The following is a 53474-nucleotide window of genomic DNA, read 5'->3' as shown; positions in this document are numbered from 1 at the left end:
GGACCCACAATTGCATTTAAAGGATCGTGTGCAAGACCATGGCCTTTGCTCGGTTCGTAAAAATAGCGGTTATCAGCGGTCATACTTGATCCTTTTGTTATTGCCACATTGTTATTGCCACAACCGTGACGTGAGCGATTCACACAGCCATCACTAGCACACTTTTATGGTCGCTATCTTACCTAAGTTCCTTGGATGTCGCCAAAACTCTGCGGCATAAGTTAAGCGAGAGCGAGGATAAAATCAGGCTACAAATTTTAGATCCAATATACTCTTCTGTTAAAGTGATGCTGATCAGTGGGCTAAATGGCTAACTCTGCTAGGTGGCAAATAAAGGAGTCGTGAATGGACGCGATAAAAAGAATATGGAAAAGGTTGTTATTGGCCACTGTGCTGTTGGCGACGGGTTGTGCCAGTGTAGCGCAAATCGATTTCAATAGTCTGTTTGGCACTAGCTCACCGCAAAAGCGCGTCGAGAATGCACAGCTTAACAACCAATTTGTTCAACAGGCCGAATTTGTGCACAAAGAAGTTGAACCGATCCTCAATAGCCGCTGCGTGGTGTGCCATGCCTGCTACGATGCTCCCTGCCAGCTCAAAATGACCTCAAGCGAAGGCATAGAACGCGGGGCAACTAAGGAAAAAGTCTATCAAGGCACACGTTTAGTCGCCGCCACGCCCAATCGCTTATTTGTCGATGCCTTTACCCCAGAAGCTTGGCGTCAACGCGGCTTTTACCCCATGTTAAACGAACGCAATCAAACCCCTGAAGCCAATACCCAAGCCTCGGTATTGGCCAGAATGCTCACGCTTAAGCAAATGCATCCCCTGCCCGAAGACAAGATTTTAGATAAGCGTTTTGATTTCAGCCTAGACAGGGTTCAGCAATGCGCCAGCCTAGAGGAAATGGACAAATACGAGCAAAGCCAACCGTTTGCGGGTATGCCCTATGGCTTGCCAGCGCTGAATGCGAATGAACATCAAGTGTTGATGCACTGGCTCGAACAAGGTGCGCCTTTGCCGTTCGCACCATCGCTAGCCCCTGAATTTATAACGGAAATCACCCATTGGGAGCAATTCTTAAACGGCGACAGTTTAAAAAGCCAATTAAGCGCACGCTACATCTACGAGCATTTGTTTGCCTTTCACTTATATTTTGAATCTTTAAATCAGCCGAATGCCCAGCCTCTGTTTTTCGAGTTAGTCCGTTCGAGGACGCCGCCGGGGCAAGCGCTGGATATTATCGCCTCCCGTCGTCCCTTCGACGATCCTAAGGTGGAACGTGTCTATTACCGTTTTCGACCTTATCGGGCGACCATAGTCGATAAAACTCATATTCCCTATGCCTTAAATACCGGCTTGCTGCACGACTGGCAGCAATGGTTTATCGATGCGGATTACTCAGTGACTCAGCTGCCGAGCTACCAGCCGAGCATTGCGGCCAATCCCTTCGAAGCCTTTATTCAAATTCCTGCCGGTGCGCGCTATCGCTTTATGCTGAACCGCGCCCAAGACACCATTATGGGCTTTATCAAAGGCCCAGTGTGCCGTGGTCAGGTGGCGCTCAATGTGATTAACGACAGATTCTGGGTGTACTTTGTTACCCCAGATTATATGGACGACACGGATTTTAGGACCTTCTACCATTCCCAGATTGAAAACCTACGAATGCCAGCGGAGGAAGAAAGCACTGCACTCGCCGTAACTTGGGTGAAATATGCCGCCAAGCAAGGCAAGTACATGCGGGCGCGTAATCAGTTCTTGAATGAGAAGTTTAAAAACGGCCAACACCTCACCATAGAGGGGCTCTGGGATGGTGACGACAACAATGATAATGCTAGCCTGACAGTGTTTCGCCACTTCGATAATGCCACTGTGGTCAAAGGTTTAGTTGGCGAGCCGCCCAAAACCGCTTGGATTATCGATTACGCCTTATTGGAGCGTATCCACTATTTACTGGTCGCAGGTTTCGATGTGTATGGTAACTACGGCCACCAGCTTTTAACTCGCTTATACATGGATTTTTTACGCATGGAAGGGGAATCAAATTTCCTAACTTTGTTACCGCAGGAGGAAAGGCGCAAACAGTTTAGTGATTGGTATCAAGGGGCTGGTACTCAGCTCACGGCGTTTATCGCGGGGGATATCAACACCTTTAATCAGCCCACGGGCGTGCTCTACTATAGCGATGACCTCAAGGGCGAGCTGTATCAAAAACTCGGGCAGAAAGTCGCTAAGGTTCAGCCAAATAGATATCAAATAGAAAACAGCAACTTGCAAGCCAACAGCAAGGCGCTGTTGCAGGCATTAGGTCGATTAAAAGGCACCCAAGCGACCCTGTTACCTGAGCTGACGATGATCATGGTCGAGCCCGAAAAAGCAGGTAAAGCTGAGGTCTTTACCTTAGTTCGCAATAGTGCCCATCGTAATATTTCGAGCCTGTTTAATGAGGCCAGTAACCGCGAACCCGCAAAGGATGATGTCACCTTAGTGCATGGTTTATTGGGCAGTTACCCAGAAGCCTTCTGGCTGGTGAAAGAACAGGACTTACCTAAAATCGTCGCGGCGGTAGAGCAAATGCAAACCGAAAAAGACTATGAGGCACTGCTCGATGTTGCGGCTGTACGCCGTAGCGATCCTACCTTTTGGGCCTTTAGTGACAAACTCAATCAGATATTTTTCGACAATCACCCGATAGAAAGCGGTTGGCTGGATTACAACCGCCTGCAAAATCGTTAATAAAAAGGGGAACGCTAGCGTTCCCCTTGCTTTCAAATCCACCCAGTAAACTTACCAGATCTTAACGCGATCTTCTGGGGCTAAATACAGCTTGTCGCCAGGCTTAACATCGAATGCGCTGTACCAAGCATCTAAGTTACGCACTGTCAGCGCGCGGTACATGCCAGGGGCATGGCCATCGGTAGCGACGCGAGCCCGCAGCGCTTCATCACGCATCTTAGTGGCCCAGGTTTGCGCAAAGCCGATAAAGAAGCGTTGATCGCCCGTAAAGCCTTCAATCACTGGGGCTTCTTTACCGTTAAGCGAGGCATGGTACGCATCAAGAGCCGCGGCTAAACCCGCCACATCGGCAATGTTTTCACCTAAGGTCAGCTTGCCATTGACGTGTAAATCAGGGAAAGGTGCATAGGTATCAAACTGCCCTGCTAACGCATCACCTTGCTTAGCAAATTGAGCAAAGTCAGCGGGCGTCCACCAGTTACGCATAGCGCCAGTCGAGTCAAATGCCGCACCATTGTTATCAAAGCTATGGCTGATTTCATGGCCAATCACAGCGCCAATCGCACCATAGTTGTAAGCGGCATCGGCCTTAGCATCGAAGAATGGTGGCTGTAAAATACCCGCAGGGAAGTTAAGCGCATTTTGCACGGGCAAGTTCACCGCATTCACTACTTGCGGTGTCATCCACCACTCACCTTTATCCATTGGTTTGCCAATCTTGGCGAGCTGATGGCTATACTCTACTTTTTCACCATTGATGGCATTCGCGTAGGCATTGGTCGCAGTCACAGCATAGCTGTCGTAGTTGCGCCATTTGTCGGGATAACCCACGCCCACTGCCATAGTCGCCACTTTCGCTAGGGCTTCTTTCTTAGTGGAAGGGTCCATCCAATCGAGTTTCCCCACTCGCTGACCAAAAGCAGCCACTATGTTATCCACCATAGTGCTGACTTCAGCCTTGGCCGAAGCAGGGAAATATTGCTCGGCATAGGCATGGCCTACGGCATCACCTAGGTATTGATCGAGTGCAGCTAAAGCACGTTTATCGCGGCCGCGCTGTTCTGGCGTGCCAGAAAGCTTAGTGCCATTAAAGGCAAACGAAGCATTGTCTATGGTCGATGGCAATACATCGGCGTGGCTGTTGATCTGGTGGAACACGAGCCAATCTTTCCAGGCTTCTAAAGGCTCAGAAGCCACCAGCGCAGAAAGTCCCGTAATCGCCGTCGCATGGTAGGCCGCAAATTTAGGCTGATTGCCCAATTGCGCCGCCGCGAGGAAGGCAGTCCAGTCGATACCCGGTGCTTTGGCATCAAAGTCAGCACGGCTCCACACGCCCGAAGACTTAGCGAAATCTTCGCTATCTTCACGGCTAGCGTGGGCGGCAGCTATCTTGCTCTCAAGGGCAAAAATACGATCGGCACGGGCAGCGGCATCGCTCACGCCCGCATCTTTGAGCAAGGTTTCAATATAAGCACGGTAAGCAGTGCGAATCTCGTCCATTTTAGGATCGGCAGACAGGTAATATTCGCGCTCAGGTAAGCCTAAACCGCCCTGCAAGAAGTAAGGCAAAACTTCGCCCGGCGTGGCTAAACCTTGGGTTACGAAGATCCCAAACAGGTTTTCGGTATGGAAATCGGTCGCGTTGAGAGGGTCAACATCAGCGCGCAGGTTTTCACCTAATGCTGCGGATAAATCTTGCTTGCTCGCAATGGCCTCATAACGGGCGATATCCGCCTCGGCAGGTTTCATTCCTGCGGCATCAATCGCGGCAGTATCTGTGTAAGCCTTGTAAAAATCGGCGATACGCGCTTCGTCGCTACCCGCAGCATGCTGCGCTTTCACCAGTTCGGCAATCAAACTGGTTTTATGCTTTTCGGTCGCTTCAAAAGCAACGAGGAAAGCGCCAGTGCTGGAGCGATCGGCAGGGATCATCGTCGTTTTCATCCATTCGCCATTGGCGTAGGTATAAAAATCATCCCCAGGTTTTACCGTTGGCGACATAGCCGCGACATTAATACCTACCGGCATTTGAGCGGCAACGTCTTGGCTTTTAGGTGCGCTTTCGCTGGTTTTAACGGTGTTTTCTGTGGTGTTATCACTGCAAGCAGTGAGCCCCGTCAGTACTGAAGTAGACAGTAACAGCGCGGGAATAAGACGGTCCGACATGAATGACTCCTCTTTCTTTTATTATTGTATTTATCTTGTGATGATTAAGTTTGGCAGTGTAACTGGCTCTGAATGAAGAAGTAAAACAAAGCCACTTTTTATGATAAAAAGTTAATGCAAACATTCTGAGCCAGTCTACCGAGGCAGCCTGAACTTTGTATTCTGCGGCGCATTTCTTTAAAATTGCCGCTAACTACTTATTGTTTATTGATCCCAAGGCAATTCAAATGAAACTCACCAGCTTAACTCAACCTATTTATGACCACTTATATCGTGATATCAGTGAGTTTCGTAGCACCTTCGACTTGCCTGTTAGTGATGTTGATTCCTTAGATGACAAGGCCGACACCTTACATACTTCACTGATTATTGAAGAGTTAACTGAGCTAGCAGAAGCCGATAGCCGTATCGAGCAAGCCGATGCCATTGTCGACTCTGTGTATGTGTTAATGGGGCGTTTAGTGCATTTAGGCGCACAAGCCATGACCGACAGACTCGAAATCAGCTACCTGATTGACTTGTTGCTATGCGTCGCTAAAAACCGTGAAATCGACTTTATTGGCTGCTGGGACGAAGTCCATTCAAGCAATATGAGTAAAGTGTGCCGCAACGAGCAAGAATTGGCTGAGACAGTTGCCTTTTATGCTAAGCAAGGTGTTGAAATTGTTGGTAGTCAACAAGGCGACTTCATCATAGCCAAATGTGCTAAAGATGTGGAAATGGCGGGTAAAGTGGTTCGCCAAGGCAAGGTACTAAAATCGGTATACTACCGCCCAGCGGATCTCACTAAGCTGGTTAAAGCCTAAGTTTTGTAACTTTGTTTAGAGCCTGTCATTTACAGGCTCTTATTTCGCCAGAGCGATTATCCAGCAGTAATGACTTTTCAGCGTGTGTTTTAACGAGGCAATCCGTATGAATCCTGCGAAAGTAGTGCGTGCCGAGGTGAAGCAATTAACTGATTTGCCGAATATTGGCAAAGCCTGTGCGGCGGATTTACGTTTGCTTGGTATAGATAAACCTGAGCAACTGCTGGGGCAAAATCCCTACGACTTGTATCGAACTCTGTGTGACAAAACGGGCCAGCGACACGACCCATGCATGATCGATGTGTTTATCTCCATTACCCGTTTTATGGCGGGCGAAGATGCTCAACCTTGGTGGTTTTACACCGATGAGCGCAAAAATACCTTAGGGCAGACTAAACCTTAGCTTTTAGCTTCCCGCCTGTTTATCACTTTGTATTATTTCAGGTTCTTCCCTTAACCATTCCCGCCAAATCGCCACCAGCAAGGCCATCAATACTGGGCCGACAAACAAACCGACAAAACCCATGGTTTTCACGCCGCCGATCAAACCGAAAAAAGTCGGTAAGAAAGGCAATTTAATCGGCCCGCCGACAAGATTGGGGCGGAGGGTTTTATCGACAATAAACAGCTCTATGCTGCCCCAAAGGAACAAGCCGACACCCGCCGTCATATCGCCAGTGCCGACAAGATAGAGTGAAATCAAGGTAAACATGGTTGGCGCGCCGCCGGGAACCAAGGCCATAAAGGCGGTTAACACCCCAAAAGCCACGGCCGATGGCACACCCGCAATCCAATAGGCAATCCCCAGCACTATGCCCTCGCCGATCGCGATAAGCGTCATGCCGATCACCGTCGAACTGACCGTAGCTGGCACCACACGGGAGAAGCTATGCCAGCGGGCGGGCAATACTCGCTCGCCGACAATATCTAACTGTTTGGCCACTTGCTCGCCATCTTTATAGAGGAAAAACAACGTGATCAACATAAAAAGTAAGGTCAGTAGCAGGCCTAGTGTGTTCCAGCCTAATTGCAGCACCCAACGGGAAATGCCACTCAGGTTCTGACCACTGATGGCACTGATGATTTTGCCTAGCTCGTGGGGTTCACCGATAAATTGCTGCCATTGCAGGGTTAACCACTCACCCATCCAAGGTAAATCTTTGATCCACAAGGGCACGGGCGAACCATGTTGGTTAGTAAACACCAACCAATCAACCCAAGTTCTTATCTCTTGTAACGCATAGGAAAATACAAACACCAGCGGGATAATCAGCCCAAGCACAATACAACACAGGGCAATGGTTGCCGCCAACGCCGAACGACCACCGCATTTTGCCAATAGTTTTTGATAAAGAGGCCAACTCGAAAAACACACAATCAAGGCGGCTAAGGCAGGCACTAAAAAGTCGATAAAAAAGAATACACCAGCGCATAAGAGCAAAATCAACAAACTACGACCAATCGCGGCATTACTGAAAATCGGCGTCATAGTGCTAACACTCCCCACAATACAATCCAACGATAAGATGGAAAACACTCGGCATTGTGCCAACCGTTAACGTTTGAGTTCAACCCGTTCTGTGAGTCAGTTTATTGCGCAGCGCTTCCCATGGGCAATCACTTTAATACCGAATATTGCGTTGTGTATCGATTCAATCTTTTAAGAAAAAGGCCTTTGGCTATCTATCAAAGGCCTAACAGTTGAAATGAGCTTATTGAGCCGAGAGCTGCTTAACGAGTTGCTCTGACTGACTAAAGTCGGTAATGCGCTGAACGACTTTCCCGTCCTTAACCCACAGTAACGTCGGGATATTGCGGATTTTAAAATGATTAAATAACACGCCTAACTCATCGATACTAAAATCGATTTTAGTCTGATAAAGCTGCTTAAAATCTTCGAGCGCTTTATCGTCTGTCCACAGGTGATTGACCACACCATGCCACGCTTTATTCGGCACTTTTTGCGCGAGATTATTTAAGCCTTTTTGGACGGCAATACACTCTTTCGACATTTCTGGACGGCTCTCAGCCAAGTACCAATCACACCAGGTTGCAGTGAAAAAGAGTAAATGCTCACCTTGTTCCCAAGGCTTCAGTAACTTAGCCGTTTGCTCGGCACTGGGCGCCTCTGTTGCCTGCGCCGTCAACTCTTGGCCATTCGCCAACATATCAATAAATTTATCTAAATTAGCGTCTGACTCGTGGCTAGTGTAAACCACATCACCACCACGATTGATCAATACACTATATGGCGTGCCGACCAAGCCTAAAGCCACACCCAACTCACCTTCATTATCCAACCACACTGGCATAGTGAGCCCGAAGCGCGCGATAACGTCAGCGATCTTAGGCTGCTCTTCATTAATATTGATGTTCACTGCGACGATATTAATCTTGTCCTGATACTTCTTTTGCAGGGCTTCAAAATGCGGCATTTGTTCCATACAAGGCTGACACCAAGTTGCCCAAAACTTTAGGTATATCGGCTTGTTACCCGCAACGCTGCCTAAGGTCACTTGCTGCTGTTCGGGATAGGTTTTAAGTGCAATATCTTGATAGGCTTTGTCGCCCGCAAACGTAGCAAAACTCACGACGGCAAGGCACATAACAATGATTTGACGTAACAACATAGTGTTTTCCTTAAATTGATAGATCACTCGCATCCACGACTATGGGGCCAGTGATTTGCAGCCATTTACACAGAAAATACATAATTAAAGGGAGTGACAGTCTACCCAGCAGCCAACCTTTAACCAGTGAGTATAAACTAACAAGCCGCTAATTTAGCCATGTAAAATGTAAGCCTTGGTGAGCATATCAATGAGTATTAATGGTCTATTAATACAACATCTTAAACTATCAAGCCTAACGCCAATTGCTTGGTGAGCTCTGCGGCGGGAATCGCCTGACAGCCGGTTGCATTTTGGCCGCACCAAAGTGGGCTAAAATCGCCAAATCCTTGTTGCTCGGCGGCGCTTCGCAATCCTGCGACGGCACTGGAGGCGAGCGGAAAATCCGGTACTGCGTTATTGATAGGTCCAAGTTCAACCATAAAACGATTCACTATGCCGCGTGCGGGGCGACCAGAAAATAAGTTAGTCAGAGCCGTATGCAGCGCCGCCTCACTTTGCAGTGCGGCACGATGGATCTCACTGGTGGTGCATTCAGGGCAAAGTAAATAAGCCGTCCCAACTTGCACCGCCGAAGCGCCCATCGCCATGGCGGCATGCACGGTTTTGGCATCGACTATGCCACCCGCTGCGATAACGGGCACATCAACGGCAGTAATGATTTGCGGCAATAAACTAAAAGTGCCGAGTTGCTCAGTCAAATCATCGGATAAGAAATGTCCTCTATGGCCGCCAGCTTCTAAGCCCTGCGCAATAATGGCATCTACGCCACGCGCTTCTAACCAGAGCGCCTCTTCCACTGTGGTCGCCGTCGAGATGATCTTAGATCCCCAAGATTTTATCTCCAGCAACAAGTCTTCATTGGGTAAACCAAAGTGAAAACTCACAACCTCAGGTTTGAATTTAGCTAACACTTCAGCCTGAGCACTTGTATAGGGCGCGCGTTGTGCTCCCGCAGCGTGGGTATCAGAATGGATACCCAGCTCAGCAAAATAAGGCGCGAGTTGCTTGAGCCATGCAGCTTGTTTCGCCGCTTGCGGTTCGGGCTCGTGATGACAAAAGAAATTTACATTGATGGGCTTAGTCGTCTGGGCGCGGATCTGTATCAACGCGGCATCTAAGGCTTCAAGGGATAACATGGCGCAGGGCAAAGATCCCAACGCACCCGCTTGCGACACGGCTATCGTTAAGGCACTGCCCTGAACACCCGCCATAGGCGCTTGAATAATTGGCAATTCGATTCCAAATAATCGGGTTAACTGGCACGGCATACATCATCTCCTTTGACTGGTTATCACTTAACGCTCAATCCTGATATGGTCCTGCGGCTAAACGCTGGGAGATCCACCACAAATTGCCCACGGGATCCCGCACTCCACCTTGGCGATCGCCATAGGGTTTATCCGCTACTTCCATGATTAACTCGCCCGCAGCAGCAAGCGCCTGAGCTACCGATTTATCGGCATCTGCCACATACAAATAGTAGGATGCTGGCATTGGCGGAAACGCTTCACTCGCCTCGCTTAACATAAATAGGCAGTCGCCGATTTGCATCTGCGCATTGGCTATTTTGCCATCCAATCGATGAGAAATATGTAGCGCTTTAGCATCAAAGGCTTTTTGCATAAAGGCCACTAAACTATCGGCATTGTTGATAATCATATACGGGCTAACCCGTGAAAATCCTGGCGGAATAAACATAACGACTCCTTGTTACCCAAGCATGATGTTGACAATAGAAAGCCACTATAAGTCATGCACTATAGACCAAGCACGAGGGCGAAAACTAGCCCGCAGCCATTAAGCCTTCAACGTGAAATGTAAACTTAAGCATTCAGTGAACGAGCCAAAGCGTAAAGCCTGCGGATGCTTTGCCCCACGGCGTTTAAGTCATTTTATATCTTTGCGACCAAACCATAACAGTACTGCTTTACGCTTGTTATTAAACAATAAATTAGCTTTATTTAACTATGATTAAGCAACTACGGATCCTTGTTCTATGCTTAGTTCACTGTTCACTTACCATGATGAGCCTATGCACTTGACTGCATTCTTCGCCCGTTCCCTCAGGATTTGCCTCCTCTTAACCCTCAGTAGTTTCGTCTTTGCAGTGCAGGCAGCTTGGTATCCCGCCGATGTCATTGCCGACGGTCAAAAGACCCTCTACACGCCACTCACTAAGGCCAATAAAGCATGGCGGATCTGTGCCTTACTTCCCCACGGTAAAGATCAATATTGGTGGGGCGTCGCCTTTGGATTATCACAAGAAGCCGAGCGCCAAGGCGTAACGCTTGGCATTTATGATGCTGGTGGATATGACAAGATTGAGCAGCAAAAACAGCAACTCCATGATTGTTATGCACTCAAGGCTCAAGCTTATATTATTGCCGCCAATACCGCTGACGGACTGATTGCGGATATTGAACAACTCAGCGCTGCGGGCATTCCGGTTATCGATTTAGTCAATGGTATCGCGACCGACAAACTCACGAGTCGCTCCTTAGTCAGCTTTGAAGATATGTCCGTTGCGGCGACAGAATATATTGCGGCGCTGCAGCGAGAAGCTATCAATCAGGAGTCACCTAAGCTTAAGGTGGCGTGGTTTCCTGGGCCTAAGGGCGCATCTTGGGTAATGGCGGCGGAACAAGGGTTTAGACAAGCGGCAGCTAAACAAGAGTTCGACACAATTGAAGGCGGTTACGGTACGACGGAGTTATTTGTTCAAGCGGATTTGGTGCGAAAAGTACTTGCAAAACAAAGCGTAGATTATGTAATTGCCAATGCGGTGGCGGCCACGTTCGCGGCGCGCTTTTTAGATGGACGCCGGAATCAAACCGGCAAAGTCATCGCATTTTACTCTAATGCGCAAACTATAGAATTAGTGCAGAAAAAGCAGCTACTCGCGACAGTCAGTGACTCACCGGTATTGCAGGCTCGAATTGCCATCGATCTCGCGGTGCGCGCACTCGAAGGTGCGCCTTATCCCCGCAGAGTGAGCCCTGTTATCAAGGTCATCTCCCAAGACAACATCCACCAAATCGATTTAGAACAAATATTAGCGCCGGAAAATCAATGGATGATCCATCAGGATCTGCCCAGCGTAAACGGTACTCGTTAAATCAAATAGTCCGCACCCAGCCCAACAAATAAGGCTAAGCCTGCCCAGTTATTATTGAGGAAGGCTTTAAAACAAGGGGCTCGTTCGCGATCAAAGATCAGCATTTGTTGGTAAGTACTAAAACCGACAAAAGTCAGTATACCTAAACCATAGAGCAAACCACGATCGGCGCTCCAACCTGCGGCGATAAAACAAGCCAAGGCGGCAAGCTGAAATAAGCCTATGATTTGGCGATCATATTTACCAAACAAAATCGCAGTAGATTTAATACCCACTTTTAGATCATCATCCCTATCTACCATGGCATACATAGTGTCGTAGGCGACAGTCCAACACCAATTGGCGGCAAATAACCACCAAGCCTCCATCGGCACTTCACCCGTTTGTGCGGCGTAAGCCATAGGGATAGACCAACTCCACACTATGCCTAAAAACATCTGTGGCATGTTGGTGATGCGTTTAGTGAAGGGATAAATAATCGTGAGGATAATACCGACAACGGATAATTTAACGACTAATCCATTGAGTAATAAAACTAAACCAAAAGCGGATAAACCTAAAATGACGAACAGTATCAGCGCTTCTTTGGTGCTGATTTCGCCACTGGCTAGCGGGCGGGATCGAGTGCGTTCAACAAAAGAATCGAGATCGCGATCGGCATAGTCGTTAATAATGCAGCCACAGGCACGCATGATCACTACGCCAATAATGAAGATAACCAATACCTTAAGATCCGGCATACCACCCGCAGCTAACATTAGCGCCATCAAACATGGCCACAGCAATAATAGCGTACCTATGGGGCGGTCGATTCGAGTAAGACGGGAATACACATCCCACTTTTGCTTTAAATTCATTAACTAGGTACTCCCAATACCCTCAAGTTTCCACTCGTTTTCAGGCTTAGCATCATATACCCATGCTTCTCCCGATGCGAATTCATCCCCTAAAAGCGTGTCACAAAAAGCTGACATTTATCGTGATGATGGCAGTCATCACAGCGCTTCTAAACGAGCGTAAGCCACGACTAACCACTTGCTGCCAAAGTCAGTAAAGCTGACTTGCACGCGCCCTTGGGCACCGCTGCCCTCAAAGTTGGTCACCTTGCCTTCACCAAATTTAGGGTGATTGACTCGTTGGCCGACGTTAAAACCGGTATCGTTTGTCGCAGCCGACTTTTGAGTGCTAAAACGATTATTCGCCATTGGCGTTGAAACCTGCGCCTTGAGGCGGATTTCATCCACATATTGCGGCGGGAGCTCTTTGATAAAACGCGATGGTCGGGCGTAATCTTCTCGGCCATAAATACGGCGCGATTCCGCATAGGTAATGTAGAGTTTTTCCATGGCGCGGGTCATGCCCACATAGCAGAGGCGGCGTTCTTCATCGAGTCTATCGCCCTCTTCAAGCGCCATTTTACTCGGGAAGATCCCTTCTTCGACACCCGCCATAAACACCATAGTGAACTCTAGCCCTTTGGCAGAATGCAGTGTCATTAGCTGCACCGCATCGGTAAAGGCATCGGCTTGGCCTTCGCCTGCTTCGAGCGCCGCGTGGGAGAGAAAACCGTTAAGTTCGCCCATGTCCTCCAGCTCTTCTGGCATTTCGAAGGTACGCGCCGCTGTGACTAATTCTTCTAAGTTTTCGATTCTAGCGTGGGCTTTTTCACCCTTTTCGGCCTCATACATGGCCTTAAGACCCGAAGCTTGGATCACAGTATCGGCCATGCGATACAGCACCATATCTTGGGTGTCTTCACGCATGGTCATGATTAAGTCCATGAAACCACGCACAGAATTTGCTGCGCGGCCCGCGAGCACTTTCTCGTCGAGCAAACGCACACTCGCCTGCCACAGGGTTAATTCATGCTGACGCGCCGTGGAGCGCAAAATATCCAAAGTGCGATCGCCAATGCCACGGGGCGGCGTGTTCACCACACGCTCGAATGCCGCATCGTCGTCTTTGTTATTGATCAACCGCAGGTAACCCATGGCATCTTTAATTTCTTGGCGTTCGAAGAAGCGTAAACCGCCGTAGATTCGATAAGCTAAGCCTTTGTGTAATAAGGCTTCTTCCAATACTCGCGACTGAGCGTTAGAACGATATAGAATCGCACAATCACTGAGGTTGCCGCCCTTTTCATGCCAATCATTAATTCGGCCGACAATAAAGCGCGCCTCGTCCATTTCATTAAAGGCGCAATAGAGCGAAATTGGATCGCCATCGGCTTCATCCGTCCACAACTCTTTGCCCATACGTTCTGGGTTATTGGCGATTAAGGCGTTGGAAGCTTTAAGAATATTACCCTTAGAGCGATAGTTTTGTTCGAGGCGAATCGTGGTCGCCGTCGGGAAATCTTTTAAGAATCGATGTAAGTTTTCAACCTGAGCGCCGCGCCAGCCGTAAATCGATTGGTCGTCATCACCGACTATCATCACATTGGCAGTTTGACCGGCGAGCACACGGATCCACGCATATTGGATCGCGTTGGTATCTTGGAACTCGTCCACCAAAATATGCTTGAATCTGTCTTGATAATGGGCCAACAAGTGCGGCTTATTGAGCCATAACTCATGGGCACGTAATAGGATTTCGGCAAAATCGACTAAACCTGCGCGGTCACAGGATTCTTGATAAACCTGATAGATTTTTAACAGATTTTGCTCAAGCGGAAAACCGCCCGCATCGATATGTTTAGGGCGTAATCCTTGGTCTTTTTTACCATTGATATAACCCTGAGCTTGGCGTGGAGGATATTGTTTCTCATCCAAATTTAAGCTTTTAAGAATACGTTTGATCAAACGCACTTGATCGTCAGAATCAAGGATTTGGAAGCTTTGCGGTAAACCCGCATCTTGGAAGTGAGTGCGTAACAAACGATGCGCCAAGCCGTGGAAAGTGCCAATCCACATGCGACCCATATTGGTGCCAGCGACTTTTTCAACTCGCTCGCGCATCTCAGCCGCAGCTTTATTGGTAAATGTCACCGCAAGAATCGAGTAAGGACTCTGCTGTTCAACCTGCATCAGCCAAGCAATGCGGTGGGTCAACACCCGAGTTTTACCACTGCCCGCGCCCGCCAACACTAACATGCTAGATTGCGGTGCCGCGACAGCCTCGCGCTGCTTATCATTCAGGCCGTCTAGTAAAGAAGATACGTCCATTCTCGCCTCCAAAAAATCGAGGGGGCATTATAACAGAAGAAAACCCGCCTGCGCGTTTGATCCTCAAGACAAGAGCCACACCTTGATTTGCACTTAAGTTGTAATGACTAAATTGATTAAGCACTGTCATTCCAGTGACTCGCCATTAACTCATCCCTGAGGGCTCGACGACGGCATCCATGCCGCCAACGGTCACCTCCATGATAGTGCTTAATCCTATTAACCTTTGCGTAACTCTGCCAGCTAGTAAAGACGCTAGATACACAGGTGTGTTTTGTATACTCTTATCGTTCTGAACGTGGGGCGAATGAAAACGCTAATGGATAACTCCGGCAGCATGTAAAAAAGGGTTTAATTTGAGGCAAGCTAGTAATTATTTGAATTTACTAACAATATAGTTATCTTCCGGCCAAAAAGTGTTTAAATCTTAAGCTTAAGCGGTGGTAAGAGGCTTAATTGCCGAGTGTCGCACTTCGAAGTTAAATTCGGGAGTAAGCGCTTTAGTAACCTTTTGGTGATTAGCTTGATTCATTAATTCAAATTTTCTGATAACTAATCTATCAGTTAAAAATTTGTTATCACCATCTCAAAATATTAGATCCACCTTTGCCTATCTGAATCAATCTGATACTGTGAAACGATTAAAATAAAGTCAATATGTTGGATTGAGCTCGACAACTTAAAGATGAACTTAATTCGCTGAAACTAAGGATTAGAGCTGGTGGCATCACTCAGAGAGTTCTAAATTTTTGGTTTTCTCGAAGAGTATGATCACTTGTTTGTTTATCTTGTCCATCAAACGAAACATGCACTCTTATAAAAGCTTTACTCAAGCTAGGTGAATAATAATGCGGCATATCGCGGTGCTCACACAAATAAAAGCTGATAAAGCTAATCCTGTTCAAAAAGAGTCTGGTCGGGACTAGGATTAAGGATATAACGCAATGGAGAGCGGTAACCCCAAGGACGAGATGTTAATCCGACAAGTCAAAAGTGCTATCGCTGGCCATGATTTTAAGCGTGCTAGGAAGGTATTAGAGTATTACTTGTATGAAGAAACTGGAACTCCTCGAATCTGGGAGTTTTACGGAAACATTTTAAAAAAGCTTGGAAAACTGGATAAAGCGAGAGACGCATTTCTACGTCGTGATGAATTACGGCGTGATGACTTCGTTTTCGAACCAACTGTTGATGAATACATTCATGCAGCTGACCTCGATTACCTTGATAATCAGCAGCTTAACTATACACATGATCAATATGTTTACGGTATGGAGGAGCAAGTAGCTCCGATTTTTTCAAGTGAACATTCTAGCCTCGTTAATGAACAGCCACATACATCGTCAATTTACGTTAATAACGGATCAATTCCTCAGGAAGCAAACACTTCGGATGCAGTATCACTACACTTCGGTGAGCAGCCTGTTGAAGATGATATTAAGGATGAAATTTCTACAGTAACGTTCGAAGTAAATGACGAAGTCACTTTTAATGATTGCGCCGAAATCGACGCTGGTAGTGCGGTGGATGATGTAATCACTATCGACATGTGCAGCGACGCAGATCGATATTCGGATATTTATGATGTTGCTACAGATCCTGCCGCAGAGTTGTTATTAGATGAGGTTATTGGGGTAAATGACAACTATTTTATTGACCCAGATGATTTAATTGAAAGCGAAGCTGAATCAGCTGACTTTTACGCTGAAGACCATATCACGATAGAGCAACGCGCTGTTCAGCTAGCCGCGGCGTTTATTGCTCGTCATAACTGGCCCCATTCAACACTGGATTTACTCACTGATATCTTCTCGGTGAAATCTTATGGTGCGGTTGTGAAATTTCTTAACTTCTATGCTGATGCAGGGATGCAACCGGAGGTATTAAGATCTGCGAAGTTTTTGCGAGATACTTGGCAGCAGCTTTCCAAATATTGGATTAATTTTTATCGTAATGGGGAAAGTGACGCCAATTACAGCAATTTCAGTTGGGCACAAAGTTTGCGCTTTGTGACAATTGTTTCACAATGTCAAAACGGCTTATCTGATGATGATGTGTTTTTAGAGAATCTGGATAGTATTTATGACCGTTGGTTCAATAGTCAATCACTGAGGCGTTCTTACCGCGCATTTGCAAAATATCTTAATGCCACGCTCGATCAGTTAGAAAAAGATGATGTTTTATATGAGTATGAGGCTGGTTTTGGCTCAATGTGTACTGCGCGTGAGTTAGATTTTTCTGACATTGGTGATATTGATTTTAATGACCAAGAATTGATCCGAGAATTGGAATTATACGGCTATTCAATTGAACGTAGTGAATTCAGAAATATGCGTTTTTGCCAAGATGTTATTTATGATGATGAATATTATCAGCTAAATCGAAATTAGACTGATGATATAGCTGACAGGGAACACAGAATATGAACAGTTGCGCTCCATCTCCAGGGTGTTGGGTTAGTCAAAAATTACCTAATGGCACTATTCGAACTGGCATTGTAGAAAAGCAGACCGTTGATGGTGAGCTTATTACATTGAAGGTACTATGGTTGCCTGAACATAAAAGAACGTTTGTTCGACCTGCGGAAGTTAATTCGGGTTTTAGACTGGGTACAGACGTGATGTTGGCAATTGATGACCTCTATTCGTTTGGTGAAGGGGTTATTATTCAAAGTCGAAGTGCTAATGGTACTACACAGCATTTGGTTGAGTTTCCAGAAAGCAACGAGAGGCGCTGGCTTCCCTATTTTGCCTTGAGACAAATCAAAGGGGTAAAACATGCATATGTCGTTGGTTCTCAATCAGAAGGAAATGTAGCAGAACGTTTTCGGTTGAAAACTTTGGCCCATGCGTTGCGCAATTGGAATGAAAACACTGGTGCACTTTCTAGTTTAGATATTGATCCGTTGCCGCATCAAATTCATTTAGTGCATCGCATCTTGAATTCAGGAAGTTTGGACTGGCTAATTGCTGATGATGTTGGCTTAGGGAAGACAATTGAAACAGGTATGTTGCTGTATGCATTACAACAGCGAGGACAAGCCAAAAGAATTTTGCTTATTACTCCTGCTGGTCTTACTCGTCAGTGGCAGGAGGAGATGCACGATAAGTTTGGATTGGGAGATTTTCAAATATATGGTCATAGTTTCCATATTCATGAGCCTCGTGAATGGAAAATGCACGACCATGTAATTGCATCCATTGATAAGTTGAAACAAGAGTCACACTTGGAATTGCTCCTACAAGCGGACGCTTGGGATCTGGTGGTGTTTGATGAGGCGCATCGGCTTTCTCGTCGGCAATATGGTCTTCACTATGACACTTCTGAACGTTTTAATTTGGCGCATAGTTTGAGAAGATCAAAAAAGGCTCGCTCGATACTACTGCTAACAGCAACACCTCACCAAGGCATGCAGGATAAGTTCATTTCTTTACTTGAGTTGTTAAGACCAGATAGAAAGAACGAATTTGCTTTGCTTTCATTAAAACCTGTATTGCTTCAGGACATGGTAATACGGAACTACAAGGCCGATGTTACTGACGCTGAAGGAAACTTCGTATTCCACGGCAAATCAACCATTGCTTTAGAAGTGCCAGTCAATCAGCAATCTATTGATTTTGATCAGGCGCTGCAAGATTACTTACGCAAAGGCTATCAAGCGGGAAAAAATAAGGGCTATTCGGGGAATGCGATTGGCTTTGTAATGACGGTTTATCGAAAGCTTGCAGCGTCAAGTGTTGCAGCTATCCGAAGGGCACTATATCGCCGACTTAGCCGATTAGAAAACGATGTTTTAGATGAAATTATTCAGTCTAATTTTGTCGAAGATGAACGTTTTCAAGGTGAATTAGAAGAGTTTACAGTTAGTTCTGACCAAGATAGTCGTGAAGAGTTCTTTGATGGTGAGATTGAGCTTCTAAAATTACTGATCACTAGAGTTGAAAAGTTAATAAATCATGATGACAAACTATCGCGCTTTATGGATACGTTGTTAAAGCAGCTTCTCAAAGATAATCCGAATGAAAAAATTCTAATTTTCTCAGAATACAGAGCAACCCAAGAATACATCAAAGAAGCTATCACAGGTCAGTTTGGTGACGATAAAGTTGTGCTATTGCACGGTGGTATGTCTCATGATGAAAGACGAGACGTTATCTGGCAGTTTGATAATGAAGTGCAATTCTTAATCTCAACTGAGGCGGGTGGCGAAGGTATTAACCTGCAGCAACATTGTCACACCATGGTCAACTATGATTTGCCATGGAACCCAATGCGACTTGTTCAACGAATAGGCCGTTTGTATCGATATGGTCAGCAGAAGAAAGTCGTTGTGCTTAACGTAAACTCACCGGGAACTGTTGATGAACAAATTATCGCTTTAATGTATCAGCGTATTGAACAGGTTGTTAGTGACATGGCTGCAGTGCAAGGTGATGAATTTAATGATGCGTTAAAAGACGACATTCTCGGTGAAGTCTCTAATCTTTTGGACCTAGAGGAAATTCTTGAGCAAGCTTCTGCTGGTGGAATTGAACGCACTGAGGAAAGGATTAAAGAAGCACTTGAACGTGCGAAAAATGCGACAAATTTACAGCGTGATCTATTTAAATACGTTTCGCGCTATAACCCTGAAGATTTAGCAAACGAATTAATAATAACAACAGCTCATCAACTGTCGTTTATTGAAGGAATGTGCAAGCAGTTAAATATCGAAATAGTTAAGCGGATACATGATGACAAGGTACTCCAATTGAGGTTACCAGATAGCGTCATGAATGAGTTAGGAACTCGATCCAGTGCCCTCGATATTACTGTATACCGCGATATGGCAAGAAGTCGCAAGAGCACGGTAATGATGGATATGAACGCGTCTTTAATGCAGCTATTTGTTCGAACAGCATGTAGTTTTAGCTTCGGAGGTAAGACAGCATCCGTTTGTGCTCGCAATTTAAGTGGTGAATCGTTTATTACCGCAAATTTGAGATGGCAAGATGTTTATGGAAGACGCATGAAACAAGATTTTGCAGCCTTCTTTATTCAGGGTGGGCGAGTTCATCAGAATCCTAAAATCCTAGGTGACTGGTTTTTAGAAGAAGCTGAGACTAGCAACGTTATCCCCACCAGAGACGTAAATGAACAGTGGTTTCAATTGGTCGAGCGAGCAGCACATAAAGTACTTAACGCCTCATCTGAAATTAATATGATACCGGATCATGTGGATTGGGTTAGTGGAGCATGGTTGGATAATAAATAGATAAAAATGAACAACCTCAAATGAAAATCGATAAATGTCGAGCTTATGAGAGTTTATTGAGGGGTGAAACAGAACATCAACAACTCTTTAATGCTTTAAGTGACCAATCAGACAACTCAAAATCGACGGAATACGCATCCCCTCGGAGTTGCCGCAGGGCGAATAGACAAATTGCGTGAGTCTCGCCATGGATGGCGAGCTAGCTTTCGCAGGTGCAGGGACGCATCCTTCGGAAGCGATAGCAAATTTGACAATGAGCACAAGGGGCTTTCAACTCCGTTGGGGGCGTCATGGAGCATCCAAGGAGGATAGGACGAGCAGTCCTCCTTGGTCGGGTGTGGGGTGAAGCCCCACGACTTTGACTTTGATTAAATAATTCAAACAAGAGTTGGGACTGTAACAGGAGTGGCTGTGCTTAACACGACTACCTGAAATAGATAGTAATGTATCAAAACTCAACCCCCTTTCTCGATGAGAATAACTTTAGGTAGCGGCGGATCGCGGTTAGAATACTCACCCTGTTTTTCTTGGTTACTTTTTCGGAAACAATCATGCCCCATTCAGCACTCAATTCTTTTGATGACTTTTACTCACACTTAGCTGACTGCTTGGCAGAAAAGAGTCTGATCAAACTGTTGTTAACTAAGTACCGAGGGGCAGATAAAAGCTTGCAGCGCATTACGATTCGGCCAATCAGTTTGCAGAATGAGCCTGTGCTGTCGTTTGTGTACCAACACCAGACGAATCACATCACTAAAAACCTGAGTTATGACGAAGGCTTAGCCAGCATAAAACTGTTACTCGGTAGCGATTTTAAAAGTGCCCACTTAGCTACGGCGCAGGCAGAAGTTCAGCTTGAGATCAGCAAAAAAGGTAAAGTCCAAATCAGCACACATAATGTTAAACAGGCCGTCGCGGCGCCGTTAGAACATGACCGTGAGAAAAAGCGTTTTGTGGATATTGAACGTCCCTTCCTGACCAAGCTAGGGGTGACGGACAGCCAACATAATCTTATCCCTGCGATGTCGCGCAAATGGAAACAAATCAATAAGTTTATTGAGGTTTTCAGCCAAGCACTCGAAGCGTCACCCCACAAGAATGACCAACCGATCAATGTGGTCGATTTTGGGTCTGGTAAAGGTTATCTCACCTTTGCAATCCATGATTACCTGCGCCATAGCCTACACAATGATGCGCAGGTGACTGGGGTAGAATTACGCCAAGCCTTGGCCGATTTATGTAATGAAACGGCGGCGACGCTGGATCATCAAGGCTTGTCGTTTGTCTGCGGCGATGTGAGAACCCATGCGCCTAAACAAACCGATGTGATGATTGCGCTGCATGCCTGCGATATTGCCACTGACTATGCGATTCATTATGGTATTCGCGCCAATGCCGACATCATCATGTGTTCGCCTTGCTGCCATAAACAAATTCGCCCGCAGATGCACAGCCCAGAATTGTTCAAACCCATGCTGCAATATGGGGTGCACATGGGCCAACAGGCTGAAATGGTGACGGATTCACTACGCGCGCTATTTTTGGAAGCCAACGGTTATGCGACTAAGGTGTTTGAATTTATCAGCCTAGAACATACCAATAAAAATAAGATGATTTTAGCCGTTAAAAAGCCACAACATAATCAGAAAGACAGCACCGCAATCCTCGCGCAAATTGCTGACATTAAATCCTATTACGGGATCAAGGAACATTGCTTAGAAACCTTGCTCGCGCAAACCCAAGCCGATTAACGGCCAGCGGTTTACTGACAAAGCATTAAAACTTTGCACTCATCACAACGCCGTTGAAATTGAGGCAATCTTGGATTCTTTGCTGCTGCACCGCGCTGAGGGTATCGATATCGTGGAAGGCAAACTCTGAATGTTCGTGGCTTAAGTGGATTGGCAATGGCTCGGCTTCTGCCCCATCTTTGGCCACATCAGGCCCCTCAGGCAACTCAGGCAACACCAGTTCACAACGAAAGATAAAGGCTTGGGATTGATAGGCGCTGTGATAATACACGCCGCTCAAATAGTTAACCTGCACACTTAAGCCTAATTCCTCTTGGCATTCGCGCACCAAGGCCTCGTGAATCGTTTCACCAGGCTCGAGTGCGCCGCCGGGCAAGCCCCAAGCAAAATTACCGTAATTAGCCTTAAGCAACAGCACTTGCCCCTGCGCATTAGTAATGACCGCGTGGCTGCTCAGTCTAAAGGTGTCGTTAAAGGCCACTCAGTTATCCTTGCATTTATGTTCGGTACGTATTTGAGATATCAAACAAAATCACTTCGCCGCAAAGGTATTACAACTGGCGAGATTACCCGAATCAAACCCTGTCTTAAACCATTTCACCCGCTGCGCCGAACTACCGTGGGTAAAAGCATCGGGCTGTACGGCGCGACCCGCCATCTGTTGCAAGCGATCGTCACCCACAGCACTGGCGGCGGCAATGCCTTCCGCTAAATCGCCCGCTTCAAGTAAATTAAGTTGTTGATTGGCATAATGCCCCCAAATCCCCGCGTAACAATCTGCCTGTAATTCAAGCGCGACACTCAATTGATTCGCCTGCACTTTGCTGCCAGATTGCTGGGCTTGGCGCACCTTAGTGCTAGTGCCCAGCAGGTTTTGCACATGGTGACCTACCTCGTGGGCAATCACATAGGCAAAGGCAAAATCGCCGGGCGCGCCTAAGGTTTTAAGCTCATCGAGAAAGCTAAGATCGATATATACTTTGCTATCGGCGGGGCAATAGAAAGGCCCAGACTGCACCTGTCCCATACCGCAGCCAGTGGAGGTCATATTGCGATAAAGCACTAACTTAGGCTCTCGATATTGCCCTTTTAGTAACTGGCCCCATACGGTTTCTGTGGTGCCTAAAATGGCCGCCACAAACTGGGCATTTTCATCCTGTACCGCGGTCGTTGAGCTAGATTGGGATTGGCTAAGATTAGCTTGAGTGCTGGGGTCGAGTGACAGGCCACCAGTAAAATACTGAAAAGCGAAATAAATGCCGCCGATGAGCAACACCACACGGCCAAGTTTAGTTCTCAGCAAAAAGGGCAAGAACCTGAGTAACAAAGCACTCGGCACGCCCGCAGATGCCATTTGCTGGCCGCGTCTATCTTCGATATTGGAGCTTCTGTCAGTGTCACGCCAGCGCATCGCATTCCTTCACTCTGTAGTTAAAAACACTCGTTAACCCGCTATTAAAATCGCTTAGATGCACAACTCTTATTTCGTATTTGCACTCTAGCGCCTAGTGGTTAAGAGTCTAGTGATTAAGAGTCTAGTGGTTATTTCGCTTGTGTATCGCTTGTGGGCGCGTCTTTCAGTGAGCGTAAAAACAATCCCAAACCACCAAAGGCCAAAACGAGGATCACGATAAGTTCAAAGGCCGACATGGATTTAAAGTGGAATTGAATCGAGCTAATAACCCCTACAATCAGAGCAGTTAGCGAACCTAAACTCAACAGCCAAGCTAACTTACTCTTAGCATCAAAAAACACCATCACAATGCCGATAATAAACGGCAGCATCACCATGCCTGTGGTGATCGACATGCCTTGCCCAAAGGCATTCACTCGATATAAACCATAGCCCAGTCCAAAGCTAGAGCTCACTTGTATTGCATTGAACAATAAATAAAATCCGCCACACATCATGGCAAGACCCATAAAAAATTGTCCCGTCCCGCCCTGTGTTCCGCCCGCACCTTTCATAGATATCCTTTCTAAATTAACGATTTTTGAGTTGCTTGTTCTATGGCTGTTTTCAGCCGTTGTTTTTCTTCCGCTGCTTTTGCCTTTTGGTACTCATAGAGATTTTTATCCACCTCGGCGACACAGCGCTGTTTATCTCGCATAGGCTCATAGGGATCGACATCAGTTCTGGCAGAACACGCTAATTCGGCGCAGCCAGACGTCAATAAAGTAGAGCACAAGACCAGCATAATCAACGGAGTTTTCATCATCAAGCACGCCTCGGCGGATCACAAAAATAACACATCTTCACCATTAACAAGGGGCACATTGCCAATCCCACGTGTAGGCTCTGTTATCTGAAGCTCATTCGCGCCCTATGTTGACATAAATTACGCTAAGGCCAACACTCAATGGTGAATTTTTATACCCATATACGACGCACTACAGTGGCTTAAATAAGGCTCTGCAATCTATGTGCAGGCGCTAAAGTTAACATAAGGAATGCCCTTGAATACTCTATTGATTGGGAAAGGTGATCAACAGGTTCACTTAAATCTTAAGTATGCTAATCGTCATGGATTAATTGCCGGCGCCACTGGGACAGGCAAAACCGTATCACTAATGAGCCTAGCCGAAGGTTTTTCGCGCCAAGGCGTGCCGGTTTTCATCACGGATGTTAAAGGTGATATCTCAGGCCTAGCGATCGCGGGCACCCCAAGTGAAAAGCTATTACAAAGGGCGGCGCAAATTGGCATAGAGGATTATCACAACGAAGCCAACCCTGTGGTGCTATGGGATTTAGCGGGCGTTCAAGGCCATCCACTGCGTACCACCATCAGCGAAATGGGCCCAACCTTACTCAGCCGAATTTTAGAATTAAATGACACCCAAAGCGGCATCTTAGACATAGTGTTTCAACTGGCAGACGACCAAGGGTTATTGTTGCTCGACTTAGATGATCTGCGGGCCATGCTGGCTTTGGTTGCCGAGGAGCGCAAAGACGTCTCCGCCAAATATGGTTTGATCAGCGCCCAATCCCTCGCGGCGATTCAGCGATCGGTGTTAGGACTAGAGCGCGATGGCGGCAAAGACTTTTTTGGCGAACCCGCGTTGCAGCTTGAAGATTTAATGCGCACTAATTTGCAAGGGCGCGGCATCATCAATTTGTTAGCGGCGAACAAACTGATATTAACACCCCGTTTATATTCAAGTTTTTTACTCTGGCTACTCTCAGAATTATTTGAGAATTTGCCCGAAGTCGGCGATCCCGAAAAACCTAAACTCGTGTTTTTTATCGACGAAGCCCATTTACTCTTTGAAGGTTGCCCGCCGAGTTTATTAAAACGCGTCGAACAGATCATGCGCCTTATTCGCTCAAAAGGCGTAGGCGTTTATTTTTGTTCGCAATTTCCTGATGATGTGCCGGGCGAAATTCTCGGGCAATTAGGCAATCGCATTCAACATGCCCTGCGAGCTTATACGCCAAGGGATCAAAAGGCCGTTAAAACCGCCGCCGAAACCTTTGTGCCTAACCCCAAACTGGTTGTCAGTGAGGTTATTTCCCAGCTCGGCGTGGGCGAAGCTTTAGTGTCTATGCTGGCCGACAAGGGTGTGCCGACTATGGTAGAGCGCGCACTCATCGCACCGCCGCGTTGTCGCATGGGACCCGCCACGAGTGAGGAATTGCACCAAGTTCGCGCCCAAAGCCCAATTGGTGGCAAATACGATCATTCCATCAACCGCGAATCGGCCTACGAACTGCTTAACCAAAGACGTACCGGCGTTGCCACCAGCAACCCCACATCCACAGCAAGTGATACAACAAATGATGGCCAAACGGGTCAGAAAGCCGAAGAACAAGGTTGGTTCAGTGAACTTATTTTTGGTAATAAACGCCGCCAAGGTTTAGCGGAGACCTTGTCAAAGCAAGCGGCACGCACTGTCGGTAGCCAATTAGGCAAACAAATTTTGCGCGGCATATTAGGCGGGATGTTAGGTAAATCGAGTCGACGCTAGGCATATAGTGCTAAGTGAAGTTTTAGTTCGAGCCCACTCATTCGATCGCACAAAATGACAAACTCTCATGAAATTAGGAGTACAGTGTTATAGATCGCATATTTCTTATACAGGTTAACGCTAGCATTAGCGTTAATTATTCTAAGTGATAGATGGATCATGGTACGGAATTCGGTGATAAGATTATTTTGCTGTAATCGCTCATTGAGGCAAATAAATTCACAGATAATTATCAATGATTTTAAATATTTGTAATTTTAAAATGTTGTAATTCGAGATCAAAATTTCGCTTCAATCAGGACATCATGGAACAGGTTCAATTGAGTACGGCTTACATGATTAGCCTGATGAATAACCAAAGAGTACATGGAGTTTTATATGAGTAAAGAGCAAAAAAACCGTAAAGAATCGAAGAAACAACCGCTGTTGTCTGCTAAAGAAAAGAAAGCAGCAAAACACGCGAAAAATGCCACTAAAGGTTTCTTAGATAACACTAAATAGTGTCTTGTTATTCAAAGGTTCATCCTCAAATAACACAAATAGGGTTAACTCAGGTTAGCCCTTTTTATTGTGCATTTTTCCTTAAACCGACCTCGTTAAGCCCCACGATACCGCCGCTGCAAAACCAGCTCAAATCTTCGTTTTATGATGCAAAAGTAGCAGCTATCGACTATAGCCTAATTGACCTTTTTCAGGTTTTATGTAGTTATATTCAGCAGGCTAAAGTATTCCAAGCTCGAAAGACCCTACATAACATTATAAAAAATAAGGATATTTCACAATGAAAATCAAAAAACGTTTTGTCGCCGTCGGCGCCGCCGTGACACTCACACTCAGTGCCGCCGCTATGGCCGCCGCACCCGCTTTTATTAACATACTCACGGGTGGCACCAGTGGCGTGTATTACCCTATTGGTGTAGCCCTATCGCAACTCTATGGCACTGGAATCGAAGGTTCTAAAACCTCAGTTCAAGCGACGAAAGCCTCGGTAGAAAACCTCAATCTACTGCAAGCGGGTCGTGGCGAATTAGCGCTCGCGCTAGGTGACTCAGTCGCAGCCGCTTACCAAGGTGATATTGATGCGGGCTTTAAAACGCCACTGGATAAAATCCGTGTGCTCGCCTCTGCTTACCCTAACTACATTCAAATTGTTGCCAATAAAGAGTCTGGCATTAAAACCTTGGCCGATTTAAAAGGGAAACGTATCTCTGTCGGCGCACCTAAATCGGGTACCGAACTCAATGCCAGATCGATTTTCAAGGCGGCCGGTTTAAGCTACGAAGACATGGGTAAAGTCGAGTTTTTGCCCTATGCCGAATCCGTTGAACTCATCAAAAATCGTCAGTTAGACGCGACCTTGCAATCGTCAGGTCTCGGTATGGCAGCCATCCGCGATTTAGCGGCGACTATGGCAATCAACTTTGTTGAAATTCCAGAGGATGTGATCGCTAAGATTAACAACCCTGCCTATCAACACGGCGTGATCCCAGCATCGACCTATGAAGGCCAAACCACTGACGTTTCAACCGTTGCCATTCAAAACCTGCTGGTAACGCAAAGCGGCGTGTCGGACGATTTAGCCTATCAAATGACTAAGATCATGTTCGAGCACTTAGATCGTCTAGGTAACGCGCACTCAGCCGCTAAATCTATTAGCTTAGAGAAAGCGACGAAAAATCTGCCGATACCGCTACACCCAGGTGCAGAGCGTTATTACAAAGAAGTTGGCGCACTCTAAGTTTTGCTGATATCTGTGCACCCTATTCCAAACTAAGCGATCGAGATGCCGTTGAATAACGGCATCTTTTATATTCAAACAGCCTCAAACGGTAGAATTCAGTCATTGATGCGCCTTGAATTGATGCGGATCTGAAACTCGTATATTGAGGTAGCTTGGGTATATATCGCCCTCTGTAGTCTAATGCTGTGAGGCATAATATGAGTGATCCCCAACAAGGTCTCAGCGCTAATACTGGCGATTGGCCCAAGGCGCTGTTCTATACCGCCTTAATTTTTTCTATTTTTCAAATCATCACTGCCGCTTTTCATCCCGTGTCGACTCAAGTGCTGCGCGCCACCCATATTGGCTTTTTGCTGCTCGTGGTGTTTTTGAGTTATCCCGCCAGAGGTAAATCACAACCTTGGCAACCGCTCGCTTGGCTACTCGGTTTAGCGGGCATGGCAACGGCGGCTTATCAGTGGTATTTCGAAGCCGACTTAATTCAACGTTCTGGCGAGCTGACCGATGCGGACATGGTGATAGGTATCACTTTGATCGTATTGGTATTTGAAGCGGCGCGCCGAGTCATGGGCTGGGCACTACCTATTATCTGCGGCATCTTTTTAGCCTATGGCTTATTGGGTCAATACCTACCCGGCGATTTGATGCACCGCGGCTATGGCTTCGATCAAATCATCAACCAATTAGCCTTCGGCACCGAAGGCTTGTACGGCACACCAACCTATGTGTCGGCGACGTATATTTTCCTGTTTATTCTTTTCGGTTCCTTTCTAGAACAAGCCGGGATGATCCGTTTATTTACCGACTTTGCCATGGGATTATTCGGCCACAAGCTTGGCGGCCCTGCTAAAGTCGCTGTAGTATCATCGGCGCTGATGGGAACGATTACCGGCTCAGGTGTGGCCAACGTCGTCACCACAGGCCAATTTACCATTCCATTGATGAAGCGATTTGGCTATCGCTCCGCCTTCGCCGGTGGCGTAGAAGCGACATCGAGTATGGGCAGCCAGATCATGCCGCCGATCATGGGCGCCGTGGCCTTTATCATGGCCGAAACCATTAACGTGCCCTTTATCGAGATCGCCAAAGCGGCATTGATCCCCGCACTGCTTTATTTCTGCTCAGTATTCTGGATGGTGCACTTAGAAGCCAAACGCGCCAATCTTTGTGGCCTGCCCAAAGATCAATGTCCCGATCCTTGGGCGGCGATTAAAGAACGTTGGTATCTCCTTATCCCCTTGTTTATTTTGGTCTACTTGCTGTTTTCGGGCAGAACGCCGCTGTTCTCTGGCATGGTTGGTTTAGCCCTCACCTCGATAGTGATCTTAGGCTCGGCCATCGTCCTGCGGTTGTCATCAATGGCGATGCGGATTGCCTTTTGGATTGCCCTTGGGGTGTTGTGTGCTGGCTTCTTCCAACTCGGGATCGGAGTCGTGTTTGGGGTTATCGCCCTGCTAGTCGCTATTTGTTGGTTTATTAAGGGCGGCAAAGAAACCCTCACAGTTTGCTTGCACGCATTGGTTGAAGGCGCGCGTCATGCTGTGCCTGTGGGTATTGCCTGCGCCTTAGTGGGCGTGATTATCGGCATAGTGTCACTCACAGGGATTGCCTCAACCTTCGCAAGCTACATTCTCGCCGTTGGCCAAGACAACCTGTTCTTGTCACTCGTGTTGACTATGATCACTTGCCTAGTGCTCGGCATGGGGATCCCGACGATTCCTAACTACATTATTACCAGCTCAATAGCCGCGCCCGCATTGCTTGACTTAGGCGTGCCCTTGATTGTGTCGCACATGTTTGTGTTCTATTTCGGCATCATGGCCGATCTAACGCCGCCTGTTGCCTTGGCCTGCTTTGCCGCAGCGCCGATTGCGAAGGAATCCGGACTTAAGATCAGTCTCTGGGCGATTCGGATCGCCATTGCAGGTTTTGTGATCCCCTTTATGGCGGTTTACGATCCAGCCTTGATGCTCCAAGGTGATAGCTTATTAGCGACGGGCTTTGTGGTGCTGAAGGCAACGGTTGGTATTGGTATTTGGGGCGTGATCTTTACCGGATATCTACTACAAAAACTCTATTGGTGGGAACGCGTTATCGGCTTCCTTGCGGGGGCAAGTTTGATCCTTGCGACGCCATTGAGCGATGAAATCGGCTTTGGACTCGCGCTGTTGTTTATCGTGCAGCACAGTTGGCGCGCGCGCAAACTCAAACGTCTGGCAGAGCAAGGATAGCCCCTTGGGATTAGCCGTCGTTAACATGTCTAAGGTAAGGCTATGCTAGGCCTATGTTTAGGCCTAGCAGGTACCCTGTGGGCGCAAGTGCCCACAGAGCACTTCACCTTGGCATGGAACCACACCATAGAGAAAATCCGCTGGGAGGAAGACTATCACGTCACGCCTCAAGGCTTAGTGCTGGTCGAAGCGAGAGTAAAAGGCACGGGGGCAGGCATGGACATCCCAGATGATGCCTATCTTAAAAATGGCAGCTGGCATTATCGGCCTAAGCTCCCTATTCTGCCTAAATTACGTTTAGGTCGCACACCCGAAGCGGGAGATTTTGATGTTTGTTTTGCGCAGGCCTCTGGCAAGGTGCAATGCCAAGCCATGAGTCATTGGATTGGTCAGCCGAACAAGCAAGATGCCGCCGTTGAGGTGTGGGGTTGTGAACAGGCAAATGTCGCGCCTATTGATGTTCGCTAAACGAGTAAATGACGGGCGGGTTAAGGGTTAGCAATCATCAGCTTGCTGGTAAAAGCGATAACCATTTTTCCCTTGGTGTTTCACGCGGTACATAGCAGCATCCGCGCGATCGCAGCTTTTGGCAAAACTATCACCATAGCTAAATATATCGATACCGATACTCAGGCCTATCTCCACATCACAACCTTCAAGCAAAAAGCCCTGTCGATAAACATCGAGCAAGGATTGTGCGAGCATACCTAAAGATTCAATATCCGAGGACGGCAGTATGATCACAAACTCATCGCCACCTAGTCGAGCGATCTTCGCTAACTCACCCGAATGAGACACTAATGTATGCGCCACATGCACCAATAAATTGTCGCCAAACTTATGGCCGTGACGGTCATTTAAGGCTTTAAAACCATCCAGATCGATAAAGAATAATGCGCCGCGCATCTCGGATTGCAAACACTCATCGAACGCTTTGGCTATGGCTTGGCGATTCATTAAGTTAGTGAGGGGGTCGCTGTGCGCTAACAGTGCTAAATCCAGTTCGTAGCGTTTTTCTTGGGTGATATCGATATGACTGCCCATCATCCGCAGCGGCGTGCCATCGGCAAAACGCTCAACAATGCGCCCACGGTCAGACACCCAATTGACGCTGCCATCTTTATGCAGCATTCTGTGTACTGCCTGATAGTAATCGGACTTGCCACTGACATGATCATCAAAGGCTTTTATCACCCATGCTTTATCTTCTGGGTGTAACTTACTTTTCCAGATATCAACGTGGGCGGCTAATTCTTCAGGACTAAAACCGAGCATTTCGCCCCAGCGCATATTGAAAATGGTTAAATTCCCACTTGGAATATGCTGTTCCCACAGGCACAAACCATTGCCATCGAGGGCGGCAAACAGTTTTTCTTCGGCACGACGATTCAACGCCGTTAACTGAGCGTTTTCGCGTTTGAGCTGAGCAATTTCAGCCTGAAGTTGCTTGATGTGTTCTGCTGCCGTATCCGATGCCACGAAAAATCTCTTTCATTAAAGCGGGAAATCTTGTCCAGTGTAAAACACTCAATGCCGAAGCAAGATCGCGAGGAGTGCAAGATGAGCCAGAATCATGCTGGCTCAATCGAGCTTACACAGACTATCGCTATCATGCCACGCTTAGTCGCGCGTCAACACTTCAAGCAATTCGATTTCAAAGGTGAGATCTGAATTTGGTTTAATATGCGCACCGACTTGGCGCTCGCCATAGGCTAAATGAGCTGGCACTAATAACTTACGTTTACCACCGACTTTCATCCCCATAATGCCTTGGTCCCAGCCTTTAATCACACGGCCAGTGCCAATCACACATTGAAATGCCTGACCGCGATCATAGGATGAATCGAATTGGGTGCCATCCTGCAAAAAACCACGGTATTGGGTGGTGATCAGCGCGCCTTTTACCGCTTCTTTTCCTTCGCCCACTTGCAGATCGATTACTTCTAATTCCGTCATTTCTTCACTCTCTTTTCTTTTCGTACTTAATAAATGGCGCGATATTCAACTTTGTGCAGGATTTTATCACCGACGACCACGCTTGTCGGCGCTATTGCCACATTTCTGCGGCTCGGTTCACTGCTTTATTCTTGAGAATAAGGTCACCATGGGCGATAACATCATCACTCCCCCTTTAAATAACCGTCCGTTAACCCAATATATTAGCCGTATAGACATTTTATTTTGGAGCTTTGCCATGATTATTGCCTGCCCCCATTGCGATACGTTAAACCGCGTTCCCGATGAGCGTGTCAACCAGCAACCCACTTGCGGTAAATGTAAGCTCAGTGTCTTTACGGCTGCGCCGATTGAACTCACTAGCGCAAACTTTGCCAACCATGCCAATAAATCTGAGCTTCCCCTAGTCGTTGATTTTTGGGCCAGCTGGTGTGGCCCCTGTAAAAGTTTTGCCCCGGTATTTTCCGCGGCGGCTAAGACGTGGGAGCCGCAATTTCGCTTCGGTAAAATCAATACTGAAGAACAGCAGGCCCTCGCAGCGCAATTTAATATTCGCTCGATTCCCACTCTTATGATTTTCAAGCAAGGGAAAATACTCGCGCAGCAAGCGGGCGCTTTACCTCAGTCAGCCTTAAATCAATGGTTAAAAAGCCATAGTTAACCGCAGATAACTATTTCGCTCCCATAAAAATACCCAGACTCGCTGGGTATTTTGTTTTACGTGGATCTCAATCTACTGACATCAGATATCCCAAAAAACATGGGCGATAATGCCTAGCACTATCATGCTGATAAAGTTGATGATCATACCTACTCGCACCATTTCCGATTGCTTGATATGGCCAGAACCATAAACGATCGCATTGGGCGGCGTCGCCACTGGCAGCATAAAGGCGCAGGATGCGGCAATACCAATCAGCACAGATAACATCACAGGCGATACGCCTAATGCCTCGGCAATTGCAGCAAATACAGGCACTAACAGTGCGGCGCTGGCGGTGTTACTGGCAAACTCGGTCAGCATCACCACAAAGGCAATCACTGCAAAGACGAACAACGACATGTGCGTACTGCCGAAAATATCTGTCATCCAGTGGGCTAAAAACACGCTGGTGCCTGTGGTTTTCAGTACCGCGCTTAGCGTTAAACCGCCGCCAAACAGTATTAGTACACCCCAATCTGTGGTCGATTCAATCTTCTTCCAGCCAACTAAGCCTAAGCCCGCGAGCAAAACAACCGCGCCTAACGCTACTATGGTATCGAACTGAGTAATGCCACCTAATGCTTTAGCTAATGGCACACTGAAAATCCAGCAACATACTGTCGCGAGGAAGATAAGCAGGGTGAATTTACCTTGGAACGTCAGCTTCTGCGCTTCAACTTGCACATCGAACTTGGCAGAAAGATCCGGCTTAAAATACCAATACAAGGCAATCAACATTAATGGCAACATGAGGATAACGGTCGGAATACCAAACTTGAGCCAATCACTAAAACTCAAGCCAACTTGCGCCGCAGCAATCGCATTCGGTGGGCTGCCCACTAAAGTACCGATACCGCCGATGTTGGCCGAATAGGCAATCCCGAGCAGTAAAAACACATAAGTACTGTGGTATTTTTCGCGGTCTAGTTGCTGCAAAATCCCGAGTGCCAATGGCAGCATCATCGCCGTGGTGGCGGTATTGCTGATCCACATAGAGAGCAGTGCTGTCACCCCGAACAGCATAAAGCAAGCGATACTGAGTTTGCCCTTAGAGGCTAACAACAACTTTTGGGCGATTAAGGTATCAATCTTTTGATGGTGTAAGGCCGCAGCCAGTACGAAGCCACCGAAGAATAAATAGATGATAGGATTTGCAAAGCTACTCATTGCTTCTTTGGTTTCAAACACCCCAAAGAATACCGCGAGTATAGGCACGAGAATCGCAGTGATACTGATGTGAATTGCTTCGGTCAACCAAAGAATGCCAGCGAAAACCAGAATCGCCAGACCCGTATTCACCCCTTGTTCGAAAGGTAAGCCGTAATAGAGTGCAAATAACAGCACAATATCCGCCGCTAGGATCAGCATTTTCTTTTTATCGAGCCCCTCGCTGACCGGAGCTTTGTTAGGTGGAACAGTGCTTGAATCTGTTGATGACATGGTTACAACCTTAATACCATTTTATTTTGACGCAAATTTAGGGCATAGATCACACTTGGCAAAGCGGTTTATTTTGTAATTTTATCACCCAGCAACAACATTTATTGCTGAGACAGCGCGCAGAAATAGCCGATTCGCGACAATAATCACCAAATTCTGATCGACACCTTTGTTTTTAATTTTCAAACGAGCAAAGATCGAACAAAACCTTACCCATGCTGTAATTTTATTAATGTTTAAAACTGCGATATAGATCACGCCACGCTTTCTACCAAGGTGATAAACAGCCAATTCATCATACCTTCTTATTATTTGTAGGATTCGGTATGAGCCTCCAAATTTGGCACTAAGTTGAATGTGTTTGGCGCTAAATCGAATATAGCTCTCGTTGAACGGGCACTAAAACAGCGATGCAGTGAAACCACGCGTTCAACACAAACCCATTGCAACAAAGCAACATAGAAAACCCAATATCTACATGAATAATAAACACAAATATTATTCACCACCACAGTCAATCTAACTCACTTTACCCTGTCAGCGATCCAGCCTAAAGTCGCGACCGCAACCCTGCCTAGCGTATAATATTTGTCTGTTTTCGGAACCGCCCGTGGAAAAAATTGCCTTAACTCAGTCGGCTCAAAAGCCCAGTCTTTTCGTCCCCGTAGCAGGGTTAAGTTTGTTTGCTTTGGCATCTGGCTACTTGATGAGCTTAATCCCACTGTCACTCACTTTTTTCGAACTCAGCACTTCACTTGCCCCATTACTTGCCAGTATTTTTTATTTAGGTTTGCTGCTCGGAGCGCCTTGTATTGCTCCCATTGTTTCCCGTATCGGTCACAGTAAAGCTTTTATCCTTTTTTTGAATATCCTGCTTTGCAGCGTTGTCGCTATGATATTAATCCCCAAAAGTGGCGTCTGGTTAGCTTCTCGACTCGTCGCGGGATTTGCGGTTGCAGGGATTTTTGTGGTGGTTGAATCATGGCTATTAATGGCCGATACCCAAAAGCAACGCGCTAAGCGGCTTGGGCTTTACATGACAGCGCTTTATGGCGGTACTGCCATAGGACAATTAGCCATAGATTATTTAGGTACAAAGGGCAATCTACCTTACTTAGTGGTCATGGGATTATTAGCCGCGGCAAGTTTACCTGCGTTATTGGTAAAACGCGGTCAACCTCAGGTAAGCGAACAACAGTCAATGTCATTGTCTGCGCTAAAAAACCTAAGTCAGCCTGCCATTATGGGATGTTTAGTCTCTGGATTATTGCTCGGCCCTATCTATGGTTTACTGCCCATTTATGTGGCATTAGATATGGGGCTTGATCAGCAAACAGGACAATTTATGGCCCTCATCATAGTGGGTGGCATGCTAGTACAACCTTTAGTCAGTTATTTATCTCCTATATTTAACAAAAGTGGCTTGATAGTGAGCTTTAGCCTACTGGGCGTCGCGGCATTATTGCTACTCAGTCAGCATTCAAGTATGACGCTGATTATTGGATTTCTATTGCTTGGCGCCAGCGCTTTTGCCCTTTACCCGATTGCAATCAGTCTTGCTTGTGACAACTTGCCTGCTAGCCAAATGGTTTCAGTGGCGCAAGTGATGCTGCTGAGCTATTCGGTGGGGTCAGTGATAGGGCCATTAGTTGCCAGCAGCTTTGGCCAAACGGAGTTCGGCTTACTCATTTATTTAGGCATATGCTGTATTCTGAGCAGTATTTACATTTTTGCTCAATTACTTATTAACACTAAGCCCAGTTTTTCTTCGCCTTAAAAGCCCCCATAAAACACCTTGCACAGCTACTTAAATAGACAGCCACTTAATTAGAAGCGACTTAATAGACAGGCACTTAATAGGCAGGCACTCAATAAGCCGCCACTTAATGAACCGCATGTTCATCGAGTGGCTCAAATAGAAACACCTGCGCTAAAATCAACACAAAAAGAGCAGCAAGATGATCCTCAAAGGTCATTAAGCTAGAAAATATAATAAAATCAACACGCTTAGTTTTAACATTTATACAGAGCAGTTGCTTATCTTCCCTGAGTCGCGATAATGCTGCTTACTCGAACACCCGTGCTCACTGCTCTGCCTGAGATTTTTCACTATGCGCCTCGATAAATTCCTCTGTAAAAGCACAGATCTTGATCGTGATGCAGCAAGTGTCGCCATTATTAACGGCTCAGTCACAGTCAATGGCGCTATCGCGACAGACTGCGCGATGCAAGTGCATGAAAATAATGCCGTCTGCTTTAATGGGAAGCCGCTAGCGCCACGTCCATCCCGCTATTTCATGCTGCACAAACCCGCCGATACCTTGTGTTCGAATGTAGATGGCGCCTACCCTTCGCTGTTTCATCTGCTCGATATCGAGCACGCATTTGACCTGCACATCGTTGGTCGCTTAGATGCCGACACCACAGGCTTAGTGCTACTCACAGACGATGGCCGCTGGTCGTTTAATATTATCTCGCCTCAATATCAGTGCGAAAAAGTCTATCGTGTAACACTACGAGATCCACTCGACAGCGAGGCGACTGCAGCCATAGCCGCAACGTTTGCCGCAGGGCTGCAATTACAGGGTGAAACGGCCCTCACTCTACCGGCAACACTGCAGCAAGTGGATGAAAAAACCGTGCTACTCACACTCACCGAAGGCAAGTTTCATCAAGTTAAAAGGATGTTCGCTGCCGTGGGCAATAAAGTGGTTGCCCTGCACAGGGCACAAATTGGCGCAGTTACCTTAGATGTGGACGTTGGAGAATGGCGCGAGTTAACCTTAGCTGAGATAGCCTCCTTCACAGCCTAAGCTGTTATAGCAGAACAATTTCCAGTGATCATTTCAGTGTTGTTCATTCAATCATTCCTACAAAGTCATACCTACAAACAGTCTAGAGCTGGTTACTGAATTCCATCACTAAGGCGCAGCAAATACATCGCATGTCACGTCATTCCGACAGTTATCGAATTGTTGCCACCACTTCACCATTCAGTTACATTGCTTTTTAAAACACAGCTCACTTAGCCACCTAGTTGAAGGCTAATCGAGCACCACGCCTGACTCACGTTTTATCGATACTGTTACCAGCAAAGGAAGCTAAATGATTAAAAATGAACTCAATCTACCGAGCTCAATCGGCCTCAGCAAGATTATCCCCATCGTTATTCTGTTAATCCTCTTTATTTCTTTATTTGGCAGTTGGTATACGGTTGACCAAGGTGAACGTGGCGTACTGCTGCGCAACGGTAAAGTTATTGGTACTGCAGAACCTGGGCTTGGTTTTAAAATCCCACTGATAGACACTGTGGTGAAGATTTCAACCCAAACGCACACAACCAGTTATACCTCGCTGCAAGCCTATAGCCGCGATCAACAACCCGCGACACTTAACGCATCGGTGACTTTTAGCGTACCGCCAGACCGCGTCGAAGAAGTGTATGCTAACTTCAAAAGTATCGATGCCATGGTCACGCGTCTGCTCGACAGGCAAGTGCCGACTCAGGTTGAAAACATCTTCGGTAAATACACGGCGATTTCTGTGGTGCAAGAGCGGATCAAATTCGGTATTGATGTGACCAGCGCGATCACTAACTCGATCAAAGGTCCGGTGGAAATCAACTCAGTGCAGATTGAGAATATCGACTTTTCCAACGCCTATGAAAAATCCGTCGAAGACAGAATGCGCGCCGAAGTAGAAGTGCAAACTCAACTGCAGAATCTAGAGAAAGAACGCGTCAGCGCGCAAATCGCCGTCACCCAAGCGCAAGCACAGGCCGACTCGCAATTAGCCCGCGCTAAGGCTGAAGCCGAAAGTATTCGTATCAAAGGTGATGCAGAAGCCTCTGCAATTAAGAGCCGCGCCGAAGCGCTGGCACAAAATCAAAACTTAGTTGAATTAACCAAAGCGGAAAAGTGGGACGGCAAACTACCGACAACCATGCTGCCGACAGGCACCCTGCCCTTTATCGATGTGAAAAAAGGCAACTAAGCTTAGGTTTAGCACGAGCAAAACATAAATCGACAATAAAAAATCCCAGTGTTAGCCCTAACACTGGGATTTTTATTTACTCGATAATACTGAGCGGAGTATGAGCCAATTAAGAACAGCAATCGTTGCGGCGGATCCAGCTTCTAGGGATCTTTTCAAACACTACTTTCGCCATGAGTAACGCCAGTACTATGCCAGAGGTTGCCACTAGCCACTGAGGTAACATTTGGTGCTGCTCACCAATCTGTGGCATCACCACAAAGCCAAAGCTATCCACCAGATAATTGACCAATATGCCCGCGACTAAGGCCACGCCAATCACGCCGCCCAGGTATCCCCACAACGCACGTTTGCCTAACTCTTTAGCCACCACACCTAAGGTTGCGATATTAGTCGCAGGGCCCGCCATCATAAACACTAAAACTGCCCCCGGTGACACACCCGCCAGCAATAGTCCGGCAGCAATCGGTGTCGATGCCGTCGCGCAGATGTACATAGGCACAGAGACCAACACCATCACTAACATGGCTAAGATACCGTCGCCCCATTGCGCCAAAAAGTCTGCTGGGACATAGGTTTGTACCAGTGCAGCGAAGAATAAGCCCACCAGCAGCCACAAGGTAGTGTCACGCACTAAATCCGTTGCCGCATATTTAAGACCAATACCGACGCGGCTTAAGACGGATTGCGACTTTAACTCAGTCGCCATATCTTGAGTCGAGGCGCAGCAGCTATCCGCTTTACCTTGGGTTTGAGAACCATGGCCGTGAGCACTGTGATCATGTGTTCCAGACTCGGCTTTATTTGAAGTACCGCAACAGGCACCTTTTTTCACCACAAGGATTTTCTCAGGGGTGACAGATTCAGCTGTATTACTGGCGCAGCATGAAGCTGTTTTCTCAGCTTTTATCACGCCGACGTTCGCAACACTGCCGCCATGAGTCGTCATTAGGCTAGACGTTGCAGCCATAGGCGTCATTTTGATCGCACTCTTAGGCTCAGTCTTCTGCTCACTATCAGTATGACTTTCATTGCCGCAGCAGGATGCAGCCGCTTTAATAGGCGCTAAAGTTGGCTCTTTAGTTGATGAGCAACAGCTTTTAACCGGTTCGGCTTTAACAGCTTGAGACTGAGTAGCAGATTTCGACGCACAGCAGGCAGCCACGGGTACGTCGCTAGCTGACTTGGACTCTGACTTAACCGCAGGCTTGCCATCATCGTCATCGCGGCCAACGAGTAAGCCAGCCACAATCGCACTGGTAATCGCTGCAATCGGTCTGACGATCGCCATAAAGGGGCCGAGTAACACGTAGGAAACGGCGATTGAATCGACGCCTGTTTCTGGCGTCGACACTAAAAAGGAGGTGGTTGCCGCTTTCGAGGCACCTGAACGGCGCAGCCCTACCGCCGCAGGAATCACGCCACAAGAACACAAAGGTAATGGTGCACCGAGCAGCGCCGCCTTCACCACAGTTTTAAAACCGTGACCGCCGAGCTGCTTTTGCATCCACACCATTGGTACGAATACTTTTAATAGCCCAGCCAGGATCAGGCCCAATAACAACCAAGGCGCCGAGTCTAAAAACAGATCAATAAAATTCTTCAGTAACATAATTAATTCCCTGACTCATCATGGATTGTTTTGCCGTGAGTATGCTGGTGCGACTCATTATGATGTGCTTTGTGCTGATTTCCATCATGAGAATGATGCTCAACGCGTACCCGCTCAGTACTGGATTCCAACGCCTCTAAAATCGAGCAATGTTCGGCGCTGCGCGGCCCGCCACAACAGGCATCGGACAGACTTTGTAAACTGGTTTGAAAATGATTCAGCTCGGCGATTTTGGCCTGCACTTGGGCCAATTTAATATCAACCATACCCTTCACATCGGCGCAGACGCGATTAGATTTATCAAGCTCAATTGAAAGCAATTCACTGATTTCATTGAGGGTAAAACCCACGGCCTTCGCCCGTAAGATAAAACGCAGTCGCGCGGCATCGGCCTCGGTATACACTCGATAGCCTGACTCGGTACGGCTCGACGGCGCGAGCAGACCGTGCTTCTCGTAGAATCTCAACGTGTCGGCTTTCACCTCACACAAATCCGCCAGTTCACCAATACGATACATGTCTTCATCCTTTGCGAAATCGCGCCCAACTCAGGGGGAGTTTCCAGCATACAACTCAATAATACGAGTATAAACCTTGGAGCCTACTCCAAGGTCAAGGGGTAATTCATACTTTACATAAAGTCGGCCGAGTCACGTCACTTTGTTCTGATATGAATATTGTGAAATCACGCAGAAAAAACACCCGTAAATCGAGTTTTACGTTAGAATACGCGCGCCGTGATGAAGGGATAAAAAGTTAGCTAATAAAGTAAAAATAGGACCAAGGGACTTTTGGAAAGCGGTGCAGCGCTAAGGCTGTTCTGTTTTCCGAAAGATCCTTGAAACTAAAATAACTGGACCCTGTACCCAAATGACTGCTGCAAATAATGCCAGACCCATTCGTCGCGCGCTGTTAAGCGTTTCAGATAAAACCGGAATTCTCGAGTTCGCCAAAGCACTTCACGCCCAAGGTGTGGAACTGTTATCAACTGGCGGCACCGCTCGCCTGTTAGCGGATAACGGCGTGCCTGTTATCGAAGTATCTGATTACACAGGACACCCTGAGATCATGGACGGTCGCGTTAAGACGCTGCACCCTAAAGTGCACGGCGGCATTTTGGCGCGCCGCGGTCTTGATGAAAGCGTGATGGCCGACAACAATATCAATGCCATCGATCTGGTTGCGGTTAACCTTTATCCTTTCGCTGAAACTGTTGCTAAAGCCGGTTGTACCTTAGAGGACGCTATCGAAAATATCGATATTGGCGGCCCAACTATGGTGCGCGCAGCGGCAAAAAACCACAAAGACGTCACCATAGTCGTTAATGCCGCCGATTACTCACGCGTACTGGCAGAAATGACGGCTAACAATGGCAGCACGACCCATGCGACGCGTTTCGACTTAGCGATTGCGGCCTTTGAGCACACCGCAGGTTACGATGGCATGATCGCCAACTACTTCGGTACTATGGTTCCAGCACACAGCACGGACGAATGCTTTGCTGATTCTAAGTTCCCACGCACGTTCAACACCCAATTAGTGAAGAAGCAAGACTTACGCTATGGCGAAAACAGCCATCAAGCGGCGGCCTTCTATGTCGACACGAAAATTGATGAAGCCTCTGTGGCGACGGCAATTCAGTTGCAAGGCAAAGCCTTGTCTTACAACAACATTGCCGATACCGACGCCGCTCTTGAGTGCGTAAAAGAATTCAACGAACCCGCCTGCGTTATCGTTAAACACGCTAACCCATGTGGTGTGGCCTTAGGTAAAGACTTGCTCGATGCCTATAACCGCGCTTATCAAACAGACCCAACTTCAGCCTTCGGTGGCATTATCGCCTTCAACGGCGAGTTAGATGCTGCGACGGCGAGTGCGATCGTTGAGCGTCAATTCGTTGAAGTGATTATCGCCCCAAGCGTCAGCCAAGCGGCGCGCGATGTGGTTGCGAAAAAGACCAACGTGCGTTTATTGGAATGTGGTCAGTGGAACACTAAGACCCAAACCTTAGACTACAAACGCGTTAACGGCGGCTTGTTAGTGCAAGATCGCGACCAAGGCATGGTCGGCTTAGAAGACATCAAAGTGGTTTCTAAACGTCAACCTACGGCAAGCGAACTGAAAGACTTAATGTTCTGCTGGAAAGTGGCGAAATTCGTTAAATCTAACGCCATCGTTTATGCAAAAGACGGCATGACTATCGGTGTCGGCGCAGGCCAAATGAGCCGCGTTTACAGCGCTAAAATCGCTGGCATCAAGGCCGCCGATGAAGGTTTAGAAGTAGTGAACTCTGTGATGGCATCCGATGCTTTCTTCCCCTTCCGTGACGGTATCGATGCCGCAGCGGCTGCGGGCATTAGCTGCATCATCCAACCGGGTGGCTCAATGCGCGATGCAGAAATCATCGCCGCAGCAGACGAGCACGGCATGGCCATGGTGATGACGGGCATGCGCCACTTCCGTCACTAATCGCCACTAAGCAGCCAGCACTCAATCAGTACTGGCTGCTTTTTTGTTTTACCACTCTTTGTTTTACCGCACTCTGGTTTCGACCACAGTGTGCCTACACAGAACATAAAACTCTAAGGGATGACTTAACATGAAAGTATTAGTTATTGGTGGCGGCGGTCGCGAACATGCCCTAGCGTGGAAAGCTGCACAATCGGCTCAAGTTGAAACTGTCTATGTTGCGCCAGGCAATGCGGGCACAGCCCTAGAACCTAATGTTGAAAATCTGGCGATCAGCGCCACCGATATTCCTGCTCTGCTCGATTTTGCGAAAACCAATAAGATTGAACTGACCATAGTCGGCCCAGAAGCGCCATTAGTGATGGGCGTGGTTGATGCATTCAACGCGGCAGGTTTACCGATTTTTGGCCCAACGAAGGCGGCAGCTCAGCTCGAAGGTTCAAAAGCCTTCACGAAGGACTTTTTAGCCCGCCACAATATTCCAACTGCGGGTTACAAAAACTGCACTGAAATCAGCGACGCTAAAGCCTTCGTGCGTGAATTAACGGCCACAACAGGTTATCCAGTGGTCATCAAAGCTGACGGTTTAGCCGCAGGTAAAGGCGTGATTATCGCCCAAAACCAAGCTGAAGCCGATGCTGCAATTGATGACATGCTCGCAGGTAACAAGTTTGGCGATGCGGGTTCACGCGTGGTCATTGAAGAATTCCTTAAAGGCGAAGAAGCCAGCTTCATCGTAATGGTCGATGGCAAAAACATTCTGCCAATGGCGACCAGCCAAGATCATAAAGCTCGTGATAACGGCGACTATGGTCCAAACACGGGCGGCATGGGCGCTTACTCGCCAGCACCTGTCGTGACTCAAGCGGTACACGATTGGACTGTGGCAAACGTGATTCGTCCAACGGTTGATGGCATGGCCGCAGAAGGTAATGTCTACACAGGCTTTTTATATGCTGGCTTGATGATATCACCCGATGGCAGTGCCAAAGTGCTTGAGTACAACTGCCGCTTCGGCGATCCAGAAACTCAGCCAATCATGATGCGTTTAAAGTCTGACTTAGTGGAACTGTGTTTAGCGGCCACCCGTGGCGAATTAGATAAAGTGACAGCTGAATACGACGAGCGCGCAGCCGTGGGCGTAGTATTAGCCGCAGGCGGTTACCCAGATGAGTATCGCAAATTTGATGTGATCGATGGTCTAAGCCTTGGCGATAATAATGGCAAAGTGTTCCATGCTGGCACTGAGATGAAAGACGGCCATGTAGTCACCAACGGCGGTCGCGTACTCTGCGCCACTGCACTGGGTAACACAGTGACCGAAGCGCAAAAAGCCGCTTATAAATTGGTTGATGAAATCCACTGGGATGATGTGTATTTCCGTACCGATATTGGCTACCGCGCGATTGCACGTGAACAGCAAGACTAATTGCTAGGCGCGTTAAAAAACCGGCCAGAAGCCGGTTTTTTTGTGCCTGAATTTTGACGAGCGTCAAATATAACATCATGATTTTCAATAAAATTACATAATTAATTCTATTGCAAATTGGAGCGACGAGATACAATGTCAATCAAATGTTAAATACCTAAATATAAAGGACTCCCAATGAGGATTAGACTGCTGTGCGCCTCCATCGCCATACTGCTTAGCGGATGTGGTGGCTCAGAAGATGCTGGCACGACCACACCACCGACTCAGCCGCCAGTCCAACCTCCCGCGCCGGTGCAATACATTGCTAGTAGTGTGTCAGCAAATGGCGGAGCCTTAGATCCAAGTAGTCAAAAAGTGGAGTCGGGTAAAAGCGCTATTTTTAGCATTACTGCCGATATTGGCTTTACGCTTGAGGGCATTACTGGCTGTGGTGGTACGCTCAATGCGCTAACTTACACCACGGCGGCAATAACGGCAGATTGCACTATCACGCCGACATTCATTACTAATGCCGAAAATGCCATTAAGCACCAAGACCACAGGCTTGCCAGTGCGAGTGAGTTAATTGATTTCAGCATCGCCGAACTCGCTAATATCGACATCGAACGTAAAGCCCATATAAATCAGCTATATCAAGGTGTCGGTAGCAGCATCTCTTGGCACCCGACTCACGACTCAATTACCTTTTCGAGCTTTATGCCAGAGAACACTTTTACTGTTTTGCCATCGAATGTCGATGGCAGTGGTGCAAGCACGGTTCGCGGGTTAGTGATGGCAGGCGAGCAACAGGGGCAAAGATATGCAGCCATGGGAGGAAATCTCTTTTCCGTCAACACTTCAGCTCAAACCGATACTTTGCTGAAAAATCTTTTAGGCTGGCTGACCAAAGGCGCCGATAAAACCGACGGCCTCAGTATAGTGACCACGCAAATGCCGAGCAAAGCCGACAGTTGGTACTTTCCCCATAACGAAGATATTCGCACTTGGCTTGCAAACAACTACCCCGCAGCCCATAGCATTAATGCGGCAAACACCTGTGACTACAGTGAGTTAAGCAACTGTATCGACACACTCAAGCCCGATGTGATAGTGATTAGTGACATAGACCGTCAGTCCCTCGGTTTTGCAGGCATTAAAGCTGCTATCGCTAAGGCCAAAGCGGCGGGCATTCCCTTGCTACTCTCAAACTACTGGCGCAATCAAAGCCCAATGCTATCGCCGCTTTATCTTGAAATGGGGCTTTCAACCTCAGGTAATTATTGGTCAAAGCTGAATGCCAGCGACCTCAGTGTGACTGATGTTTTGGCCGAAGATACCGCTTTGACCAAGGTAAATAATTTGCTCGGCAAGCTCAATGAAGCAAGCTTCGATACCTCAGTGCTTAACGACTGCACAGGCAATTATCTCAGCTGCAATGCTGCCGCCTTTGTTGACTCGTTCAAAGCGGGCGCAGATTGGTATCGCAGCAATGCCGAAACCTTAGATAACAACGCAATTGATGTGTTTACCAAGGCAGACTTCCCTTTGATGAAGGCCGGACTGTTACTCGCCGATAAGTATCGCAGCGAGATTGATTACCCCATAGCCTACAGCGAGCACGCACAATGGCAGCAAGCCCTGTTTGCCGATTGGACCGTCAGCTATGCCCGCGTCCATAACTTAGCCCAGCCAGATTTGGGTGAATATGTCACCGACAGAGCTAACCTCAGCAAGGGCAGCAATGCGCACTACGCTTACCCTGCGACAGTCTCAGAGCGTAAAACCATTAGTGTGCCCTATGCAGGCCAATGGACGACTACAGGCTGGTATGCACTGCCGGGTCAAACCATCAAATTTACTCGCCTCGATAGCAGCGCTGCGAATGTGGAGATCAAACTCAACTACCACAGACGTAACACTAACCGCGCCTATGAGCAGAAAATCTATCGCGGCCCATTGGAGTTGACACAGCAACGCCTGCGCTTAGCACAAGGGAAAAGTATTGAGTTTTCCTCCCCCTACGGCGGGCCGATTTATCTATACATCAATGGTGATGCTTCGAGTGTTGATGGCGCGTTAAGTGTTGATGTCAACGCTGAGCATGTCGCTAAACATCCGACCATTATGGATTTCTCCAATCCAGCTGAAATCGCGGCCTTTAACGAACGCATTCAGAATACCGAATTACCCCATGTGGACTTGCGCACCGATGGTGCAGAGCAGCATCTACGTCGCGACCGCTTCTTAAACGCCATCGGTACCGATGTGCCTGATGTCAACGCGCTGCTCAACAGCATTGTCGATGACCATATCAACAGCGTTTACACCTTAGCTGGCCTTAAAATTCAAGGTAAGAGTTTAACTGAGTCCTTACCCGCCGATGTGCTGGCGGCCTGCAAAGGACTGTTTGGCGACGACTGTATCGACAATAGTCTGCATACCCGCACTATTATTCAACACGCCAATTATGACCAAAATGCCCAGTGCGGAGCCGGTTGTAGTGGTAATCCTTGGGATGCGGCATGGAATATCGACCCAACGGGCTGGGGTGATAACCATGAGTTAGGCCATAATCTGCAAACGAACCGCCTCAATGTGCAATATGCCGCGGCAAACAATAGTGACAACTGGGCAGGTTATAGTAGTCGCGCGGGGGAAAACTCCAACAATATCTTCCCTTATGTAGTGAAGTGGAAAACCCATTATCTGCGCGATGGCAATACAGACACAGTGACCGATGGCCACATGAACCACAAAGATCTCTTCTATGTGTTTATGTCCGATGCCGCAGGTACAACAGACACTAGTGGTAAACGCGTAGTGTTTGGCGCCAATTGTAAGGTGCTCGATGCAAGTGAAGACAGATACACAGCGCCTTGGTCCAGTAATGCTTATGCTGTGCATAACGGTTATCGCATGGCGTTTTACATCCAAATGGCGCTTAAGGCTCACGGCATAACGCTCAGTGACGGCACCATGCTGAACAATGGCTTTGATCTCTTTACCTTGCTGTATCAACACAGTCGTATTTTCGGCAAATATGCCAATAACGCCAGTGATTGGGAAGCGAACCGCAGCAAACTGGGCTTTAGCCAATTTCCGTTTGACGGCAATAGTGTCTACGGCGGCAAAACCGTGAAAGATATCCCCGGCAACGACTTTATGCTGGTGTCTTTGAGTCAGCTCACAGGCAAAGATTGGCGTAGCCACTTTGATATGTTGGGTCTGCGCTACTCAATCCTTGCAGCCGCGCAAACGGTCGCTAATGCGACCTTGGGTACTATGCCCATGGGCATGTATGAGCTAGAAACCGACTTGCCGCCAGCGAACATGAGCCAAGGTTTAACCTTTGTGCCACTGTCACTCACTGATGGCACTACACAGTGGAAAGGCGTGGGTTCGCCAACCCAGTGTACCAAACCATAAGTGCGCTAAGCCTTAATCGCGCTAAGATACTAACGCCACTGATAAACCTCGCTCTGGCGGGGTTTATTTTTACCTGAAAAATGTGACCTAAAGCACATACCTAGGCTCAGATGACGTGCACCATTTAACTTCTTATATTTTTAACAATCATGAAATTAATGAGGTAAATATATGGGCTATTCGATAAAAGATCTTATTTATCAAGGCGAAAAATCAGGTGTGCATAACTGGGGAACGCTAGAAGGAAAGAGTTTTTACTGGCATCCAGATTGGTTTCATATTGCAGAGGATATGACAGGTCATATGGCCACTGCCACTATCGACAAACAAGGAGAAAAAGCAACGCAAAGCGAGGCTGAACAGTCAATCATTAAGCATCTCAATAAGAGTGGTAAATAGCTTGTAGTGGCAAAGATTTTAGTGCCCGGAGGCGATCGCCCTGCGGGCAATTTTGTCGATTAAACCTGGCGCGATCAGCTTAAGCCAACGCCCCAAACGACCGCGAAGTGAAGTGATAAATTGTCGGCCTCGAGTCGCAATCACAGGTAACATCATATTGGCGCATTGCTCGGCCGTCAGTATCTTAGCTTCTTGCATCGGTGACTTGCCTAAAGGATTGCCCGCACCATCAAGGGCGCGTTTGTGAATTTGTGACACCACAAAATCAGGGCAAATTACCGTCACTGCCACATTATCGTCCGCGAGCTCAATCCGCAGTGAATCGAAAAAGCCAATCACGGCATGTTTAGATGCAGCATAACCGCTACGAGTGGGTACGCCTGTTAATCCAGCGACGGAGGCCACAACGACCACTTGGCCCTTACTGGCCTTTAAATGGGGTAAAGCGGCATGGGTCAAATACGCAGGCCCAAGATAATTCACCCGCATAATGTCTTCAAGTACAGACAGTTGAGTAAGCTCATCGAACCGTGACCACATGGTCATGCCGGCATTATTAATTAAAATATCGAGATGTCCGTAATGCGCGACCGTGGCTTCAATTAAGGCTTCGCACTGTTCAGCACGAGAAACATCGGCAGCGAATACAAAGGGAGGTAAACCATAATTAGCGATTTCTAAGGCGAGTGAAGCGAGACGTGTTTCATTGCGTGCACTGATCACGAGCTGGCAGCCCATTCGCGCCATTGCCACAGCGAGTGCTCGACCAATACCTTCTGAGGCACCCGTGATAATCACGACCTTACCAGTGAGTCCATCCATAGTCATTCCTTTGTTATCGCTATGTTAATTACGCCTTTGGCTAAATTGGCATAATCACGCTAAAAGCGCAATCCTTCACGCGCGTTGTGCAAGCCTCATCTCATATTGTTCACGATAATTAGCTAAGGGTTGTGGACGTCCTATTGCATAACCTTGCGCGTAGTTAATGCCGATGCTCAATAATCTGTCGATAATATCTTGATTTTCAACAAACTCGGCTACGGTTTCAATCCCCATAACCCGACATACATCTTGAATCGATTTAACGATGGCGTAATCTTTAGCGTTCACGGCAAGATTCTTGATAAAACAGCCATCGATTTTGACATAATCGACAGGTAATTCACGCAGATAGCCGTAAGAGGCGAAACCACTACCAAAATCATCCAAAGCAAACGAGAAACCGAGCTTACGTAACTGCTTCAACATTTCCATACCACGATTGCGATTTTGGATCGCGGTGGTTTCAGTAATTTCAAAACAAATACATTGACTTGGGATATCAAAAATATGCTGCTGCTGGGCGATATATTCCACCATACCTTCGGCGCCTAAACTATTGCCCGAAAGGTTGATCGAAATACAATGATCAGGCCAAAGCACCGGGTGCAAAGATAACCATAAAAAGGCTTTGCGGATCACTTCTTTATCTATGTCAGGCATCAGCTTAAAGCGCTCAGCCGCGGCAATAAACTGCGCAGGCGCCAAAATACGGCCACAGGGTTCTTGAATTCGCAGCAGGATTTCCATGCGTTGTCGCTGCGGACCACTGCCTAACCCACGGATCGGTTGGTAATACAGAATTAGCTCGTTTTCTTCAATCGCCTGCGCGATACGTACCGCCCACTTAGGCGCGTTTCTTTGGTAAGTGAGCTCTTTATCTTTATCATCGTAAAAATGAATTTGATTGGCGCCCTTAGCTTTAGCGGCAATGCAGGCAATATCCGCGTCTTTCAATAATTCTTGTGCATCAATATAGGGCGCACGACCAAAGGCGACACCTATGCTGAGGCCGACTTTATAGTTACAGTTTTTGTCATTCAGCACTTGCAGCGAGACTTGTGCGATCATTTGTTTGAGTAATTGCGCCACAGATAAAGCACTGCGATTACAAATCACTAAACCGAACTCATCGCCACCAAGGCGCGCCAACAGCTCCTGTGGCCCAAGACAAGCCTGCATAGCCTTAGCCACCATAGCGAGCATACGATCGCCTGCAGTATGGCCACAGCTGTCGTTAATCAACTTGAATTGCTCTAAATCGAGATAACAAACCGCGATGGTTTTAGCTGAGGCAGCAAATTGAGGGAGCTGTTCATCAAACGCCTGACGATTTAGCAACCCAGTAATGCTGTCGAAATTGGCTCTTTTTTGGAGTTGGCGCTTAAGCAACTCTTCTTGAGTGATATCCCGCAATACCACGACAGTGCCGACAATAACTTTATCGTGATTACGCAAATTACTAATGCTACGTTCCATAATCCGCGGTGTAGCGGTCAATAACTTGATTTTCTCGACCTGTGGTGATGACTCGCCAAGACGAATACAAGTGAAGACCGCCTGATTCAACTGATCGCCAGCCTTTAACAGGCTCGCGAGGCTCTGATCTAGGGCATAACAACTGGCGACATCCAGAAGCGACTCGGCCCGCGGATTCATATAAATCACTTTGGCATCGACGTCGGTTAAAATCACAGCTTCTGCAATAGATTCTAAGGTGATTTTCGCGCGCTCTTTCTGCTGATAAATTCTGGCCAGCAAGCTATTAACGCGGCTGGCAAGCACTTCTAATTCCTCATTACCCTCACTGGTGACAGGTTGATAGACACTGGACATAGGATCGACCAGCGCCAATTGTCGCATCAAGTTTTTAAAGGGTTTAAGTAAACCAGAACGCAGCCAAATATAGCCAAGGCCAACGATAAATACGCCAAAAAGAATAAACCCAAGCGATACCCAATCGAGCTTAAATTTCACCTCTTGGAATGGGCCCTCGGAGAACTGCACTTGCAGGTAAACAGGTTTGTCTTTTAACAGGCTGGGTATTTCAATGGTGTCACTATGAACGCCCTCAACACTTGCCGTGACAGCGTTAGAGTGACTCATAGTCACCTTAGTCACCAATAAGGCCTGCGCATACTCTAGTAAGTCATTATTGGTCAACTGGCGCACTAGCAGCACAGACTCATTAGGCGCAGAGGCCACGGCAGTGATGACAAAAGTCTGGTCACCAATCAAATAAGCGCCTGCTACACTGGGTTTATTAGCATTGATGATGGCGCTGGCGATTTCATGCAACTTATCAGAGGCAAAGGGATTTTCATTGGGGAAAAAAGTGTGCAGTTCACCTTGGCGTAAAATATACCAACTGAGGTTGGCCGACATTGAGCTATCGTGCCACGAGGATTCTAGTTTCTTAAGTTGCTCTTCGTCTAACTGAGACAAAGGTAAGGCGTAGATATTCGTGAGAAAGGTTAAGCGGTCGACATCAATTTGAAACTGCTGCTGGATATTAGCAAGCTCACGGTTAGCGCTGTCTTGGCGCAATAGCTCGACGCGATGGTCATACCAACAACCCAGACAATAGGAGACAATGACCACCGCAGGGAGACAAAAGCCCGCAATAAATACCAATATTTTCTTGCCAATGTGCATCTCATACCACGGCTTATTCTGACTAAATCGATCGACGGCTTCGCATAACCCTTCACTGCGCCATGCAACATATCTCATTTGCGAATAGTATTAAACATCACTTAGCTTTAGTCGTTGCTAAAGTAGACATTATTATGCAATTAAATCAATTTAAGCGCTTTGATTTAACACATTAAATTGATTAATAAACACTGACGACATTTATTTTATCCAGACCCTATGCGATAAATCAGGTGTAACAAGAGAGTATTGAAGTTGTTTTTTTAACGTAATACTCATTAAGCTTGCCGACGAGATAAACCACCGCATACGCTAATCCATAAAGGCAAATCCATAAAGATAGCTGCGCGAGAAATTTTCAATTTTATCAACTCTAAATGTCAGAAATAAAACTGGCCCGCAAGCGGGCCAGTTTTCGCAAATCTGAAAATTACTTATGGTATTGCTTTGATTGTTCGTGAACCGCCTTAATAAAGGCGCCAGCATGCTCTGGATCGACATGCTGATGGATACCGTGGCCTAAGTTAAATACATGACCAGTACCTTCACCATAACCCGCTAGGATATGGCCCACTTCTTCTTCGATGCGTGGAATAGGTGCATACAACATTGAAGGGTCCATGTTGCCTTGCAGGGCCACTTTATGGCCTACACGGCGACGGGCATCGGCAATGTCTACCGTCCAATCTAAACCGAGCGCATCACAACCTGTTTCTGCCATGGCTTCTAACCATAAACCGCCGCCTTTAGTAAACAGCGTCACAGGCACTTTACGGCCATCGGCAAAGCGTGTCAGACCATCAATAATTTTCTGCATGTAACGCAAAGAGAACTCACGATAAGCTGAGTGCGATAACGCGCCGCCCCATGAGTCAAAAATCATCAAAGATTGTGCGCCGTTGGCGACTTGGGCATTCAGGTATAAGATCACTGAATCAGCTAGCTTGTCTAACAGCATGTGTAATGCCATTGGCTCAGCGTAAGCCATCTTTTTAATTTTTTCGAAGGTTTTGCTCGAGCCACCTTCAACCATATAAGTGGCTAAGGTCCATGGCGAGCCAGAAAAGCCAATTAACGGCACAGCGCCATTAAGCTCACGGCGAATAGTGCTCACGGCTTTCATTACATAGCCAAGCTCATCTTCTGGATCTGGGATTGATAGCTTTTTAATTGCATCGATAGTGTCTGTAGGGCGCTCGAAACGTGGGCCTTCACCCGCCTCAAAATACAAACCTAAACCCATAGCATCAGGCACAGTTAAAATATCGGAAAACAGAATCGCCGCATCCAGATCATATCGGCGTAGAGGCTGCAGCGTAACTTCACAGGCAAGCTCGTGGTTTTTACACAAAGACATAAAGTCACCCGCTTGCGCGCGCGTGGCTTTATATTCAGGAAGATAACGGCCAGCTTGACGCATCATCCACACAGGGGTCACATCGACTGGCTCTTTTAGTAGGGCGCGTAAATAACGATCATTCTTTAATTCTGCCATTGGGCTTGGTTCCTAGTCTTATTGAGATCCGCTGGGTCGGTAGTTTAGCATTTACGCGAATAATGTAACCTTTATGTGCTAATTTATGTGAGCTATTCCCCATCGCTGGCGTCGATTTGACCACATAAACCGGAAAATGTTATCCAGATAACATACTGCTCATTTATTCGTAACGAAGTCACACTCAGACAGAAAAAAGTTGCGCCGGTTCCCAGCCTTTGGTATAAAAAGTCTGCGCTAGCAAGAACAATCAAGAAGCTCGTCGCATCGAGCCTGCTATAAACTTTACTCGCCCAACGATAGGTTTCTATCGTTGGGCTTTTTATTTGCATTTTTTGATGCAAAACAGCTGGTTTGTCCATTTCGTCATTCACGCAAATTCGCATGAAAAGAGTTGATCGATTAGCGACTTGTCCCTACATTAGAGTTATGTGCTGGCACTTAAATGGAATGCATCATGCTGAGAGAACTCGAAAAAGCAGAACAGAAATGGGGCGGTTCAAATAAGCTTATTGATCAATGGCTAAAAAACCGTCGAAAACTGTTAGTGCATTACTGCCAAATTGCCGGACTTCCGCCTTACGGTAAATCAGAAAAATCGCTGCCCTCGTTCGAACACGTTAAATCTTTCTGTGACTTATTAGTCGACTATGTGTCTGAAGGCCATTTTGAAGTCTATGACAGAGTCGTTAATGCCTGTAGTGAGTATGGCGAATCGAGCAAAACGCTCGCGCAACAAGTATTGCCAAAGATCACCCCAACCACGAATGCGGCATTAGACTTCAACGATAAATATGCGGAAACCCAAGACGATCTCGTGTTATATCAACTCGATAAAGATTTATCTGAACTTGCCCATAATATGGAAACTCGCTTCGAACTCGAAGATGAACTACTTGAAGTACTCCACCGTAAGCATTCAGAACACACCCAGTAAGCCTCAATCAATTCAAGCGCACTTTGTTGTATCCTGTGCGCTTATCTTGTCGCCAATACTTATAACAGCCGTAAAATACCCACACAAACTCACGATTGATGACTCACAATCAGTCAGCGGCGAAATGTTTGCTCAAATAATTAAACATGAAATACCCTATATGCATGCTACATCACACTAGTACGCTATAACGCCTCTGTTGAGCGTGACACAACCTAGTGAGTGATGGCCAAGACTGCTCTGTAAAAGCGTTATTAGCGGCATACGCTGATGGTGCAGAAAGATATAATAGACATCCGCGGCGCTATGGCGCACGATCTCAACAACTCGTCACCGTTCTTATGCCTGACCGAACCAAATCCCATTCAGTAAAATCTCTAGCTCAGACAGTTATACCAATTGTATTGGTTATGTTCACGTTAACTGTTTCTGCATAGCCAATATAATTGATATAGAATCATTTTTAGCGTGTTGAATATAGCAATCTACAGCCGCAAAAAAGCCAGCTTATTCAGCTGGCTTCGTTACATCTCAATGAGATAATTAGGCGCTTGGCGATGACCTACTCTCACATGGGGAGACCCCACACT

The 53474-nt window shown here is 47.1% G+C and carries 40 protein-coding genes and 1 pseudogene; 21 read left to right on the top strand and 20 right to left on the bottom strand.

The features are described from left to right. Nucleotides 1–83, bottom strand: a pseudogene (locus BM607_RS22015) (flavin reductase family protein); the annotation flags it as partial. Nucleotides 84–345: 262 nt separating this feature from the next. Here BM607_RS22015 and BM607_RS21205 point away from each other — a divergent pair. After that, on the top strand, nucleotides 346–2739 hold the full coding sequence (locus BM607_RS21205; RefSeq protein WP_071940023.1) for a fatty acid cis/trans isomerase: 2394 nt from the start codon (nucleotides 346–348) through the stop codon (nucleotides 2737–2739). A gap of 51 nt (nucleotides 2740–2790) precedes the next feature. On the opposite strand, the gene BM607_RS21200 is transcribed toward BM607_RS21205, so the two are convergent. Next, nucleotides 2791–4905, bottom strand: coding sequence for a M13 family metallopeptidase (locus BM607_RS21200; RefSeq protein WP_071940024.1), 2115 nt, complete (start codon nucleotides 4903–4905; stop codon nucleotides 2791–2793). A gap of 227 nt (nucleotides 4906–5132) precedes the next feature. On the opposite strand from BM607_RS21200, the gene BM607_RS21195 reads away from it, so the two are divergent. Continuing rightward, nucleotides 5133–5711, top strand: coding sequence for a nucleoside triphosphate pyrophosphohydrolase family protein (locus BM607_RS21195; protein ID WP_071940054.1), 579 nt, complete (start codon nucleotides 5133–5135; stop codon nucleotides 5709–5711). Nucleotides 5712–5817: 106 nt separating this feature from the next. After that, a complete protein-coding gene (locus BM607_RS21190; protein WP_071940025.1) occupies nucleotides 5818–6114 on the top strand; it encodes a helix-hairpin-helix domain-containing protein in 297 nt (98 codons plus the stop codon). Between the two features lie 3 nt (nucleotides 6115–6117). On the opposite strand, the gene BM607_RS21185 is transcribed toward BM607_RS21190, so the two are convergent. From BM607_RS21185 to BM607_RS21170, 4 genes are all read right to left on the bottom strand, one after another. Then, nucleotides 6118–7200: an AI-2E family transporter gene (locus BM607_RS21185; protein ID WP_011845652.1), complete on the bottom strand. Its 1083-nt coding sequence runs from the start codon at nucleotides 7198–7200 to the stop codon at nucleotides 6118–6120. Nucleotides 7201–7423: 223 nt separating this feature from the next. After that, nucleotides 7424–8341, bottom strand: coding sequence for a redoxin family protein (locus tag BM607_RS21180; protein ID WP_071940026.1), 918 nt, complete (start codon nucleotides 8339–8341; stop codon nucleotides 7424–7426). A gap of 221 nt (nucleotides 8342–8562) precedes the next feature. After that, a complete protein-coding gene (locus BM607_RS21175; protein WP_071940027.1) occupies nucleotides 8563–9612 on the bottom strand; it encodes a nitronate monooxygenase in 1050 nt (349 codons plus the stop codon). A 34-nt stretch (nucleotides 9613–9646) separates the two neighbouring features. After that, nucleotides 9647–10042, bottom strand: coding sequence for a VOC family protein (locus BM607_RS21170; protein WP_012197687.1), 396 nt, complete (start codon nucleotides 10040–10042; stop codon nucleotides 9647–9649). 298 nt (nucleotides 10043–10340) lie between these two features. Between BM607_RS21170 and torT the strand changes: the two genes are divergently transcribed. Continuing rightward, complete coding sequence (gene torT, locus BM607_RS21165; RefSeq protein WP_249269621.1) at nucleotides 10341–11459, top strand: TMAO reductase system periplasmic protein TorT; 1119 nt, start codon at nucleotides 10341–10343, stop codon at nucleotides 11457–11459. On the opposite strand, the gene ubiA is transcribed toward torT, so the two are convergent. Both ubiA and uvrD read right to left on the bottom strand, forming a co-directional pair. Further along, nucleotides 11456–12316: a 4-hydroxybenzoate octaprenyltransferase gene (ubiA, locus tag BM607_RS21160; RefSeq protein ID WP_012197690.1), complete on the bottom strand. Its 861-nt coding sequence runs from the start codon at nucleotides 12314–12316 to the stop codon at nucleotides 11456–11458. The genes torT and ubiA overlap by 4 nt on opposite strands. A 138-nt stretch (nucleotides 12317–12454) precedes the next feature. Then, nucleotides 12455–14623, bottom strand: coding sequence for a DNA helicase II (uvrD, locus tag BM607_RS21155; RefSeq protein ID WP_071940028.1), 2169 nt, complete (start codon nucleotides 14621–14623; stop codon nucleotides 12455–12457). Nucleotides 14624–15567: 944 nt separating this feature from the next. Between uvrD and BM607_RS21150 the strand changes: the two genes are divergently transcribed. From BM607_RS21150 to BM607_RS21140, 3 genes are all read left to right on the top strand, one after another. Continuing rightward, entirely contained in the window at nucleotides 15568–17013 is a 1446-nt protein-coding gene (locus tag BM607_RS21150) for a hypothetical protein (protein ID WP_071940029.1), read from the top strand. A 32-nt stretch (nucleotides 17014–17045) separates the two neighbouring features. Further along, nucleotides 17046–19877 carry a helicase-related protein gene (locus BM607_RS21145; protein WP_071940030.1) on the top strand — a complete coding sequence of 944 codons (2832 nt, stop codon included), beginning with the start codon at nucleotides 17046–17048 and terminating at the stop codon, nucleotides 19875–19877. A 551-nt stretch (nucleotides 19878–20428) separates the two neighbouring features. Further along, a complete protein-coding gene (locus tag BM607_RS21140) occupies nucleotides 20429–21628 on the top strand; it encodes an SAM-dependent methyltransferase (protein WP_071940031.1) in 1200 nt (399 codons plus the stop codon). Nucleotides 21629–21653: 25 nt separating this feature from the next. Here the strand turns inward: BM607_RS21140 and BM607_RS21135 are convergent, their stop codons facing one another. The 4 genes from BM607_RS21135 to BM607_RS21120 form a co-directional block, all read right to left on the bottom strand. Then, nucleotides 21654–22109, bottom strand: a complete 456-nt coding sequence (locus tag BM607_RS21135) for an NUDIX domain-containing protein (RefSeq protein WP_071940032.1) — start codon at nucleotides 22107–22109, stop codon at nucleotides 21654–21656. A gap of 51 nt (nucleotides 22110–22160) precedes the next feature. Continuing rightward, entirely contained in the window at nucleotides 22161–23039 is an 879-nt protein-coding gene (locus BM607_RS21130; protein ID WP_071940033.1) for a neutral zinc metallopeptidase, read from the bottom strand. 131 nt (nucleotides 23040–23170) lie between these two features. Continuing rightward, nucleotides 23171–23596 carry a hypothetical protein gene (locus tag BM607_RS21125; protein WP_006084327.1) on the bottom strand — a complete coding sequence of 142 codons (426 nt, stop codon included), beginning with the start codon at nucleotides 23594–23596 and terminating at the stop codon, nucleotides 23171–23173. 11 nt (nucleotides 23597–23607) lie between these two features. Further along, on the bottom strand, nucleotides 23608–23847 hold the full coding sequence (locus BM607_RS21120) for a hypothetical protein (RefSeq protein ID WP_071940034.1): 240 nt from the start codon (nucleotides 23845–23847) through the stop codon (nucleotides 23608–23610). Between the two features lie 238 nt (nucleotides 23848–24085). Here BM607_RS21120 and BM607_RS21115 point away from each other — a divergent pair, with 238 nt between their 5' ends. From BM607_RS21115 to BM607_RS21095, 5 genes are all read left to right on the top strand, one after another. After that, on the top strand, nucleotides 24086–25594 hold the full coding sequence (locus BM607_RS21115; protein WP_071940035.1) for a helicase HerA-like domain-containing protein: 1509 nt from the start codon (nucleotides 24086–24088) through the stop codon (nucleotides 25592–25594). 378 nt (nucleotides 25595–25972) lie between these two features. Continuing rightward, nucleotides 25973–26095 (top strand): hypothetical protein, encoded by a 123-nt coding sequence (locus tag BM607_RS22270; RefSeq protein ID WP_006079924.1) that lies wholly within the window; start codon nucleotides 25973–25975, stop codon nucleotides 26093–26095. A gap of 280 nt (nucleotides 26096–26375) precedes the next feature. Next, nucleotides 26376–27332: a TAXI family TRAP transporter solute-binding subunit gene (locus BM607_RS21105; protein WP_006079923.1), complete on the top strand. Its 957-nt coding sequence runs from the start codon at nucleotides 26376–26378 to the stop codon at nucleotides 27330–27332. 200 nt (nucleotides 27333–27532) lie between these two features. Then, nucleotides 27533–29566: a TRAP transporter permease gene (locus BM607_RS21100; RefSeq protein WP_006079922.1), complete on the top strand. Its 2034-nt coding sequence runs from the start codon at nucleotides 27533–27535 to the stop codon at nucleotides 29564–29566. A gap of 42 nt (nucleotides 29567–29608) precedes the next feature. Then, nucleotides 29609–30034: a DUF1850 domain-containing protein gene (locus tag BM607_RS21095; protein ID WP_006079921.1), complete on the top strand. Its 426-nt coding sequence runs from the start codon at nucleotides 29609–29611 to the stop codon at nucleotides 30032–30034. 27 nt (nucleotides 30035–30061) lie between these two features. On the opposite strand, the gene BM607_RS21090 is transcribed toward BM607_RS21095, so the two are convergent. Both BM607_RS21090 and BM607_RS21085 read right to left on the bottom strand, forming a co-directional pair. Then, nucleotides 30062–31045 (bottom strand): diguanylate cyclase, encoded by a 984-nt coding sequence (locus tag BM607_RS21090; RefSeq protein WP_071940036.1) that lies wholly within the window; start codon nucleotides 31043–31045, stop codon nucleotides 30062–30064. Between the two features lie 141 nt (nucleotides 31046–31186). Further along, nucleotides 31187–31522 carry an FKBP-type peptidyl-prolyl cis-trans isomerase gene (locus tag BM607_RS21085; RefSeq protein ID WP_011845636.1) on the bottom strand — a complete coding sequence of 112 codons (336 nt, stop codon included), beginning with the start codon at nucleotides 31520–31522 and terminating at the stop codon, nucleotides 31187–31189. Between the two features lie 238 nt (nucleotides 31523–31760). Between BM607_RS21085 and trxC the strand changes: the two genes are divergently transcribed. Continuing rightward, complete coding sequence (gene trxC / locus BM607_RS21080) at nucleotides 31761–32183, top strand: thioredoxin TrxC (protein WP_086010705.1); 423 nt, start codon at nucleotides 31761–31763, stop codon at nucleotides 32181–32183. 81 nt (nucleotides 32184–32264) lie between these two features. On the opposite strand, the gene BM607_RS21075 is transcribed toward trxC, so the two are convergent. Beyond that, nucleotides 32265–33665, bottom strand: coding sequence for a DASS family sodium-coupled anion symporter (locus BM607_RS21075; protein WP_071940038.1), 1401 nt, complete (start codon nucleotides 33663–33665; stop codon nucleotides 32265–32267). A gap of 610 nt (nucleotides 33666–34275) precedes the next feature. Between BM607_RS21075 and BM607_RS21065 the strand changes: the two genes are divergently transcribed. The 3 genes from BM607_RS21065 (at nucleotide 34276) to BM607_RS21055 (ending at nucleotide 37658) form a co-directional block, all read left to right on the top strand. Then, nucleotides 34276–35442: an MFS transporter gene (locus tag BM607_RS21065; protein WP_006084339.1), complete on the top strand. Its 1167-nt coding sequence runs from the start codon at nucleotides 34276–34278 to the stop codon at nucleotides 35440–35442. 334 nt (nucleotides 35443–35776) lie between these two features. After that, nucleotides 35777–36478, top strand: a complete 702-nt coding sequence (locus BM607_RS21060; RefSeq protein ID WP_071940039.1) for a pseudouridine synthase — start codon at nucleotides 35777–35779, stop codon at nucleotides 36476–36478. Between the two features lie 292 nt (nucleotides 36479–36770). Continuing rightward, nucleotides 36771–37658 carry an SPFH domain-containing protein gene (locus tag BM607_RS21055; RefSeq protein WP_006079914.1) on the top strand — a complete coding sequence of 296 codons (888 nt, stop codon included), beginning with the start codon at nucleotides 36771–36773 and terminating at the stop codon, nucleotides 37656–37658. A gap of 109 nt (nucleotides 37659–37767) precedes the next feature. Here the strand turns inward: BM607_RS21055 and BM607_RS21050 are convergent, their stop codons facing one another. Together BM607_RS21050 and zntR are read right to left on the bottom strand one after the other, a co-directional pair. After that, entirely contained in the window at nucleotides 37768–39270 is a 1503-nt protein-coding gene (locus BM607_RS21050; protein ID WP_071940040.1) for an SO_0444 family Cu/Zn efflux transporter, read from the bottom strand. Between the two features lie 2 nt (nucleotides 39271–39272). Further along, entirely contained in the window at nucleotides 39273–39788 is a 516-nt protein-coding gene (gene zntR / locus BM607_RS21045; RefSeq protein WP_012588694.1) for a Zn(2+)-responsive transcriptional regulator, read from the bottom strand. Between the two features lie 352 nt (nucleotides 39789–40140). On the opposite strand from zntR, the gene purH reads away from it, so the two are divergent. The 4 genes from purH to BM607_RS21025 all read left to right on the top strand — a co-directional run bounded on the left by purH (nucleotide 40141) and on the right by BM607_RS21025 (nucleotide 46975). Then, nucleotides 40141–41739, top strand: coding sequence for a bifunctional phosphoribosylaminoimidazolecarboxamide formyltransferase/IMP cyclohydrolase (purH, locus tag BM607_RS21040; protein ID WP_071940041.1), 1599 nt, complete (start codon nucleotides 40141–40143; stop codon nucleotides 41737–41739). 130 nt (nucleotides 41740–41869) lie between these two features. Beyond that, a complete protein-coding gene (gene purD, locus BM607_RS21035) occupies nucleotides 41870–43168 on the top strand; it encodes a phosphoribosylamine--glycine ligase (protein ID WP_071940042.1) in 1299 nt (432 codons plus the stop codon). A 177-nt stretch (nucleotides 43169–43345) separates the two neighbouring features. Beyond that, complete coding sequence (locus tag BM607_RS21030; RefSeq protein WP_071940043.1) at nucleotides 43346–46576, top strand: ImpA family metalloprotease; 3231 nt, start codon at nucleotides 43346–43348, stop codon at nucleotides 46574–46576. Nucleotides 46577–46747: 171 nt separating this feature from the next. Then, nucleotides 46748–46975, top strand: a complete 228-nt coding sequence (locus BM607_RS21025) for a hypothetical protein (RefSeq protein ID WP_006079908.1) — start codon at nucleotides 46748–46750, stop codon at nucleotides 46973–46975. 18 nt (nucleotides 46976–46993) lie between these two features. Here the strand turns inward: BM607_RS21025 and BM607_RS21020 are convergent, their stop codons facing one another. From BM607_RS21020 to hemE, 3 genes are all read right to left on the bottom strand, one after another. Continuing rightward, entirely contained in the window at nucleotides 46994–47797 is an 804-nt protein-coding gene (locus BM607_RS21020; protein ID WP_012090367.1) for an SDR family oxidoreductase, read from the bottom strand. A gap of 75 nt (nucleotides 47798–47872) precedes the next feature. Further along, nucleotides 47873–50452: an EAL domain-containing protein gene (locus BM607_RS21015; RefSeq protein WP_071940044.1), complete on the bottom strand. Its 2580-nt coding sequence runs from the start codon at nucleotides 50450–50452 to the stop codon at nucleotides 47873–47875. Nucleotides 50453–50882: 430 nt separating this feature from the next. Then, a complete protein-coding gene (gene hemE / locus BM607_RS21010; protein WP_071940045.1) occupies nucleotides 50883–51947 on the bottom strand; it encodes a uroporphyrinogen decarboxylase in 1065 nt (354 codons plus the stop codon). Between the two features lie 457 nt (nucleotides 51948–52404). Between hemE and BM607_RS21000 the strand changes: the two genes are divergently transcribed. Beyond that, nucleotides 52405–52884, top strand: coding sequence for an Rsd/AlgQ family anti-sigma factor (locus BM607_RS21000; protein WP_006079903.1), 480 nt, complete (start codon nucleotides 52405–52407; stop codon nucleotides 52882–52884). The last annotated feature ends 590 nt before the right edge of the window (nucleotides 52885–53474 follow it).

It is taken from the genome of Shewanella sp. SACH, from assembly GCF_001887095.2.
Lineage (GTDB): Bacteria > Pseudomonadota > Gammaproteobacteria > Enterobacterales > Shewanellaceae > Shewanella > Shewanella baltica.
Note: the sequence above shows the minus strand (reverse complement) of the source record. Positions and strands in the feature narration are given on the sequence as shown.

What these genes read in the sequence shown, in the direction of transcription:
- BM607_RS21205 (WP_071940023.1), top strand. Translation starts at nt 346, where the DNA reads ATGGACGCGATAAAAAGAATATGGAAAAGGTTGTTATTGGCCACTGTG.
- BM607_RS21200 (WP_071940024.1), bottom strand. Translation starts at nt 4,905, where the DNA reads ATGTCGGACCGTCTTATTCCCGCGCTGTTACTGTCTACTTCAGTACTG.
- BM607_RS21195 (WP_071940054.1), top strand. Translation starts at nt 5,133, where the DNA reads ATGAAACTCACCAGCTTAACTCAACCTATTTATGACCACTTATATCGT.
- BM607_RS21190 (WP_071940025.1), top strand. Translation starts at nt 5,818, where the DNA reads ATGAATCCTGCGAAAGTAGTGCGTGCCGAGGTGAAGCAATTAACTGAT.
- BM607_RS21185 (WP_011845652.1), bottom strand. Translation starts at nt 7,200, where the DNA reads ATGACGCCGATTTTCAGTAATGCCGCGATTGGTCGTAGTTTGTTGATT.
- BM607_RS21180 (WP_071940026.1), bottom strand. Translation starts at nt 8,341, where the DNA reads ATGTTGTTACGTCAAATCATTGTTATGTGCCTTGCCGTCGTGAGTTTT.
- BM607_RS21175 (WP_071940027.1), bottom strand. Translation starts at nt 9,612, where the DNA reads ATGCCGTGCCAGTTAACCCGATTATTTGGAATCGAATTGCCAATTATT.
- BM607_RS21170 (WP_012197687.1), bottom strand. Translation starts at nt 10,042, where the DNA reads ATGTTTATTCCGCCAGGATTTTCACGGGTTAGCCCGTATATGATTATC.
- torT (WP_249269621.1), top strand. Translation starts at nt 10,341, where the DNA reads ATGCTTAGTTCACTGTTCACTTACCATGATGAGCCTATGCACTTGACT.
- ubiA (WP_012197690.1), bottom strand. Translation starts at nt 12,316, where the DNA reads ATGAATTTAAAGCAAAAGTGGGATGTGTATTCCCGTCTTACTCGAATC.
- uvrD (WP_071940028.1), bottom strand. Translation starts at nt 14,623, where the DNA reads ATGGACGTATCTTCTTTACTAGACGGCCTGAATGATAAGCAGCGCGAG.
- BM607_RS21150 (WP_071940029.1), top strand. Translation starts at nt 15,568, where the DNA reads ATGGAGAGCGGTAACCCCAAGGACGAGATGTTAATCCGACAAGTCAAA.
- BM607_RS21145 (WP_071940030.1), top strand. Translation starts at nt 17,046, where the DNA reads ATGAACAGTTGCGCTCCATCTCCAGGGTGTTGGGTTAGTCAAAAATTA.
- BM607_RS21140 (WP_071940031.1), top strand. Translation starts at nt 20,429, where the DNA reads ATGCCCCATTCAGCACTCAATTCTTTTGATGACTTTTACTCACACTTA.
- BM607_RS21130 (WP_071940033.1), bottom strand. Translation starts at nt 23,039, where the DNA reads ATGCGCTGGCGTGACACTGACAGAAGCTCCAATATCGAAGATAGACGC.
- BM607_RS21125 (WP_006084327.1), bottom strand. Translation starts at nt 23,596, where the DNA reads ATGAAAGGTGCGGGCGGAACACAGGGCGGGACGGGACAATTTTTTATG.
- BM607_RS21120 (WP_071940034.1), bottom strand. Translation starts at nt 23,847, where the DNA reads ATGATGAAAACTCCGTTGATTATGCTGGTCTTGTGCTCTACTTTATTG.
- BM607_RS22270 (WP_006079924.1), top strand. Translation starts at nt 25,973, where the DNA reads ATGAGTAAAGAGCAAAAAAACCGTAAAGAATCGAAGAAACAACCGCTG.
- BM607_RS21105 (WP_006079923.1), top strand. Translation starts at nt 26,376, where the DNA reads ATGAAAATCAAAAAACGTTTTGTCGCCGTCGGCGCCGCCGTGACACTC.
- BM607_RS21100 (WP_006079922.1), top strand. Translation starts at nt 27,533, where the DNA reads ATGAGTGATCCCCAACAAGGTCTCAGCGCTAATACTGGCGATTGGCCC.
- BM607_RS21095 (WP_006079921.1), top strand. Translation starts at nt 29,609, where the DNA reads ATGCTAGGCCTATGTTTAGGCCTAGCAGGTACCCTGTGGGCGCAAGTG.
- BM607_RS21085 (WP_011845636.1), bottom strand. Translation starts at nt 31,522, where the DNA reads ATGACGGAATTAGAAGTAATCGATCTGCAAGTGGGCGAAGGAAAAGAA.
- trxC (WP_086010705.1), top strand. Translation starts at nt 31,761, where the DNA reads ATGATTATTGCCTGCCCCCATTGCGATACGTTAAACCGCGTTCCCGAT.
- BM607_RS21075 (WP_071940038.1), bottom strand. Translation starts at nt 33,665, where the DNA reads ATGTCATCAACAGATTCAAGCACTGTTCCACCTAACAAAGCTCCGGTC.
- BM607_RS21060 (WP_071940039.1), top strand. Translation starts at nt 35,777, where the DNA reads ATGCGCCTCGATAAATTCCTCTGTAAAAGCACAGATCTTGATCGTGAT.
- BM607_RS21055 (WP_006079914.1), top strand. Translation starts at nt 36,771, where the DNA reads ATGATTAAAAATGAACTCAATCTACCGAGCTCAATCGGCCTCAGCAAG.
- BM607_RS21050 (WP_071940040.1), bottom strand. Translation starts at nt 39,270, where the DNA reads ATGTTACTGAAGAATTTTATTGATCTGTTTTTAGACTCGGCGCCTTGG.
- zntR (WP_012588694.1), bottom strand. Translation starts at nt 39,788, where the DNA reads ATGTATCGTATTGGTGAACTGGCGGATTTGTGTGAGGTGAAAGCCGAC.
- purH (WP_071940041.1), top strand. Translation starts at nt 40,141, where the DNA reads ATGACTGCTGCAAATAATGCCAGACCCATTCGTCGCGCGCTGTTAAGC.
- purD (WP_071940042.1), top strand. Translation starts at nt 41,870, where the DNA reads ATGAAAGTATTAGTTATTGGTGGCGGCGGTCGCGAACATGCCCTAGCG.
- BM607_RS21030 (WP_071940043.1), top strand. Translation starts at nt 43,346, where the DNA reads ATGAGGATTAGACTGCTGTGCGCCTCCATCGCCATACTGCTTAGCGGA.
- BM607_RS21025 (WP_006079908.1), top strand. Translation starts at nt 46,748, where the DNA reads ATGGGCTATTCGATAAAAGATCTTATTTATCAAGGCGAAAAATCAGGT.
- BM607_RS21020 (WP_012090367.1), bottom strand. Translation starts at nt 47,797, where the DNA reads ATGGATGGACTCACTGGTAAGGTCGTGATTATCACGGGTGCCTCAGAA.
- BM607_RS21015 (WP_071940044.1), bottom strand. Translation starts at nt 50,452, where the DNA reads ATGCACATTGGCAAGAAAATATTGGTATTTATTGCGGGCTTTTGTCTC.
- hemE (WP_071940045.1), bottom strand. Translation starts at nt 51,947, where the DNA reads ATGGCAGAATTAAAGAATGATCGTTATTTACGCGCCCTACTAAAAGAG.
- BM607_RS21000 (WP_006079903.1), top strand. Translation starts at nt 52,405, where the DNA reads ATGCTGAGAGAACTCGAAAAAGCAGAACAGAAATGGGGCGGTTCAAAT.